This is a genomic window from Pseudenhygromyxa sp. WMMC2535 (genome assembly GCF_011083025.2).
In genome coordinates this window covers 7,080,818-7,138,488 of record NZ_JABJWV010000001.1, presented here as the reverse complement: position 1 = coordinate 7,138,488, position 57,671 = coordinate 7,080,818, and the positions used below count along the sequence as shown (strand labels likewise).

Sequence of the window (57,671 nt, the reverse complement as noted above, 5' to 3'; positions counted from 1 at the left end):
CCTTTGGCGGCCAGTCCACGGACGCCATCGAGGCCGCCGTCGACCTGCGCTTCGACACCCTGCCCCTCGACAACCTGCTGACCCACCCCAGCCGCGAGCAGTGGCGCACCCACGTGATCGGCGGGCTGCACGGCCTCAAGGTCGAGGCCCGCTACTGCCCCAGCCACGAAGACGGCCAGGTCCCGCTGCTGGCCGAGTGCGCCGAGCTCGACCCCGAGGATCCGCGCTCCTTGGCCGGCGAGCCGCTGCGCGTCGACCTCAGCCTCGCCCAGCTGTGGTACCGCGGACGCCGCGAGGGCGCGGGCTCGGTCACCGGCGTCGATCCCTGCCTCGAGCGCGACACGACCTGCTCGCTCAGCCCCCTGCGCGCCCAGCTCGACGGGACCAAGCTCAGCCTCGCCCAGCCGTGGCAGATCCAAAGCGGCGGCAAGCAGGGCGCGGTCATGCAGATCGACGGGACCTTCGACCTGTCGAGCACCGAGTCCCCCGAGCGCGCGGCGGCCGAAGTCGAGAGCGAGAATGACGAAGACGGCGCTGGCCGCAGTCGCGCGCGCAAGTCCGAGCGCGACGCCGACAGCGAACGCCGCTGCATCCCCGGCACCCCCGACAACGCCAGCTTGCCCCCGGGCGAGACCTCCGCGACGATCGTCGGCGGCCTCGACTTCGCCGCGCTCAGCCCCCTGCTCAGCCCCTACGGCTTCGCCAGCCCCCAGGGCCGCCTCGACATCGACCTCGCGCTCACCGGCGTGGTCGCCAGGCCGACGATCACCGGCTTCGTCCGCCTGCCCGAGGGCGAGCCGCTGGTCCTCGACCTCGACGACGGCGCGACCCCGGAGGCCGGCCGGCGCAAGCGCCCGATCCCCATCGAGGTCGCCAAGCTCGACCTCCAGATGTCCGGCGGCACCGTCTACCTCGCCGACGCGAACATCGAGGTCTTCGACGAGAGCCTGCGCTTCGGCGAGATCGGCAACTGGCCCAGCTACGTCGACCTCGCCGGGCCGTGCTCGGGGCGCTTCGCCCTGCGCGGCGCGGGGACCATCGACGGCCACATCCTCCAGCGCCTGCTCCCCGGCATGCTCGAGGGCAGCGGCGGCGCCGTGGAGCTGACCCGCTTCCAGGCCGTGGGCGACATCGCCAAGCTCGGCGCCAGCGTGGATCCGAGCGAGGGCCCGCCCCCGGCGCTGCTCGACGGCCTCGACGCCACGCTCAGCTTCCAGCGCAAGGCCCTGCGCATGACCGTGTCCGAGTTCGGCGAGCTCCGCCTCGCCGGCGGGACCGTCGAGGTCCACCAGTGCACCGCCGCCCGCCCCTGCGGCACGCCGAGCGGGGACGACCGCGAGGGCCGGCGCGATCGCGGCGTCGCCCTGTGGCTCGGGGATCGCCGCACGGCCACCTCGCAGAGCCGACCGAGCGAGGCCCTGACCTTGCGCGTGGGCGATCGCGGCCGCGCCTACCTGTGGGGCGAGCTGATGATCGACGACCGCTTCAGCGAGCTCCAAAACGCGTCGATGACCGGCTCGGCCGACGACTTCCCGCTCTCGCTGACCGACAACTCCGGCCGCCCGGAGCTCGAGGCCGCGCTGAGCAGCGACCGCATCAGCCTCGACCTCGAGGGCAGCAATGGGCGGATCTCCGGCAAGGTCCTCGTCGATCGCTCGTTTTGGCTGCGAGACGCCCGCCAGGGCGTCGCGGTGCTGTCCTTCGCCGATCCGACCCCCGCCCCGCCCTCGCAGCTGCCCGAGTTCGTGCGTGACCTCGAGCTCGACCTCGAGCTCGAGACCGGGGCGCCCTTCCGCGTCGACAACAACGTCGCCAAGAAGCTCGAGGCCAGCGCCAAGCTCCAGCTCGCCGGGACCGTGGGCGACCCCGACCTCGACGGCACGATCACCGTCGAACGCGGCGTCGTCGACGTCGACATCCTCGGCGGGGCCTACGACGTGCAGGGCGGCAAGGTCGTGCTCGGCGACCAGATCGCGAGCTCCCAGCTCGACCTGTCCGCGACGCGCCAAAAGGCGATCAAGATCAACAACCAGCTGCTGACCTTGAACCTGCGCCTCAGCGGCACCCTCGACGCGATCCAGTGGGAGTGCAGCGCCCCCGGAGACACCTCCGGCGCCCTCGCTACCACCCGCGGCTGCGTGGACTATCTGATCTTCGACGCCGGCAACACGGACCTCGCCAAGTCCGACGTCCGCGAGACCCGCAGCAACAACAGCCTCCTGGGCACGCGCTTTTTGCCCCTCGCCGGCCGCTTGACCCAGGTGGAGGTCAACGAGGTCCTCGAGCGCGAGATCCCCCGGGCCGAGGCCTACATCCCAATCGTGCGCTTCCGCGCCGACCAGCTCGGCGTGCTGATTGAAGCCGAGACGCGGCCCGAGTGGCTGCGCTGGGGCTGGGGCCGCCTGGGGCTGAACTTGACCTACCTCCGAGGTTACCCTGGGTCGGTGATCCGCGACAGCCGCTCGTTCTCCGGCATCCTCGAGATCCTCGAGAACACCGGCATCGAAGCCACCTTCGGCGCCCGCAACTACAGCAACCGCGTGCTGATCCTGGACCCCCCGAACTACCGCTCGATCCAGTTCATCCAGCGCCTCGAGGTCCCGACCCCGCGCTGACCCTCGCGCTCCGCGACCTGCCGTCCGCTCTCGCTCCCCCGATGCCCTCGTCGCCCAACGCTCGCCGCCCCGCGGCGCGAGGCCCCTTCGCGGCCTGCTCGGGGCTACTCGGGCTCGTGATGCTCGTCGCGCTCCTGCTCGCGCCGCGCGGCGCCGTGGGTGCGCCCCCAGACTCGGATTCGGAGTCTGGGACCGAGACCCAGACCGAGACCGCTGACGAGGCGAGCCCCGGCGACAACGACAGCGACAGCGACAGCCCCGACGAGGGCGGCGAGTCCTCGCCCTCGAGCGCCTCCGAGCTCATCCCTCCCGAGGGCCTCCCCCCCGAAGGTCCGCTCCCCCCAGGCGCCGAGGAGCAGGCCGACCAGGACCGAGACGAAGACGAAGGCCAAGGCCAAGCTGGCGACGGACCCGGGCCCGAGGACGACGCTGACGGCCCTGGAACCGGCCAGGGCACCGGCGAGCCCAGCCAGACCCCCCAGAACAAAGAAGACGAGGCGGACGAAGACGCCGCCCTCGCCGTCGGCGGCTGCGAGATCCGCAACCGCGGCGACCCCCTCTACCCCGTGGTCCAGGCCCTCGGCGCGCTGCGTGCCGGCCGGCTCGAGGTCCTCGACTGCCGCCAGGTCACCGAGGCGCGCAGCAACCGGCTGCTCGAGGCGCGCATCCAGGGCGCCGACCAAGAGCTGCTGCTCTACCGCCTCGAGACCCTCGCCGCCGACGGCTTCGAGGTCTACCTCGCCCCCGTCGGCACCCACGAGGTCCTGCTCGGCGCGCGCCCGGCCGTGAGCAGCGGGGCCGTGCTCTACGTCAACGTCGACACCATCAGCCTGCGCGGCTCCTTCGTGGAAGGCGACGACCGCGAGCGCGTCGAGATGGTCCTCGGCCTACAAAGCGGCAACTTCTACCCCTTCGAGTACTCGGCCCGCCTCGCCGAGCTCGGCTACCGCGCCGAGTTCTTGCCCGTCGGCGAGGGCGAGGTGCTGATCGAGGTCCGCCCCGGCCGCTCGATCCGCCGGGTGCGGGTCCGCGGCCACACGCCCCTGGCCAAGCGCGACGTCCTGCGTCAGCTCACCTTCCAGGCGCAGCCCGGGAGCCTGGCCCGCGGCGAGTGCATCGAGCCCAAGGTCCTGCGCCAGGGGGATCCGCCGCCGATCTGCGACGCCCGGGACATCGCCTGCCTCGAGTGGGAGCGCGACGAGGTCGCGCACATGGACGAGTTCCTGTTCGACAACGGCTACCTGCGCGGACACGCGTCCTTGGCCCTGGTCTGCGGCCGCGAGTCCGACGAGGCCGACCTCTACGTGCTCCTCGACAAGGGCAAGCCCTACAAGATCGACCGCCGCGAGGTCAGCGTCGTCGGCACCGACGGCTCCCTCGACGCGACCAGCGAAGAACCCCTCGACGAGCGAGACGAGCGCTGGATCCGCCGCCAGTTCATCCCCAAGGTCCTCGGCGTGTTTCGGACCCGGGTCACCCGGGAGTTCATGGACAAGGCCGTGGAGAACGTCGAGCGCGCCTACGCCGAGCCCAACTCCGGCCTCGGCGGGTTCTGGCGCGGCTCCGGGGTGACCCCCCACCCCGAGGTCGACGTCGCCAGCAGCTACGACCAGCTCGATCGTGAGAGCCCGATCCTCGACTCCCACAACCTCCCCCTCGAGGTCAGCGTCTACCGCGGGCCGGCCGTCCAGACCGAGTTCAAGCCGAGCTTCGACCGCAGGCCCAGGCGCCGGCGCGAGTCCGGGCTGAGTTTCAGCGACACCCAGCTGCGCGCGCAGATCCAGCTCTTCAACCGCCGCGAGCCCGCGACCCCGGCCGCGGCCCGGCGCGAGTCCGCCAACCTGCGCGCCTACTATCAGAGCAAGGGCTACCTCTTCGCCCGCGTCCAGGGCCTGCACCTCGACTTCAAGTCCATCGACAAGCTGCGCTTCGAGGTCGACGAGGGCCCCAAGGTCCGCATCGCCAACCTCGAGCTCGTCCGCCCGGCGCGGCTGATCCCCGCCGTGGCCAAGCGCATCGAGGGCCGCTGGAACGAGGAGCGAGCCCTGCGCAAGGGCGGCACCTTCAGCGAGAGCGAGGCCCTCTCCGACATCCAGGCCGTGACCGCGGCCTACAACGCCGAGGGCTACCTCTGCGCCCAGGTCGTGCTCGAGATCGCGTTTTGGCGCCAGGGCCTCGACGGCGACGAGCCCGGGACCAAGGCCGTGCTCGACGCCCAGACCCTGCTCGACAGCGGCGGCGACCCGGCCTGGCTCGAGCAGTTCGACGCCGACGGCCTCGCCGGCGTGCTCTCGGCCGAGCGCGCCAAGGTCTGGGTCCGCGTCCGCGTCGAACCGGGGCCGCGGGTGCTGACCGCCGCGAGCGAAGAGGTCCGCTACCTCGACCAGCGCATCCCCGCGTCGCGCAAGGTCGACGACCTGATCATCCGCGATCCGAGCACCCAGGAGGTCGCCTGGGGCGCGCCCCGCATGCTCCGCGACAGCCCCCTGCGCCACCGCGATCAAGACGAGCCCGGCGGCGTACCCGTCACCCTCAGCCTCGAGCGCGAGGCCCGAAACTTCGTCGTCGACCGCTACCGCGACAGCGGCTTCCCGATCGCCGACGCCGAGCTGACCTGGCGCTACACCAACGCCCGCGGCGAGAGCCTGCTGCTCAAGTCTGCCCGCAACCTCCCGGACTCGCGCTACGGGATCTGCACCGCCCGCGCCCAGGATCCCGCCGTCGCCCTCGAGCCCGTGGTCAACGTCTACGAGGGCCGCCGCGGCGAATTCGGCGACACCTTGTTCCGCGGCAACTTCAAGACCAAGACCTGGGTGCTGCGCCGCGAGCTCGAGTTCGAGACCGGGCAGAGCTACAGCCAGCAGCTCGTCGACGCCTCCGCCGCGTCCATCGAGGCCACCGGCGTCGCCCGCTCGGTGACCATCACCCCCTACCCCGTCGGCTGCTACTGGGACGAGCCTGGGCCCTGCCAGGTCCACCAGGTCGTGGCCTTCGAGGAGGCCAAGGACGTGGCGATGACCATCGACTTCGGCTTTGGCGCGGCGACCCTCAACCCCTTTTACGTGTTCGCCAACCCCGCCTTCCCCAACCTGTTCGGGACCGGCTGGGACCTCTCGCTCGAGGGCCGCTGGGGCTTCGACCTGTCCACGGTGCTCGAGGGCTCGGACCTGTGCGCTGGCCAGGACTGCTACGAGCGCCTGGCCGCGGCCACCCTCTCGCGCCCGCACATCTTCGCCTCGGCCGTCGACCTCGACATCAACGGCCGCGTGCAGTCGCGGGCGACCCCGGCCCGCGGCGAGATCCTCAGCGTCGTCGGCTCCCTGCGCCTGAGCCGGCGCTTCCGCGAGTGGACCTTCTACGTCGGCTACCTGTTTCAGCTCGCCAACGTCAGCAAGGACATCGTCAAGCCGCTCGTGGGCGCCGAGGACGACTGGGTCAACCGCGGCGGCGGCGTGGTCGCGGACCTGACGGGGCTGATCGACACCGGCGTGCTCCTGACCCGGGTCGACAACCCCTTCAACCCCTACGACGGCTTCTTGGCGACCATGGACATCAAGCTCGCCAGCCCCTGGCTCGGCGGCAACGACTGGTGGGCGCGCATCGACCTGAGCTGGCAGCACTTCATCCCGATCCCGCGCACCCAAGACCGGCTCAACTTCCGCTACTCCCTGCGCTACGGCCAGCTCGTGCCCTTCCACGGCCCGGGCTTCGGCGGCGAGGAGGTCGGCACGGACACGGTCCCCGACGTGTGGCGCTACTACGGCGGCGGCACGGCGGACCTCGGCCTGCGCGGCATCCTGCCGGAGACCATGCTCGTCGACGTCGAGCAGGTCGAGCTGCCCTATGGCGGCGTGGTCTACCGGCCGCGGGCCCAGGGCGGCCACGTGCGGGCGATCGGCACCGTCGCGCTCCAGGTCACCTCGATCAAGGACATCTTCGGCGGCGCCCTGGCCCACTCGCTCTTCTACGACTTTGGGGTCCTCACCCAGTTTTGGTCCAAGGCGAACCTGCGCCGGGACTTTCGCCACTCCGTGGGGGTGAACTTCTTGAAGCTCGACATCAACATCGTGACCATGGCGCTGGGCTACGCGGTGTTGATCCCGGGGCGCTACAACGTTGGGGCGACGGATGATGTCAACGGGCGCCTGGTGTTCGATGTTGGGGTGACCTTCTGATCTTGTTTGGGGGGAGGACGGTTTGCGCGAGTGCTCGCTCCTCGCGGTGCACCGCGGCCTGTTCGGCAAAAGCCTTCCCACACCTGCGCTCTCGCCGAGTAGCCCGGGCCGCTCGATCCGCTCGGCGTGAAGCTTGCGGGGGATGAGTGGCCCCATCATTAATTGAAATGGAGAGTCAAAATCTTAATAAATTCTCCACCATGACCAAAATCACGGGGATTTATGGAGATAAAGCGTGATTTGAATTTGAAAACGCAAATCAATTTTGGAATCAAGAGGCTCCCCAAGGGGACGCCTTCTCATGCGCACTGCACACGACTCCAAGCTCGAGCTTCTTCTCTTCTCCGTGATCGCGCTGGCCGGGTGCGCGTCCGAGCCCGGCGCTGGCGGCGATGAAGCCGATGGCAGCGAGGACACCGATGGAGCGACCGAAGGCAGCGCTGGCCTGGATGAGGTCGGCGAAGAGACGGGCTCTGGCGAGGACACGGGCTCCAGCGAGGACACGGGCTCCAGCGAGAGCACCGACTCCGATTCTGGCGAAAGCACCGATTCTGGCGAGAGCACCGACTCCGGCGAGAGCACCGACGCCGGCGAGAGCACCGACTCCGGCGGCCAGGACCTCACGCCCCCCAGCGTGGCGGTCTCTCGCCCCTTCGACGGGCTCTACGTCAACGCGCGCACCTGGACGATCGCCGGCCAGGCCAGCGATGAGCTCGGCGTCGAGGCCGTCGAGGTCGTCGTCAACGAGGGGCCCGCCGAGGTCCTGGACACCGAGCTCGCGCAGGCGATCGAGTGGCAGGCCACGGTGGCCCTCGAGCGCGGCTGGAACACGATCGAGGTCAGCGCCCGCGATATGGCCGGCAACGAGCAGACGGCCAGCCTCGCGCTGCACCTGGGGCTGCCCGTGGCCGCTGGTGGGGCGCACACCCTGGCCTTCGTCGAGAGCGAGCAGGCCTGGGCCTGGGGGCGCAACAACGAGGGCCAGCTCGGGGCCGGGCTCGCCGACGATCAGGCCAGCCCCGTCGCCGTCGTCGAGCTCAGCGATCTCTGCTCCCTGGCCGCGAACCTCAACCACAGCCTGGCTGTGACCCTCGACGGCGCGCTGTGGGCCTGGGGGCGCAACGACGAGGGTCAGCTCGGCCTTGGCGAAGGTGAGGACCGCGACGTCCCCACCCTCGTCGCGTCCATCGACGAGGTCATGACGGTCTCCGCGGGTCAGCGCCACAGCCTCGCCCTGCGCGCTGACGGCACGGTCTGGACCTGGGGCTCGAACAGCAACGGTCAGCTCGGCCAGGAGCCCGCGCAGGTCGGCGTGCCCGCCCAGGTCGCGGGGCTCCCCGAGGTCGTGGCGATCGCCGGCGGCGGTGCCTACTCCCTGGCCGTCGCCGCCGACGGCAGCGTGTGGGCTTGGGGCAAGAACGCCGACAGCCAGCTCGGTCTGGGCGAGGGCGAGGATCAATACCTCCCCGTCGAGGTGCCCATCGAGGAGGCTAGCGGCCAGCTCGCGGTCACCGGCAAGGCCCACTCGCTCGTGATCGACACCAGCGGCCAGATGCTCGCCTGGGGCCTCGACGCCAGCGGGCAGATCGGCGTGGCGGGCAGCGGAGAGGACGTGCTCGCGCCCACGGCACCCAACGCGCTCGCGCTCGCCGAGATGATCGCCGCGTCCGGAAACCACAGCCTCGCCATCGCCGGCGACGCGCAGCTTTGGGCCTGGGGCGCCAACTTCTCGGGCCAGCTCGGCATGGGCGACGACGAGGACCGCAGCGAGCCCACCGCCCTCGCCGAGCTCGCGCAGACCCGAGCCGCCGCCGCTGGCCTCGCGCACAGCCTGGCTCTCGACGCAGACGGCCAGGTCTGGGTCTGGGGGCTCAACTCCTTCGGCCAGCTCGGCGACGGACAAGTCGGCAACGACCACAACAGCGCGGCCCCCTTGCTCGTCGCGCTGCCCTGATTTGGCCTGATTTGGGCTGACTCGGCCCCGCTCCCCCCAACACGAGGAACAAATAATGCTTCAGAAAATCGACACGCTGCTCTCCCCTCTCGCGCTCTCGTCCGCGCTGCTGCTCGGCTGCGCCGACACCGACACAGAGGCGGACACCAACGCGGACACCGACGCCGCCGACGACACTGGATCCGACGCCGACACCGACACCACGGGCGGCGACGAAGGTCAGCAAGAGGACGCCGGAACCACCGACGAGGCCGAGACGAGCGCCGACACCTCCACGGACACATCCGCGGATGGCGAGACCACCGAGGGCGCCGCCAGCTGCGAAGACCTCGAGGTCAACACGCTGCGCTTCGCCCAGCTCCAGCCCGAGCTGCCCGAGCTCGATCTCTGCCTCCACCACGAGGGCTGCGTCGAGGGCCCCCTGCTCGCGGACGCGGGCCTGCCCGGGCTGAGCTACGGCGACATCACCTACCTCGACGTCGCCGTCGACGCGGCGACCACCATCGAGTGGATCGCGGCCGGCTCCGAGTGCGGCTCCCCCGTCGACGGCGTCGAGCCGCTGACCGCGGACCTCAGCGGGGATCCCAAGGTCGCCATGCTGTCCGCGGCCGCCGCCAACCAGACCCTGGTGTTCTCCACGCTGGCCGAGGCCTTCAACGACTTCACCTTCAGCGTGTTCATCCACGCCGGGGACGCTGGCGCCGTGACCGTGGGCTGGGGTGATGGCGAGTGCGACAGCCTGTGGGCCTACTACGAGCCCATCGAGCCCGGGACCATGGGCGTCACCGAAGACGGCTACGAGTACTTCTCCTACCACTACGCCGGCGTGGTCTCGGCCGGGCTGTGCGAGGACGGGGTCAAGATCCTCGACGGATCGATCGACGCCGCGGCCGGCGAGGTCGAGACCTTCTTCTTCTACGGCGACGGCAGCGAGGACTACCCCTACGTGATCAAGCAGTGCCACGACACGGACGGGCAGAGCTGCGAGCTCATCGAGTTCGGCTAGCAGCCCCGCGAGACCATGTTGCGAGCGAGCCCGCGCCCGGAGTCACCGGGTCCGCGGGCTCGCCCTGTTAGCAGGATGTGATGGAACCCAGCGCGGCAGCCTCAGGGGCAGACCGGAGTGCCCACCAGGCGCGCCTCGTCTGAGCTGCCGGGGGATCCGCCCACGGCGCTGGCCACCTGCTCGCTGGTCAGCGCCGGCACGCACAGCTCACCGCAGTCGAGCGCGTAGCGGATCGTCTTGTCCACGACCTCCTCCTCCTCCTCTTCCTCCTCCTCCTCCTCGACGAGCGACGTGAGCCCGGCGACCTCGATGATGTCGACGATCTCGCACACGAGGTCGTAGCCCGGCGGCTCCGGCTCGAAGTACGTGGAGAAGGCGACCGAGACCCTGTCTTCGGGCCACTGCCCCTCCGCCGGACAATAGAACTGCTCGGTCGTCTCCGGACACTCCCCGGGGGCACAGTCTTGACGCGAGATGAACACCCGAGCCTTGCTCGTCGTGTCCACGCTCCCTCCATCCGGCGTCCAGGCGTACACATCCCCCGCGAGCACGAAGAACTTCTCGGCGAAGGTCCCGCTGCTCTCGTCCATGATCTTGGCGGTCTCACACTCGCCGCCGTCGACATGGACTCGCAGCCGGCTCTTGACAGCGCTCTCGTCGTGGATCGAGTTACAGATCAGATCGTTGTAGGCGCTGATCTCGAACGGCCGCAGCCAAGTCTCGGGGTCCGAGTCGATGGCGGTGAAGAAGGTGCTCTCGGCGTATGGCTCGACGGTCCGCCAGGAGGCCACCTGCGCGAGCAAGAAGCGCTCCTCGGGATAGGTGCGAACGACCACCGACTCGTCGACCGAGACGTCATCGTCGCAGCAGTCGAAGGCTGTCCCCTGGAGATGCAGGCGCGCGCCGAGCTCGAGCTCGACCGGCGCCTCGGCCGCGACCGTGTGCAGCACCAGCGTCGCGTCCACGACCCCGTCCCCCACGAAGCTGTCCGCTTGCGGATCATCGACCTCGCCGAGGCACGCCCCCGGCATGTCGGGATCGTTGCCCGATCCACCGCCGTCGATCGGCCCGCTCTCGAAGTCCTCGGGCGCCCGGACCATCGCCCAGGACGCGTATTCGGCCGTCTGCGAGTCTTCGCAGCCCTCCGCGTCGCTCCCCTCGAACGAGAGCGCGTCGAAGCGGATGAAATTGTAGGTGTACTCCCCGACCTCGAAGGGCACCCAGGGCGCACCATCGGCCTCGAGCAGGACCTCCACGCCGCCAGCCTCGACCGCGAGATCGTAGACCGTCCCCGCCTCGCAGTCCGACTCACAGGCCGCGGGGTTCGTCGGCGTGATCTCGAGGCCCGCGGCGCTGAGCTTCTCACCGGTGACGCCGACCGAGTACATCGGCAGCTCCGGCTCATCGAGGTCGATGACATCCATGCGCGTGACCTTGCAGCCGCCCTCACCGTCGGGCTCCGTATGAAAGTGGACCTCCCTACAGATCTCATAGGAGAGGATGTGCGGGTTGAAGTAGGGGATCCAATTGTTGTTGGGCAGCCATATCTGGATATCCTGCCAACTGTCGCCCTCGTCATCCATGCAGCGCTCCGCCCAGACCTCTGGGCCCCCCTCGGTTCCGAGGATCAGGTGCCGCACCTCGGGGATCGCACAGATGTCATCCGCCCCGTCAATCTCGATCGTCGGCAGCCCCTTGGGCACGGGGCAAGCCTGCGGCTCCCCCATGCCCTCGGTCTCACCTTGCGTGTCGTCTTCGTCGTCGCTCGTATCCGTGTCCCCGGTCGTCGTGTCCCCGGTCGTCGTGTCATCCGTGCTCTCGCCCCCCGAGCTCGAGCCCTCCGCGTCGGTCGTGGTCGAGTCCTCCTCTCCCGGCTCCGGCACGGGGCAAGCGAGCAACAAGAGGCCAGAGAGCAGAGGTATTTTTTGCCCGATTCGACCTTGCGACATGCGCTCATTTTATCGTCGGGAACCACGAGATTCACCGACGACGACATCCGCTCGCGGCGATTCCACGCGGTCACGAGATATCGAACCTCGAGGTCGAGGCGCTCAGGGGCAAGCCGGCAAACCCACGAGTCGGGTCGTGTGCATGTCATTGCGTGCACCTGCGCTGCCACCGACGACCTGCTCGCCAATCGACGCAGACGGACACAGGTCACCGCAGTCCAGCTCGTAGCGCGTGAGGTCCTCGTCCTCCCCCTGCCCCTCGACGACGTCGAGGATCTCGCAGACCAGATCGTAGCCGTCCCCCTCCGGCTCGAAGTCGTAGTCGAAGGCCACGCTGACCTCATCTTCGGGCCACTGCTCGTCCGCGGGGCAACTGGTCTGGACGCTGGTCTCGGGACACTCCCCTGGCGCGCAGCTCTGGCGCGAGATGAACACCCGAGCTTGGCTCACCGTGTCCACGGTCCCTCCGTCCGGCGACCACGTGTGCACGTCCCCCGCGAGCACGAAGAAGCGCTCGGCGAAGCTGCCGCTGTTTTCATCCATGATCTTCGCGGTCTCACAGCTTCCACCGTCCACGTAGACACGCATCCGCGTCATCTCGGCCTCAGCCCCGAAGTCCGTGATCGTCTCGCAGATCATGTCGTCGTGCGCGCTGAGCTCGAAGGGTCGCAGCCAGGTCTCGGGGTCCGAGTCGATGGCCGCGAAGAAGTCGCTCTCGGAAGAGGGCGGCAAGAAGCGCCACGTCGCCACCTCGCCGAGCAAGAAGCGCTCTTCGGGATAGCTGCGCACGACCACCGACTCGTCGACCGAGTAGTCATCGTCGCAGCAGTTGTATGCGGTCCCCTGCAGGTGGATGCGCGCGCCGAGCTCCAACTCGGCCGGAGCCTCGGCCGCGAGCGTGCGAAGCAGCAGCGTCGCGTCCAAAACCCCATCACCGACGAAGCTGTCCTCCTGCGGATCATCGACCTCCCCCAGGCAAGCTCCCGGCGTGTCGGGCTCGCTGCCCTCTCCCTCTCCCTCTCCCATCCCCGTATCCCCCATCCCCGTGTCTTCTGTCTCCGAGTCCGCCATCCCCATGTCCCCCGCCCCTGCCGAGCTCGCGCCTTCGCCCTCGCCTTCGCCACAGGCCGTCTCCCCATCCGAGCCCGGACCCGGCAGCGGGCAGGCGAGCAGCAAGAGCCCCGAGAGGAGTGGAAGCCTGCGATCAAAGTGTGCACGCGACATGACATTCACTCTATTCGCCAACGCCTAAAACGCCATCGAATCACTCAATAATTATTTGATTCGAATCATTGACGATTCGCACCGCATGACCGACCGAGTCGGCCCGCGGTGCGACTCGGCGACAGCTCAGATGCAAGCTGGCAGCGCTCGGGCCTGAGGCTGGTCCGCGCTCTGACTCGCCTGGACCTGGCTCGCGGCCGCGTCCTCCTCCACGCAGTGCTCACCGCAGTCGAGGCCGTAGTAAACGCTGTCCCCCTCATCCGTGATCTCGAGGATCTCGCAGATCAGGTCGTAGCCGACCCCCGAAGGCTCGAAGCCATAGGCGAAGTCGACGACGGCCCGGTCCTCCGGCCACTGGTCGTCGGCGGGGCACTCGGCGTCCTGCGTCGTCTCCGGGCACGCTCCTTGCTCGCAGCTCTGGCGCGCGATGAACACCTCCGCCTGGCTGTTCGTGTCACCCGTCTCCCCGCTGGGCGTCCAGGTGTGGACGTCACCGATGCGCACGAAGAACACGTCGGCGAAGTAGCCGGCGTTCTCGTCCATGATCTTCGCGGTCTCGCACTCGCCCCCGTCGACGTAGACGTGCATCCGATCCCGGACCGCGTCGGCGTTCTCGTGATAGTACGAGTCGCAGATCATGTCGTCGTGGGCGCTGAGCTCGAAGGGGCGCAGCCAGGTCTCGGGGTCGATGTCCATGTCCACGAAGAAGGAGCCGAGAAAGGCGCTCGCGGTCGAGGGCGGGAGCGTCTCCCAGGAGCTCACCTGGGCGAGCAAGAAGCGCTCCTGCGGGTAGCTGCGCACGACCACCGACTCGTCGATCGCAACGTCGTCGTCGCAGCAGTCGAAGGAAGTCCCTTGCATGTGGATCCGCGCGCCGAGCTCGAGCTCGACCGGGGGCTGTGCCGCGACGATCGTGAGCGCCAGGCCCGTGTCCACGTACCCATCACCGACGAACTCGTCGGCTTGCGGATCATCGACCTCTCCAAGGCAAGCCCCCGGCTCCCCCTCGCTCTCGCCGCTCGTGTCCCCCGTCTCCCCGGTCTCGCCCGTGTCGGCGCCACCCTCGGTCGACTCGCCACCTGCATCGACGCCGCTCTCCTCTTCATCTTCATCGGCGCTCGTCGAGTCCGTGCCCTCGGAGCCCGAGTCGGAGCCGGAGTCGGACGCTGGTTCGGAGCCTTCGGCGCCCTCCGTGTCCTCGTCTTGGGGCGCTTCGGGGAGTGGACAGGCGATGACGAGGAGACTCGCCAGCAGGGGAATTTGCCGCGCTACAGCTACCTTCATGATGCTCGAGGCTACCGAGTTCCTCGCCGCGCGAGTGACGAGCCCAGCGAGCCCGCGACCTCGCCCCTGCGCGTACGCCGAGGAACCGAAAGACACCCGATGAAGGCTCACCCGCAGTCGAGGCGGTAGTAGACCTGTTGCCCGTCGTCATCGATTGCCATGATCTCGCATATCAGGTCATAGCTCTGGCTCTCCGGCTCGTAGTCGCCATCGAACACGGCTTGCACGCGGTCCTCGGGCCACTGGCCATCGCTGGGACAAGTGAACTGGTCCGCGGTCTGCGGACACTCCCCAGGCTCACAGGTCTGCCGCGAGATGAAGACTCGGCTACCGCTGACGGTATCGACGTTCTGACCGCTGGGTACCCATAGCGTCAGGTTGTTCGCCAGCACGAAGAAGAGGTCACCAAATGCCCCGCCCTCCTCGTCCATGATCTTCGCCGTCTCGCACTCGCCCCCGTCGACGCGCAGGCGCATGCGGCTCATGACCTTCTCCTCATACAGCTCCTTGGAGCAGATCAGATCGTCGTGCGCGGCGAGGGTGAAGGGCCTCAGCCAGGTCTCGAGGTCCGAGTCGATCGCCGTGAAGAAGGACGAATCGGGCACCGGCTGGGCGGTCCCGTTGCCCTCGACCTGGCCGAGCATGAAGCGCTCGTCGGGGTAGCTGCGGACCACCACCGAGTCACCGATGTAGATGTCCTCGTCACAGCAGCCAAAGGCGGTCCCTTGCAGATGCACCCGCGAGCCGACCGTCAGCTCGAGCGGCGGCTCCGAGTCGACCGTGCGCAGCGACAGGCTCATGTCGACGATCCCGTCGCCCACGAATTCGTCGGCCTGAGCATCCGCGAGCTCTCCGACGCAGCTCCCGGGCGCTCCGCCGTTGCTGCCGCCGCCCTCGCCGAGGCTGGGCTCGCTGCCCGCGAGCGCCCGGGCCAGGACCCAGCTGTCGATCCTCGCGTCCTGGACCCCCTCGCAGCCATCGGCCGTGCTGGCCTCGAGATCCACCGAGTCGATGCGCATGACCTGGTAGACCCAGCCATCGACCTCGAGCTCGGCCCAGGGCAAGCCGCCGGCCTCGAGCACCACGCTCTGACCCGCGGCCTCGACCTTCAGATCGTAGACCGAGCCGCTGCGACAGCTCGACTCGCAAGCGGTCGGGTTCACGGGCTCGATCTCGAGGCCAGCCGCGCTCGGCTGCTCCGCCGTGAGCCCGATCGAGTAGATCGGGACTTGCGGCGCGTCGAGGTCGACCACGTCCAGCCGCGTGGGCACGCACTCGCCTCGACCCTCCATGTGCAGGTGCACCTCGCGGCAGGAGCCGTCGAAGAGATCGGCGTGAAAGATCGGCGCCCAGTTGTTGTTGTGGAGCTCGATGGTGAATTCCACATCCTGGTAGTCGGGGTTGAAGCCCGCGCAGGGGTTCCCGTAAATCTCGTCGCCCTCGAGCGCCAGCGCCAGGTAGAGGACCTCGGGGACCTCGCAGGGATCCTCGACGCCGGAGAGCGCGAGCACCGGGGTCTGGAGCGAGAGCGGACAGATGCTCGGATCGATCGGGCTCCCGCCATCGGTCTCGCCCGCCGTCTCGTCTTCGCTCTCGCCCTCCCCCTCGCCTTCGCCCTCCCCCTCACTGCCAGAGCCGGTCTCTCCCTGCGTCTCGCTCTCTGCTTGCGTGCCCGAGTCGCTCTGCGTCTCGCCGCTCGTCTCGCTCCCGGTCTCGGCCTCGGCTTCGGACGAGCTGTCTTCGTCGGCGCTCGTATCCGTCGACTCGTCCGCGATCCCCGTGTCGGTGTCCGAGCTCGTGTCCGCCGAACCCGACTCGGTCAGGTCAGCGTCGCCCGCCTCGTCCGTCTGCGGAGGCGCCGGATCCGGGCAGGCGACGAGCACGATGCTGAAGATCGAGATCAGCGCTGTTTGGCCTCGAGTACACGACATCTCGCTCAGTTTACGCATCCACGCCAAGCCCCTGGCGACATTCACACGGCACTCGGTGAGCCCGCGATGCTATGAAGTGGCCGAACATGCCTGCTGCTCGCCACACCGCCAAGCGCGGCCCCCTGCACGGCCGCGACATCCTGCGAGGCGTCCCCCTCGCCGCCAGGCTCTCGGCCCTCGCATCGAGCTCGGCACTCGCCGCCTGCGTGGTCGCCTCGCCCGAGCTATCCGATCCCCAGCCGCCCGCGTCCAGCCAAGGCGCGAGCGTCGAGCTCGAGCCCACGCCGCCGCCGCCCCCCTCGCCGGTCTACGACGCCGCGGAGCTGGCCGAGCACATCAGCGACGTCTACCTCTACCCGCCCACGGCTTGCCGCCTCGAGCAGCTCCTCGGTGAGGATGGCTTCGCCGCGCTCGAGCAGAAGGGCGGGCTCTATCCCAACGATCTCGACGAGGGCAGCGAGGGCCTGTCCTACGTCGGCAGGGCCTGCCCCCAGCCCTACTGCGAGTCCGCGTTGACCTGGGTGCACCCCGAGGGCGGCCTGCTCGTCGTCTTCGTCGACGCCGCGAGCTCGATCACCATCATCACCAATGATCCCTCGCTCAGGCGAGACCCGCCCCTGTCCGTCCAGCGCTTCTTGGAGGCGAGCATCGAGGAGCGAGGCTTCGAGCACGTCGACGCGCCGCTGTTCAGCTCCCCCGAGCACGCGCGCGTCGATCCATCGAGCTGCCGCGGCCCCGAGATCGAGGCCCGCCGCCAGCGCTACCTGGCCACCCGCGCCATGCGAGCTTGCGACCCCGAGTTCTCGAGCTTCTGGCAGCCCGCCGCGGTCTCACCAGGCGGCGGCGCTGCGCTGCACTTCTACGCCGAGGCCGAGCTCGACACGCCGCGCGACGAGACCCTCTCCCCTGGCGCGCTCGTGGTCACGGGCTGGCCGCACGCCGACGATCCGAGCTTCGTCTGCGCCGAGTACGTCGACCTCGCCGGCGCCCGCGTGGTCGGCTGGCTGCGCGCCGCAGACCTCGTCGAGCTCCCCCACGTCGGCGGGGCGCCTCAGCGCGCCCAGCTCGACGCCTTCGTCACCGGATCCACGCCCGCGTGGCTACAGCCCGGCGCCCCCGCGATCGACCTCGGCCCCTTGAGCGTCGTCCGTCGCGGCGGCGATCGAGTCGACGTCGGCCTCGAGCGCGAGATCGCCGGGCACACATGCAGCATGTCCGGCGGACTCGAGCTCGTCGGACCGCGGGTGCTCGCCGAGCTCGACACGGGCTGCGGCGCCGCGGGGGTGGTCTTCGACAACGCGATCTATCTGTGGGAGGACGGCAGCTGCAGCGGCGCGCGGGCGACCTGCACCGGCGCCTATCGGCCCACGCCGCAGTGAGCAGGCGAGCCCGCCATCGACTCTCAGGGCGCGGCGAAGCGCACCCGAGCCACGGCCCCGATCAGCAGCTGCGCGACCTCGGACGAAGGATCGAGGCGCGCCTCGGCGAGGATCAAGCGCGTGCCGGCGTCGACCTCCGGCGCGATCGAGGTGACGACCGCCTCGAGCTCGACGACATCGCCCCGCGGCGACTCGAAGCGCACGTCCAGCGCCGCGCCCAGACGCAGGCGCTCACCGAGCTGCTCGGGCACGGCGAAACGCAGCACGCGTTCGTCCGAGAGCAGGCTGACGATCGGATCGCCGAGCCCGAGGCTCGCCCCGGGGTCGACGTAACGCGCGGCGATCGAGCCCGCGAAGGGAGCCTGGAGCTCGGCCTCTTCGAGGCGCCGACGCACGCTGTCGATGGCGCTGCGCTCGACCTCCAGCTCCGCGCCAGCGCTGCGCTTGCGAGCCTCCGCCAGGCGCTCGGCGAAGCGTTGCTCTCGCAGCTCGGCGCGCGAGACATAGTCTTCGAGCTGCTCGATGTCCGCCCGCGTCGCGCGAGCTTGCTCGAGCTCGAGCTCGAGCTCCTCGAGCTCCGCCTTCGCAGAGCGCCACGCGGCCGTGGCCGCGCCGAGCTCGTTGCGCTCACCTCGGACGTCGAGCTGCGCCAAGACCTCGTCGGCTTTCACGTGGTCCCCCACCTCGAGGTCGAGGCGGTCGAGCCGCGCCGTGCTCGGGGCGACGATCACGACCTCGGCCGCGGGCACCAAGACCCCGACCATCACCTCTGCCGCGACCCCGTCCTCGAGGGGGGCTTTCGCGGCGCCCGCGGGGGAGCTGTCCCGATCGGACTTTACGTTGTCACTTCGAGTCGAGATCCGCTTTCCGCTCGCTCCCTCCAGGCCGCAGGACGCGCACGAAAGCGCGCCAACTGTCACGACGATCACGCGCGCGCACGAGCGAGCACGAAGGCGCGCCAGCGAGCGAAACACCAGGCTCATGGCTCCTGCCTCTCGACCAGGCGACGGTAGACGTCACCGTGGCTCATGAGCTCGCGATGGTTGCCGCGCTCGACGACCCGGCCGCGCTCCATCACCAAGATCAGATCGGCGTCGACGACCGTGCTCAGCCGGTGGGCGATGACCACCCGCGTGCACGCGAGCTCGGCCAGCGAGCGCTGGATCGCCGACTCGGTCAGGCTGTCGAGGTTGCTGGTCGCCTCGTCGAGCAACAAGATCGAGGGCCTGCCGACCAGCGCGCGGGCCAAGGCCAGGCGCTGGCGCTGGCCCCCGGACAAGGACGCGCCCCCATCGGCGAGGATGGTCTCGTAGCCCATCGGCAGCCGCATGATCTCGTCGTGCAAGGCGGCCTGCTTGGCGGCCGCGATCACCGAGTCGAGATCGATCTCGGGGTGCCCGAGACTGATGTTGTCGCGCACCGACATGCCGAACACCTCGCCGCGCTGGGTGACCACGCCGATCTGCTCACGGACGCTGCGCAGCTCGAGGCCGGCGAGGTCCTGCCCGTCGTAGAGCACCCGCCCCGCCTGCGGCTGATAGAGCCCGACGAGCAGCTTGGCCAGGGTCGACTTGCCGGCCCCCGAGGGGCCGACGACGGCCACGAACTGTCCCGGCGAGATGTCGACATCTACACCCATGACCGCGGGCGGGGTCGCGGATGAGTAGCGAAATTCCACGGCCTCGGCCGCGATCCTCCCGCTGAGCCTCGGCGCGCGCACGACCGAGTCCACGCGCTGCTCGGGCTCGGTCTGGAGCACGTCCTCGATGCGCTCGAGGTAGCTACCGAGCAATTGAAACTTCAAGGTCACACCGACCAGCGTGCTCATCGGCCCGAGGAAGCCCGAGGCCAGCGCCGAGAGCCCGAGCATGGCGCCCAGGCTCAGCTCACCGGCGAGCACCTGCTTGGCGCCGAAGGCCAAGATGATCAGCGGGGCCGCGAGGCGAAAGCCGCCGAGCAGCGCAGAGATCGCCGCGTCCAGCCGACCGCGGCGCACGGAGATGTTGAGCGCGTCGACGAAGAGGTTCGACCAGCGATCGACCGCGCGATACTCCGCGCCCATGCTCTTGAGCGTCTCGATGCCCGAGAGCATCTCGACCTCGTAGCTGGAGGTCTTGGCCTGGGCGACGAGGCTCTCGCTCATCAGCTCTCGCTGGGCGCGGCGGGTGGACAGATAGAGCACCAACTGCGTCGCGGCCAGGGCCAGCACCAACCCCGCCATCGCGGGGCTCGCCCACAAGATCAGCAGCAGGTAGAGGCTGACCATGGAACCATCGAGCACCGCCGACATGGCGCCCGAGGTCAGGATCTCGCGGACCGTGGCGTTGCTGTTCAGGCGCATGATCAGGTCGCCCGTGGACCGCCGCTGAAAGAAGGAGTAGGGCAGCTCGATCAGGTGATCGAGGAAGCCCACGGTCAGCTGGGCGTCGATCAGCGTGCGCAGCTGGACCAGGAGGTTGGCGCGGACCCAGGCGCTGATGCTGTGAAAGATCACCATCATCCCCGCCCCGGCGCCCAGGACCATGAACAGGTCGTGGTCCTCGCGCGGGATCACCCGGTCGACGAGCAAGGTGGTGACCAGCGGCAGACACAGGGCGAGGAGTTGGACCAGGGCCGACATCAGCACCGCTCGGGACCACAGCGCCGGATGGGCGAGGATCTGTCCCAGATAGCGACGGACCATCCCGCCCTCGGCCGCGGCCTTCTCGAATTGCTCGCCGGGCTCGAGCAGCAGGACCACGCCCGTGGCGTTGTGGTCGAATTCGGCCGGGCTGACCCGGCGGCGCCCGATCGCCGGATCGAGGATCACGATCTGACCGTTGCGATCGATCGACTCGTAGACCACGAAGTGGTTGAAGGACCAGTGCAAGATCGCGCCCATGGGCACGAGCTCGAGGTCGTCGCGCGACTCGATCTTCACCCCGCGCCCGCGCAGGCCAAAGCTGCGGGCGGCGCGGAGGATGCCCAGCGCGCTGACTCCGTTGTGATCGGCCCCCGTGGCCTCGCGGATCGCGTCGAGGCGGACGTCTCGGCGGCCGTAGTAGCGCAGGACCATCGTCAGGCAGGCCGCGCCACAGTCGGCGCCAGCGAGCTGCTGCACGTGCTCGATGCTGCGCCGACGCTCGAGCATGCCGAGGCGCCGCAGCGCCGCCAGGCGTCCCGGCCGGGGGTGGGCCTCGCCCTCGCCGCCCTCGGGCTGCCCGCCTGCGTTGGGCTCGGCGGCGCTCATCCTCGCTGCCTCCGCAAGCTGCGAAGCCCGGGGATCAGGTGCTCGAGCACCGTGGACGCGCGCAGCTTGGCCTCGAGCGTGCCCTGCATGCCGTCGTAGAGCCGATACTCGCCGTCATCCGTCACGATGCGATCGCCCTCGTAGTCGACGGAGACGACGACCACGGGGCCGCTGAGCTCGAAGGCGCCGGCGCGCTCGCGGCCGAGCAGGCGCAGGGCCTCGGTCGGGCCGACGACCTCGTCGGCCACGCTGCGCACCTGCACGCGCTGACGGCTGTCGGGGAAGCCCTCCAGCGCGAGGATCAGCTCCCCGCCCTCGGCCTCGAGCAGCGGGCGGGTGTGGCCTGGAAACAGCCCGACGATCTCCACGCCGCCCTCGCGCGCCTCGATCGAGACGACCGCGTCTCCGGTCGCCACCGCCTGCCCCGCCCGCGCGCGCACGTCCGCGATCAGCCCGTCATGAGGCGCCGTGATCGCGCGCGCCGCGAGCTCGAGGCGCGCGCGCTCGAGCTCACCGTCGAGGGTCGCCAGGCGCTGACGCCTGGTCTCGTCGGTGGGCAGGCGCAGGACCTCGATCAGCCGCTTGTCGAACTCGCCCTCGAGGCGCTCGAGCTCCGCCCGCTCGGCCCGGTCGTCGAGCCGGGCGAGCAATTGCCCAGCCTCGACGGCGTCGCCTGGACGCACGACGATCTCCTGAATGGTCCCTGGCACGACCGCCGTGACCAGTGAGCGCCCCTCCCGACGGACCACGGCGATACCCTCGGCGTACTCGCCGATCTCCGCCGTCGCGGAGAAGGCCAACGCCGAGAGCACGGAGATCACCGTCACGCGCATCGCCCAGCGCGTCCACGTCGAAACGATATGCAGCGGCCGCCCAGGCTGGGCGCCGCTGCGATGAGCGTCTAGCGCTGCTTGACGAAAGAGGTTGCGGGTCTCGCTCACGGGCTCCTAGAGATGGGCGATCATCGCGTCGCAGAGCGCCCCGCCGATGTCCACGCCGGCGCGGTACTCGAAGCCGACGAACATCGCCGATGGGTTGAGCTCGAGGATCTTGTAGTTGCCCTCGCGGTCGGCCTTGATGTCCATGCCGGTGTAGCGCAGGCCGATGACCTCCGCGGCGCGGATACAGCTGCGCGCGACCGACTCGGGCAGCTCGATGGCCTCGATCTTGGTCTCGTTTTGGCGGAAGTCGATGGCCTCGGTCTCGATCCGCAGGGCACAGACCACGCGGCTGTCGATCACGTAGACGCGGACGTCGTCACCAGGGAGCAGCTCCTGGAAGCAGACCGGAGCCGCGCGCAGCTTGGCGAGGCGATCGTCCTCGAGATCGCGGGGCTCGACCTTGCGGGTCGCGGCGCCGCCGGCCACGGGCTTGTAGATCGCCTCGTTCTCCGCACAGAACCGGCGGACGGCGTCGGGGTCGTTGCTCCACAGGGTCTTGGGCACGGGCAGGCCCGCCGCCGCGAGCGAGGCGATCTGGAAGGGCTTGGTGATGTTCACGCTCGCCCGCGGGGGGTTGTAGATCGGCACGCCGAGGTGCTGCCAACGCAGCAACACGGCCGAGAGCACCGTCGAGCGCTCACGAAAAGCCATCAGCGTGCGTCGCCAGTTGTCGCGCATGGCCTCCTCGGCCTCGACGCCAAAGCCGGCTGGGCTCTGGTAGAGGCTGCGCACGTACACCGCCGCGGGTCGGCCGAGCGCCCGTCCGCCGATCACCACGTCCTCGATGTCCTCGCCGAGGGCGACGTTGAGCTCCTCGGGGTAGAGCTGGGCGTTGAGCACGAAGGGCTCGTGGCCGCGCTCGCGCAGGCGGTCGTGGATGGTGCGGGCGTGGCTGTCCTCGAGGGCGCCGACGACGACGAGTGGGGAATTGCTCATGGTTGGCTCTACGTTCCTGTCTGACGCGGGTCGTTGTGGCGACACGAGGGCGAGCCAGCGAGGGCCGGCCGGCCCAATTCGGGACGACAGCGCGCTGGCTCGGGCACCGCAGCGTGCCGGCTCATCTAGCGGTGGGGAGCGAATTCATCGTGCATGAATCGAGGGTCGCGCGAAACGACCCAGGGAAGGGGTCGGGGACCCACCCGCAGGCGGGCCCCCGACGGATCGACTACTCCTCGGCGACGGCGGCCGTGGTGGGCTCGTCCTCCTCGGACACGAGCGCCGTGGTGGGCTCGTCTTCCTCGGACACGGCAGCGGTGGTGGGCTCGTCTTCCTCGCCGATCGCCAGGGTCGTGGCGACGATGGAGAGGCCGCCGGTCACCTTGCCGAGGTCTTCGATGAACAGGTCCTGAAGTTGCTTGTTGGTCTTGGTCATGGTCTGGTCTTTCTCGTTGTCGGGTGAGCGATGACTCGCGGCGCCGTATCGAGCGCCCGGCTTGCGTGGCGGTCGGGGCCCCGACCACCGCCGCCGTCCGGCCTCCCGGAGCGCGACGTGTCCTCGCGCCACTCAACCAAGCAGCATTGGGGGAGCGCGCAAACGCGTATTACTCGGCAAGAAGACGCGCAGGCCGAAGGGTTGGGCGCCCACCCATCGGCCTGGGTGCGCTAGCGAGCGTGGCTCGTCGCTCTCCTCCCCCCCGACTCGAGGTCGGGTCGAGCGCGCCCGAGCATCACCCGCACGAACCTCCCACGAGGAGACCGCGCTCCACCTCGCTCACCTCTACCGACCCTTCTTCACCTCGCGCCACGCCTCCAACCTTCGCTCGCCTCGCAAACCATCGCCCTCCCATCACCCCTGCGCTCGCTCTCCCTTCTTCGCCCTCTCCCTTCTTCGCCTTCCCTCGCGCCACCACCTCCCTTCGACCCACTCGCGCCCGGGCTTTTGTTTCTGCCCCGAGGGCGGCGTTCTCTGACCACGATGACCGCCATGAATTACTTGGATAGTTCGCCAGTAACCGCGGCTATCATCCCTCCGTAGTGCGCCCCAGACATGTCCGACAGCTACGCCAGCGACCCGCTCTTTCGTCCTCTTCAGCTCGGCTCCTCGAGCCTCCCCAACCGAGTGCTGATGTCTCCCATGACTCGCTCGCGCGCCGAACAACCCGGCGACCGCCCGAACGAGCTCACCGCCCGCTACTACGCCCAGCGAGCCAGCGCCGGGCTGATCATCACAGAGGCCTCGCAGGTCAGCCCACAGGGCAAGGGCTACGCCTACACCCCGGGCATCCACGATGACGAGCAGGTCGCGGGCTGGCGCCGGGTCACCGATGCCGTGCACGCAAACGGTGGACGCATCGCCTTGCAGCTGTGGCACGTCGGCCGCATGTCCCACGTCGACTTCCACGCCGGCGAGGCCCCGGTCGCTCCCTCGGCGATCAACGCCAACGCGCAGATCTTCTTGGGCAAGGAGCAGGGCTTCGCGCCGACCTCCACCCCGCGCGAGCTGACCCGCGCCGAGATCCCGAGCGTCGTCGATCAATTCCGCAAGGGCGCCGAGCAGGCCAAGGCCGCGGGCTTCGACGGCGTCGAGATCCACGCGGCCAACGGCTACCTCCTCCAGCAGTTCCTCAGCGACAGCGCCAACCATCGCAGCGACGACTACGGCGGCAGCGTGGCCAAGCGGATCCGCTTCGCCGTCGAGGTCGCCGAGGCGGTCACCGAGGTCTGGGGAGGCGAGCGCGTCGGCATCCGCGTCTCGCCCGGGCTCGGCAGCATGAGCGGCGCCGAGGAGTCCGATCCGGTCGAGCTCTACACCGCCTTGATCGACGAGCTCACCCGCGTCGGCCTGTCCTACGTCGACGTCATCGAGTTCTTCGGCGCCCCCAAAGACCGGCCCCAACAACCCAGCGAGCTCCACTCGCTGATCCGCGAGCGCTTCTCCGGGGCCTACTTCGCCAACGGCGGATACCTGGCCGACTCGGCCCGCCGCGCGATCACGGCGGGCTGGGCCGACGCCGTGCTCTTCGGCTCGCCCTTCCTCGCCAACCCCGACCTCCCCGAGCGCTTCCGCCGGGGCGCCGCCCTCAACCCGCCCCGCCAGGAGAGCTTCTTCGGCGGCGACGCGACCGGCTACACCGACTACCCGAGCCTCGACTGGGCGGCGGAATAGCGCGCCCGGGCGCGGCTCACCGGCCGCGCCCGCTCCGGCGCCAAACGAGCGCCAAGACAACAAGACAAGACGAGACGCGCCCGGTCGGCCCTGAGGCCGCGACCGAGCGCGTCTTCGTTCATGTCTGCCCGCGGGGCAGACGGCTAGTTGAGCTTGCTGGAGGAGTCGTCCGCGAACTCGACTGCGCTCGCGCGGATCTGCGTCTTGAGCATGCGCAGGACCTGCTCCGCCGCGTGCTCCCCCGTCAGCGGGAAGCAGCCGCCAGGCTCGGCCGCCGACAGGGCACCAATGCCGTGAAGATAGGAGAGCACCGAGGTCGCGAGCTCCTCGGGGTCGCCGGCCACGAACACGCCGTCCTTGATGCCGCGCGCGATGACCTGGGCGTAGAGCGCCCGCATGGTCTCGAGCATGGCGTCCAGGCGAGCCCGGAAGGTCTCCTCTTGTACGGCCATGGCGACCAGGAGGTTGAAGAGCCGGACCTCGTCGGGCTCGTCCTCCATCGTCCTGAGGTGCACGCTCACCAGCCGCGCCAAGATGCGGTCGGCGGGCTGCTCACTCACTGGATCAAAGCCCCAGCGCTCCTCGACCAGGCGCGATTGCCGATCGAGGATGTCCTGGAAGATCTGTTCCTTGGCCCTATAGTGGAAGTAGACGCCGCCCTTGCTCAGGCCGGCCTCACGTGCGATATCCGCGAGTCGAGTGGCCTGGTAGCCTCGGCGAACGAAGCACCGGGTGGCAGCATCGCGGATCTGCTGCTTCCTCTGGTCGTCAGTGCGCTGTCTCGTCACTCGTCGTCCCCGGAGATTGAGGTTATCCAATTTTGTCGCTCATTTGAAGCTTAATTTAGCTCGCATGAATTAGTGCCCCCAATATGCCCTCTTTGCCTTTACACCAGTATTTGCACCGCGGGTGGAGCTCACATCCACGCCTGTAGATTAGCAACCTGCGCAGCGATCTGTCGTCGACACTGAAAGTCGCCATGCAGCGCAAGATCGCACTTCTCGCCACGAGCCTGTCTCTGACCTTGGCAGGTTGCTCCGTCTCCTTGGGCTCCGGAAGCTCGAGTTCGAGTTCTCCGAGCAAGCATCACCAGCCCCAGCCGGCCCCGGCGCCCGCCAAGAAGCCCAAGAAGGAGCCTGAGCCGGCCCCTCAACACCGTTCTGCCGCCAACCCGGAGCCGGCCCCCCAGAAGACTCAGGCCAAGCAGCCCGAGCACAAAAGTTCCAGTTCGAAACCCAAGACCGAAAAGTCCGGAAACGAACATTCCAAGACTGAGAAGTCTGGAAACCCACAGTCCGGAGGCAAGGGCTCAACGCCACAAAGCTCGAGTGGCAACAAAAAATCTGGCAGCGACAAGAAGAAGTCCGGCGGCGACAAGAAGTCCGGCGGCGACAAGAAGTCCGGCGGCGACAAGAAGTCCGGCGGCGACAAGAAGTCCGGCGGTGACAAGAAGTCCGGCGGTGACAAGAAGTCCGGCGGCGACAAGAAGTCCGGCGGCAGCCCGCACCGCTAGCGCGGCGAGCCGTTTGGAGGCGCGCCCTCAGGCGAGCGTCCAGCGTGAACGCGAGCGGGCCGGCGCACGAACGCGCCGACCCGCTCGAAGGCCCGGCCCGAAGGCCCAGGCGCCTACAGGATCACCTCGCGCGGTCGAGCAGCACCAGGAGCGCCGGGAGGACGACGACGCTGGCCAGCAGCGTGCAGCCGATGCCGATCACCATGGATCCGCCAAGGCGGACCATGCCTTGGTGCTGACCGACGAGCAGCCCCGCGAAGCCGACCATGGTCGTCAGCGAGGACAGGACGATGGCCCCGCCCGTCCCGCGGATGATCTCGTCGAGGCGCGCGCGGCCGTGGTGGCTGCGACTGTTGATCTCCCAGCGGTGCATCATGTGCACGCCGGCGTCGATGCCGATGCCGAGGATCAGCGGGATGACGACGATCGTCGCCACATTCAGGCGCATGCCGAGCAGCGTGAACACCCCGAACATCCACCCCATGCCCACGAGCACGGGGAAGAGCGCCAGCAGCGACTTGCGCAAGCTGGCGAAGTCGAGGAGCAGCAGCGCGAGCACCAGGCACAGCGAGAACAGCGAAGCGCGCTTGAAGCCGCTGACGATCATGTCGTTGTGCCGGTACAAGGAGATGCCCTGGCCGGCGGCGTTGGGGTCGACGGACTCGAGGTCCTCGGAGAACTGGCGCGCGCCCTCGATGCCGCCCTCCACCGAGGCGATCGCCCCGGTCGGGTAGGCGTAGACCGCGAGCCGCCCGCTGCCGTCGCGGGCGACGAAGCGCCGGGCGAAGCGCTCGGGGATGTCCTCCACGCTCCAGCCCCCGCGCGCGGCAACGGCCTTCGCGGTCGCCCACGCCGGCGCGAGCAGCCGCGCCATGTCCTCCTCGATCTTGTCGAGGGTCTCGGCCCCGCGCTCCGGCGGGACGCTCTCGAGGCGCGCGTGCAGGCCCTCGAAGGCCGCCTTGGCGTCGCGGATCTTGGCGAGCGAGTCGTCTTGCCCGGCCTGCTCGGCCGCGAAGGCGAGCTCGTCGAGGGCGTCGACCACCCCCTGCACGCGCTTGGCGAGGTCGGCGGGCTTGGGATCGCGGCCGGCGAGCTTCACCCAGTCGGGGTCGCGCTCGAGGCCGTCGAAGTCGGCGCGCAGCTTGGCGATGGCCGCGTCGTCGAGCGCCGGCAGCATGTCCGTGGGGCTGTCCACGCGCTCGACGCTGCCCAGGCCGCGCAGAGCCTCCGCGCGCTCGCGGGCCTCGTCGAGGTCGTCAGCCGTGACCCAGGCGAGCCACGGAGACATCGCGCCGTCCTGCTCGAGGGTGCTCAACGCCTCGGTCGACTCCCATGCCTTGGGCAGCATGTCGAGGTAGCGCGGATCGTAGTCGGGGATCCTGGCCACGCCGGCGAGGGCCAGGACCACGCCCGCCAGGAGGATCAAAAAGGGGCTCTTGCGAACGAGGCGCGGCACGAACTCGATGGCTGGCAGCGGCTTGGGCGGGAGCTCCTCGTTGTCGAGGTCGCCGCGGCCGAGGATCAGCGGCAGCAAGATCAGCGACGCGAGCAGCGAGACCATCAGCCCGATCGCCGTGATCACGCCCATCTGACCGTAGGAGGTGAACTCCGTGGTTGCGACGGTCAAGAAGGCCAAGGCCGTGGTCACGGCCCCGGTGACCACGCCGGGTCCAGCGAAGCGCAAGGCGGTGAACAGCGCCTCGCCGCGCCTCGCCCCGCGGCGCAGCTCCTCGTCGTAGCGCGCGAGCAGGTGGACCGCGAAGTCGATGCCCAGGCCCATGAGCACCGCCGCGAAGCTCGAGGTGATCGGGTCGAGGGCGCCGTAGAGCAGGTAGAGCGCGCCGAGGCTGATCACCGTGCCCACGCCGATCGAGAGCAGCGCGACCATGGCCCGCCGCCACGAGCGGAAGGCCCACATCAAGAGCACGAAGATGCCCAGGCCGGCGGCGGCGCTGGACATGGCCAGGCCGCGGGAGAGCACCTGCTGCTCGTCGACGGCGAGCAGCGGGATCCCGGTGAGCCTGATCTGCATCCCCTCGGGGAGCTCGAGGCCGTCACGGATCGCGCGCAGGCGATCCACGGCCGGCGCGTAGTCCTCGACCTCGTCGCCCGTGAACTCGGGGAAGACCGCGACCAGCAGGTGCTCACCGCTCTTGCTGACGAAGTAGCCGTCCTCGTCGAGGCCGCGAGCGCGCATGTCCTCGGGGCTCGGCAGGGGCGAGTCGCCCTCGCCGGCGAAGATCGCGAGCAGAGCCTCGGTGTCGGGCCCCTCCCCGACCCCCGCGTCCTCGGCCAGCTTGGCGTCGAGCGCCCGGGCGAGCGCGGCGAGCTTGACGAGCTGATCGTCGGACTGGCTGGGGTCGACCTCGACCTCCCCGTCGAGCACGCCGAGCATCTGGGCCTCGAGCATGGCGAAGATGCCCTCGAGGCCGCCCTCGATCGCCGACGGGAAGTCGGTCCCCGGCGGCAGGGAGCGGCGCAGCTCGGCGATCGCCCCGGGCTGCGAGACGAGCAGGACCTCGGGGACATCCTCGGCGCCGATGTGCCCGAGCACGCGCCCCTCGAAGAGAGGCTCGGACTCGAGCTCGTCGGTGAAGCGGTCGACCACCTCGCGGCGCTGCTCGACCGTCCCCCCCTCGACCAGGGCCACCGGCGAGTCCGGGAAGCCGAAGGCGTCGAAGAAGGCGATCATCCGGCTCTGGTACCAGTTGTCGGAGTCGACCAGGCCAAAGCGCGAGGTCGTGATCTTCAGCTGGGTGGCCAGCGCCGCCCCGGCCAGCGAGAGCACGAGCAGGACGGCGATCGTGATCGTGGGGAAGCGGACTCCCAGCGAGCCGAAGGCAACGAAAAATTTGTCCCTCCGACGATCGAGGCGTTCACGTCCGGGCATCGCGCCCTGTTAGCCGCAACCGACTGACAAATGCAAGCATGGAGGCCCTCAAAGCCTCCAGCGCATGCGCACCGTCACAAGCGAAAGAGCGCGCCCGCGCTCAGGAGCCGGTCTTGGCCGATCGCCGCTTGCGCCCCGACACCCGCTGAAGCGGTGCCGAGGGCAGCTCGAGTTCGGCCTCCTCGCGGGAGACGAGCTTGCGCCGCCCAGGCCCCTCGGCCTTGCGCGCCTTGCTCGTCTTGCGCTTCTTGCTCGTCTTCTTCTTCTTGGCCGGGGTCACCGACTCCGCCCTGGCCGGCTTGGCGGCCTTCGCAGGCTTGGTCGCGGGCGCCGACGCCTCGTTGAGCAGGCGCTTGAGATCGACGCTGGGCTTGAAGTCGAGGGTCTCGCAGGCCTCGATCTCCATGGGCTCGAGGGTCCGCGGGTTGACCCCGCGCCGACCGTTGCGTCGCTTCTTGGTGAACGTCCCGAACTTGGGGAAGGTGAAGCGGGGCGCGGCGCCGCTGCGGCCGACCTTCGCGCGGACGAAGTAAGCCGCGAGCTCGGCGAAGGCGATGTCCAGGACCGCGGCGATGACCTTCTTGGTGATCTCCGGAGGAAGATCCCGGTTACGAGAGATGCGATCGATCAGTTCGGCCTTCGTCATGGGAGCAAACGCAGGGGGGATCACCCCGCGCGGGCCGACCACTTTAGGAGTCAACGCCGATCGCAGTCAACCAACAGGCGAGCGCGACGAGGACACGAAGAAACTCGTGTAGCGCCGGCCTGCTCAGCGTCGAAGCAACGCGAGGGCGCGCTCGAGATCCGCGAGAACTTTTTCGTCTTCGGGGTTGATCCACGCCGGTCGATTTGATTGCGGCGGCGGCCCACCACCGCGATGACCCGGGTGCCCACGACGATCCTGACGCAGGACGTAGGATGGGTGGTAGGTGACCATCAAAGGGATCTCGGCCCCCGACTTGGGCTCACGGTATTGCTGCACCGATCGCCGCATCTCGTAGAGCTTGAGATCGCGCTGGAGCAGCAGGCAGCCCGCGTAGCGGCCGAGGGCGACGATCACCTTGGGCTCGATGGCGCGGATCTGGGCGTGGAGGAAAGGCGAGCAGCGCTCGATCTCCATGGGCTGGGGATCGCGGTTGCCCGGCGGCCGACACTTGAGCACGTTGGCGATGTAGACGTCCGCCCTGCGCAGACCCAGGAGGTCGAGCCAGGCGTCGAGGCGGCGCCCTGCCGGGCCGACGAAGGGCTCGCCGAGGCGGTCCTCTTCGCCCCCGGGGGCCTCGCCGATGAACATCAGGTCGGCCTCGGGGTTGCCGACGCCGAACACGATGTTGCGCCGCGTCCTGGCCAGGGGGCAGCGCTGGCAGTCTCCGACGTTGCGCTCGCGCAGGTAGGCGAGCTTCTTGGCCGCGGGCCAGTCGGCTGCGCGCGCACGCGCGGGCGCCTTGGCCTCGGTCGCGGGGTTGGGCGCAGAGTTCGGCGCGGGGGGGGCTTCTGCCCGAGCTGCCTGTGCCCGCGCCGCTTCGGCTCGCGCCGCTTCTGCCTGCGCTGCCTGTGCCCGCGCCGCTTCTGCCTGCGCTGCCTGTGCCCGCGCCGCTTCTGCCTGTGCCCGCGCCGCTTCTGCCTGCGCCGCCTCGGCTCGCTGCGCGCGTGCCCGCGCCGCCTCTTCGCGGTACGCCGCACCCGCGCCGTCGTCATCGGCCGCCGCGGCCCCTCCCTGCTCGGCGCCCCAGCTCGGCCCAGGCTCGGCGGCCTCTCCCCAGGGCTGCGCCCGCCCAGGCGCAGCCGCCCCCGGCTCGCCTGCGCCCGGGACCCCTACACCCCGATCGCCTTCACCCGGGTCATCGACGACCGACTCCCCTGCGCCCAGCTCATCCGCACCCGAGACATCCGCACCCGAGACATCCCCCTCGGCGCTCGGCGTGGGCCCCTCACCCACGAAGTGCACGCCACGATACTCGCGCAGGTGCTCGAGGTGGACCGCGAAGGCCCGAGCGAGCGCGGCGACTTCGGCGGGATCCGTCACGCGCCCTCCCCTTCTTGGGCCGCCGACCACCAGCGCGCGGCCAGGCCGTCGAGCATCCAGGCGGCGAGCTCGGCCTTGGGCCGCGAGGGCCCCGAGTCGAGCTCGCCCGGCCCGCCTGCCCCCGGCCCGCCTGCCCCCGGCCCGTCAGAAAAGATCAACAAGCCGGCGTTGGTCGGGCTGGCGAAGCCGCCCCCGGGGATCCCCACGCGGTTGACGAAGAGCGCGTCGCAGCCCTTGCGTGCGAGCTTGGCCCGGCCCAGCTCGCGCAGGCGGGCGCGCACGCGATCGGCCTCCGCGGCGCCTGCTCCAGGCTCGCCCTCGCCTGTCTCGCCCTCGCTCGTCTCCCCCTCGCTCGTCTCCCCCTCGCCCGGCCGCGAGGCGACGGTCTGCGCCCCAAAGCCGAGGATCCGCATACCCACGCCGCGCTCGCCCGCCTCTCGCTCGCGCACCAGCGTGGCCAGGATGTCGACCTCGGCCCGCCACTGCATGTCGGCGAAGCCAGCCAGGACGCGATCCTTGTCGACCTTCTCGGTGGCCGGGTCGGCGGGCACGAGGTCGGCGACGGCGGCGACCATGGCGAGCAGGTCGGCCCCCTCGTCCACGGCCTCGCGGCAGGCCGCCAGCATCTGCGCGCCCGTCTCGACGTCGACCCGGCGGACACCGGCTGGCGTCGCCAGGGCCACGGGGCCCGCGATGAGCACGACCTCGGCCCCGCGCGCCCGAGCGGCCGCGGCGAGGGCGAAGCCCATGGCCCCGGTGGACGCGTTGGAGATGAAGCGCACGGGATCCAAGAAGGCCCGCGTCGGCCCAGCCGTGACCACGACGCGGCGACCCGAGAGCGCCGAGCTCGTGACCGAAGCTGTGGCTGACCCAGCCTCGGGTCCACGCACCTGCGGGTGGACCTCGCCGTCGAGCGTCGCCCGGGCGGCCGCCGCCAGGATCGGTGGATCGAGCATGCGCCCCTCGCCGATCCAGCCACAGGCCAGCTCCCCACGATCGGGGCCCACGAAGCTCGAGCCGCGCGCCGCGAGCAGCTCGAGGTTGTGCCGCGTGGCCGGGTGACGCCACATGTTGGTGTTCATCGCCGGGGCCCACAGCAGCGCGGCTCGGGTCGCCAGGAGCACGCAGCTGGCCAGGTCGTTGGCCATGCCCGCGGCGGCGCGGGCCATGAGGTCGGCGGTCGCCGGCGCGATCAGGACCAGGTCCGGCCAGTCGGCGAGCTCGATGTGTCCGACCCCGCCGGTCTCCGCCCCGGCGTCGAGCAGGCTGCGCCGCACCGGCCGGCCGCTGACCGTGGCCAGGGAGAGCTCGGTGCAAAAGCCCAGGGCGGCCTCGGTGACCACGACCTGGACCTCGCAGCCCGCGGCGATCAACTTGCGCACGAGGTCCGGCGCCTTGTAGGCGGCGATGCCCCCCGCGACGATCAGCAGCACACGCGAGCGCCGCTGGCGAGCTGGTGGTTCGGCTGCCATGGGCTGCGAGTGTACTGCGCTTTTTCGTCGAACTTCGAGGCGCCCGAGCAGCGCGACCGGCCCAGTCTCAGGTCGGTCTCAGACCGCGCTCGGGCCAGGCCGCGCTCAGGACAGACTGGTGCTGCCGACGACCTCGATGCCGAAGCCCTCGAGACCGACGATCTTGCGCGGGTTGTCGGTCAACACGCGGATCTGGCGGACACCCATGTGCTTGAGCACCTGGGCCCCGAGCCCGAACTCGCGGAAGCCCGACTCCCGCGGGCGCAGGCCGGGGGCCGCGTCGGCCTCGCCGCGCTGACCCGTGAGCAGCAGCTCGTCTTGGATCTCGCCCGCGCCGTTGCCGAGCACGTAGAGCAGCACGCCCCGCCCAGCCTCGTCGATGCGCGCGAGGGCGCTGCGGATCCGGCTGGCCGAGTCGTCGCCGAAGCCGAACACGTCGCCGATCAGCGCGGCCCGCTGGGCCCGCAAGAGCACCGGCTCGTCGCCCTGGAGGTCGCCCTTGCTCAAGGTGACGAAGTGATTGATCGGGTGGACCAGCGAGCGGAAGCTGCGGATCGTCCACCCGTCGCCCTCGCCGACGCCGAGCACCGGCGAGACGAAGGGCACCGCGGCGATCTCTTCGATCAGCGACTCGCGGCGCAGGCGGTACTCGATCAGGTCGGCGATGCAGACGATCGGCAGCTGGTGCTCGCGGGCGAAGACCTCGAGGTCGTCCATGCGCGCCATCTCGCCGTCGTCGCGCATGATCTCGCAGATCACACCAGCGGCGGAGCAGCCGGCGAGGCGGGCGAGGTCCACGGATCCCTCGGTGTGACCCGAGCGGACCAGGACGCCGCCGGACTGGGCGCGCAGCGGGAAGATGTGCCCGGGGCTGACGATGTCGGCCGCGGTCGCGGTCTCGGACGCGGCCACGCGCACGGTCTGGGCGCGGTCGGCCGCGGAGATCCCCGTGGTCACGCCCTCGCGGGCCTCGATCGACACGGTGAAGGCCGTGCCCATGCTCCCGGGATCCGTGGGCACCATCATGCGCAGGCCCAGGGCCTCGACGCGATCGGGGGTGAGGGCCAGGCAGATCAGCCCGCGCCCGTGCTTGGTCATGAAGTTGATCGCGGCCGCGTCGCAGTGCTCGGCGGCGATGACGAGGTCGCCCTCGTTCTCACGATCCTCGTCGTCGACCATGACGACCATGCTTCCGCGGCGAATGGCCTCGATGGCCTGCTCGACCCGTTCGAAGTGTGCGTTGCTCACGACTGTGCTCCTGCTTGGTTCAAAGTTCCGCCCGGCAGCTCGCGCGCGCCGAGCAGGCGCTCGACGTAGCGCGCGAGCATGTCGACCTCGAGGTTGCACGCCGGCCCCCCGCTGCCGAGGTCGGGCTCGGGCGCGCTACCAATACTCTCGATCAGGCCGCCCAAGGTCGTGACCTCGAGGGTGTGGGGGATCAGCCCGACCATGAAGCCCTGCTCGTCGACGGTGTTGACCGTGAGGCTGACGCCGTCGATGCAGATCGAGCCCTTGACCGCCACGTAGCGGCGCAGCTCGGGGGGGACCCAAAACCAGCACTCGCGGGCGTCACCGCGGGCGCGGACGCCTCGGAGGTGACCGACGCCGTCGACGTGACCGCTGACGAGGTGCCCACCGAGGGCGTCGCCGAGGCGCAGCGAGGGCTCGAGGTTGACCGGGGCGCCGACCTCGAGGGCGCCCAAGGTGGTCTTGTCGAGGGTCTCGAAGGCGACGTCGACGGCGAAGTGCTCGGCGCTCGCGGCGGTAACCGTGAGGCACACGCCGCTGACGCAGACGCTCGCGCCGAGGCTGCGATCACCCTCGGCGAGGGTCGCGGCGATCTCGAGGCGCCGACCCTCTCGCTTGTCTTCGCGGGACCGGACGACGCCAGTGGCCTGGACCAAACCGGTGAACACGTCGGGGATATAGCACCTGGGCGTGCCCTGCCCTCGGCCCCCCACCTGGGCCGACTCACACGCGACGATCCTGCTCAGCCGGGGGCGTAGACCGTCAGCGTGTCCTCGCCCAGGCGCTGCTGCCGGAGCGCGCGCAGGCGCGGGGCCTCGGCGACCGTGGGCCAGGACAAGCCGGCGAAGCCCGGGCGACCCTCGCCGAGGATCAGCGGGGCGCGGTAGTGCCACAGCTCTTGCCAGGCGCCCGCGCGCACGAAGGAGCCCAGCAGCTGGCCGCCGCCCTCGACCATGATCGAGCGCAGCTCGCGGGCGCCGAGGCGCTCGACCGCGGCCTCGATGTCGATGCGCCCATCTGCGTCGGCGGGGAGCTCCAGGCCCTCGGCGCCGCTGCGCTCGAGGGCGAGCCGAGCGCGCTTGGAGGCCCGCGGTGTGTGCAAGAAGAGCACCCCAGCGCGCAGCAGGTTGAAGGGCCGCCCCGCGCTGGCGACCCGCAGGCGGCTGTCGAAGACCACTGGTAGGGGATCGCGGCCACGAGCCAGGCGCACGTCGAGGCGAGGATCGTCGGCGATCACCGTCTGCGCGCCCACGGCGACGGCGTGATGCAGCGCCCGCAGGCGGTGGGCGCTGCGACGCGCCGGCTCGCCGGTGATCCACTTGCTGTCCCCCGCCGCGGTGGCGATCCGCCCGTCGATGGAGGTGGCGAGCTTGAGGGTCACGAAGGGACGACCGGTGGCGACGTGGTGCAGGTAGTGGGCATGCAGCTCGCGGACCTGCTCCCCGAGCAGGCCGACCTCGACCTCGACGCCGGCCTTGCGAAGCCGCGCCACGCCGGCGCCAGCCACGTGCGGCGCCGGATCCTCGACCCCCACGAGCACCCTGCTGATGCCGGCCGCGAGGATCGCGTCGACACAAGGCGGCGTGCGCCCGCGGTGGCTGCACGGCTCGAGGGTCACGTAGAGGGTGGCCTCGCGCGCGCGGGTCCCCGCCTGGTTCAGCGCGCGGACCTCCGCGTGCGGCCCCCCAGTGACGTCCGAGCGCGCCTTGCCGACCACCTCGCCGCGCGAGACCACGACGGCCCCCACGCAGGGGTTTGGGTAGGTCGCGCCGGTCCCCGAGCGCGCCAGGCGGATGGCCTGACGCATGAACGCGCGGTCGCTAGCTTGCTTGGCGGATGCACTCATGGCGGCTCGCCCTCGCGTCAGTCGGCGCCCGTGGCCTTGGCGCTCGCGTCAGCGGCGGCTGCGTCCACCGCGGCCTCGTTCGCCACAGCCTCGTTCGCCGCCCCGGCAGCCTTGCCCCGCTTGCGCCGGCCGCCACGCCGCCGGCGCGGCTTCGTGTTCGCGGGCGCGTCCGTGCTCGCCTCTGCGGGCGCAGCCGCGGCCGCCTGCGCGCTCTGGGCGTCCAGGCTCGCCGCGCCCAGGGGCGTCGAGCGCAGCTCCCGGTTGTCGGGGAACAAGGTCCGCTGGCCCTCGATGTTCACGCGCTCGGCCTTTTGCATCTCGCGCAGCAGGTGTTCGAACTCGGCGATGCTCTCGAAGCTGCGGTAGACCGAGACGAAGCGGACGTAGGCGACCTGATCGAGGGCGTAGAGGTGGTGCATGATCCGCGCGCCGATCTCCTCGGAGTCGATCTCGCGCTCGCCACGGGTGGACGCCCAGGTCTCGATCTGCTGGACGATGCGATCGAGGGCGTCGGAGGACAGGCCGCGCTTGCGACAGGCGATCTCGAGGCCGCGGCGGATCTTGTTGCGATCGAAGGGCTGGCGCTCACCGTTGCGCTTGAGCACCATCGGCATCGTCTCGTCGATGCGCTCGCGGGTGGTGAAGCGGTGCCCGCAGTCGTTGCAAACACGGCGGCGGCGGACGCCGTCGCGACTCTCGCGCGAGTCGACGACCTTGGTGTTGCGTCCGCTGCAGACCGGGCACTCCACCGCCGGTCAGCTCCCTTGCTCGCCCCCGCCTGGGCCCGTTCCCGCGCTGGCGATCAGCTCGACCCGCCTGGCGTGGCGGCCAGCTTCGAATTCGGTGTCGATGAAGGCTCGCAGCAGCAGCTTGGCGAGCTCGGTGCCGAGCACCCGCTCGCCCAGACACAGCACGTTGGCGTCGTTGTGGGCGCGGATCATCTTGGCGCTGAAGGCATCGGCGACGACGCCAGCGCGGATCCCCGGGAGCTTGTTGGCGGTCATCGCCATGCCCTGCCCGGTCCCGCAGATCAGCAGACCAAAGACATCCTCGGCCCCGTCGCTGCGCGCCTCGACCACCCGCCGACAGACCTCGACGGCCACGTTGGGGTAGTCGGCCCGCTCATCGGTGGTCGCGGGGCCGCTGACGCTGAGCACCGGCTGCTCCCAGCCCTCGAGCGCCTCGATCAAGACCGCGCGCAGGGCGACGCCCCCGTGATCGCTGCCGACGTGAAAGCGCATCCTCGCCCTTTTACCCGATCTTCGCCGCGGGCGCAGGCCCGCGCGAACGCAAAAGTCCGCGGTCCAGCGCCCGCTGGGATCGCGCTCACCCGGCGTCGGGCCGCGAGAACACCAGGCAGGCGTTGGTCCCACCGAAGCCGAAGCTGTTCGACATCACATGCTCGACCTGAGCTTTGCGCGCCTCGTGGGGGACATAGTCGAGGTCGCAGGCCGGATCCGGATCGTCGAGGTTGATCGTCGGCGGGAGCACGCCACGATCGAGGGCCAGGCAGCACAGCCCGCTCTCGACGGAGCCGGCGGCGCCGAGCAGGTGCCCGTGCATCGACTTGGTCGAGGACACCGCGAGGGCGTCGGCGTGCTTGCCGAAGGCGCTGCGGATCGCGCCCGTCTCGACCGCGTCGGCCGCCGTCGAGGTCCCGTGGGCGTTGATGTAGCCGATCGCCTCGGGGGCCAGGCCGGCGTCCTGGAGAGCCAGGTGCATGCACGCCCGCGCGCCGGAGCCGTCGGGGCTGGGGGCGGTGACGTGGTGCGCGTCGGAGTTGGCGCCGTAGCCCGTCAGCACCGCGTAGATCTTGGCTCCGCGAGCCTTGGCGCGCTCGTACTCCTCGAGCACCAGCAGGCCGCAGCCCTCGCCCATCACGAAGCCGTCGCGGCTGGCCGTGAACGGCCGCGAGGCCTTGGTCGGCTCGTCGTTGCGGGTGCTCAGCGCCCGCGCGGCGCAAAAGCCCCCGACGCTCAGGGCGGTGATCGTGGACTCGGTCCCGCCGGCGATCATCACATCCGCGCGGCCGTAGCGGATCGCCAGGTAGGCCTCGCCCAGGGAGTGCGCCGCCGTCGAGCACGCGGACACGTGGCTCATCAGCGGGCCCTTGAAGCCGTGGAAGATCGAGATCTGCCCGCCGGCGAGGTTGATGATCAGCGCGGGGACGAAGTAAGGGCTGATGCCGTGGCGCCAGCCCTTGGCGCGCATCGTGTCGTGGGTCGTCTCGATGGTGTTGATGCCGCCGAGGCCGGCGCCCACATAGACGCCAGTGCGCTCCGCGGGGGGCTTGTCCTCGAGCATCCCCGCGTCCTCCAGAGCCATGTACGACGCCGCGACGGCGTACTGGATGAAGGGATCCATCTGCCGCGTGTACTTCTTGGAGAAGAACTTGGTCGGGTCGAAGCCCTCGACCTCGGCGGCGATTTGCGCGGGCAACTCGCTCGCGTCGAACTTGGTGATCGGCCCAACGCCGCTTCGGCCAGCGAGCACCGACGCCCAGGTCGACTCGGTGTCGAGGCCCAGGGGGGTGATCATGCCAATGCCGGTGACCGCTACTTTGCGCTCTGCCACTGTCGTCTCTCGCGAGCAAGGAGCCCTACGGAGCCCGGCGCCTGTCGGCGCGCGGGCCCGCATAGCTCAACCTTGGCTGTTCTTGATGTAGTTGACGGCGTCGCCGACGGTCTTGATGGCGTCGACCTGATCGTCGGGGATCTTGATCCCGAACTGCTCTTCCAGAGCCAGCACGAGCTCGACGATGGCGAGCGAGTCCGCGCCGAGGTCGTCGGTGAAGCTCTTCTCGGGAGAGACGTCGCTCTCATCGACGTCGAGCTGCTCGGCGATGATCGACTTGATCTTGCTGAGGATGTCTTCGGACATGGGTCTATCTGTTCTCGATTGGCTTTGCAGTTTGGGGAGGTTTACATGGCCAGGCCGCCGTTGACGCGGAGCACGTGCCCCGTGACGTAGGCGGCGGCCGGGGAGGCCAGGTAAGCGACGGCCTCGGCGACATCGGCGGCCTCGCCGATATGACCGAGGGGGATCTTGGCGAGCAGCTTGTCGCGGGCGTCACCTTGGAGGGCGGCGTCGGTCATGTCCGTGGCGATGAAGCCCGGCGTGACCGCGTTGACCGTGACCCCGCGGGTCGCGAGCTCCTGCGCGAGCGACTTGGTCAGCCCGAGCAGGCCGGCCTTCGAGCTCGCGTACATCGCCTGGCCGGGGTTCCCGGTCTCACCGACGACGCTGGAGACGTTGATGATGCGACCCTGGGCGCGGGCCTTGAGCAGGTGGCGCGCGGCGGCTCGGCAGCAGTTGAAGGCGCCCTCGAGGTTGACGGCGAGGATCCGCCGCAGGTCCTCGCCCTTGGCCCGGAGCAGCAGCGAGTCCACGGACATGCCGGCGTTGTTGACCAGCACGTGCAGGCCGCCGAGCTCGGCAACGACCGACTTGATCCCGGCGTCGACCGCCGCCTCGTCGGCGACGTCGAAGCCCATGGGGATGGCCTTGCCGCCGGCGGACGCGATCGCCTCGCAGACCTCGCGGGCGGCGTCCTCGTTGCGGGCGTAGTTGACGGCGATCGTGGCCCCGCGCGCAGCCAGGGTCGTGGCGATGGCGCGGCCGATGCCCCGCGAGGCGCCGGTGACCAGCGCGACGCGACCGTCGAGGCTCAAAGCTGGGGGCAGCTCCGTCATTGGTGGCGACGTGTATCGCAGCTCCACGGCCTTGTCACCAGCCGCGCGCTGGCGCTGGCGTGCGGCGAGAGGCGAGGCAATGCACCCCATCCGCACACCGTGAACGCTGCTGCCGAGCCATTGGCTGCGGCCCCTGGGCGAGCACTCGACACGACGTGCAAGGAGTTGCGCATCTCTACCCGTAGCTGCCGGGGATTGACCGCACGCATGCGTGACTTCGGTAACGGCAGCGTCAGCGCGCGCCGTAGATCTCGAGCAGCTTGTCGATGTCCTTGGGCTCGCCACAGGGCGAGACCTTGAAGCCGCGATCGATGCGGCGGACGAGGCCCTTGAGCACGGTGCCGTGGCCAAACTCGATGGCGTCGGCGCAGCCGAGCTCCACGGCCTTGCGCACGCAGGACAGCCAGCGAACCCGGCTGGTCACCTGACGCACGAGCAGGCCGCGGACGCGCTCGCGGTCGAAATTCGCGTCGGCCTCGACGTTGGAGATCACCGGCGCGCTCATCGGGTGGAAGTCGAGGCGCCCGAGCATCTCGTCGAGGGCCTCGGCCGCGGGCTGCATCAGCGGGCAGTGAAAGGGCGCGCTGACCTTGAGAGCCACGGCGCGGCCGTCGAGATCGTGGGCGAGATCCGAGACGCGCTCGACGGCCTCGGCGTGGCCGGCGACGACGATCTGCCGCTCACCATTGATGTTGGCCGGGCAGACCTGCTCGTCCTCGGTGCTGGCCTGCTCGCACAGCGTCTCGACGGTCGCCGGGTCGATGCCCATGATCGCGGCCATGGCCCCGACTCCAGGGGGCACGGCCTCCTGCATCGACAGGCCGCGCAGGCGAGCGAGGCGGACGCCGTTGCGGAAGCTGAAGCTGCCGACGGCCACGAGCGCCGAGATCTCGCCGAGGCTGTGGCCGAGGGCGACCCGCGGCTCCACGGGGCAGCGCGCCTCGAGCACGCGCAGCGCGGCCATCGAGGTCGTGAAGATCGCCGGCTGGGTGTTGGCCGTGAGCGCGAGCTCGTCTTCGGGGCCTTCGAAGCACAGCTTCGAGAACGGCTCGCCGAGGGCCTCGTCGGCCTCCTCGAAGACCTGCCTGGCCTCGTCGAATTGGTCGTAGAGGGCCTTGCCCATCCCCACTGCCTGGCTGCCCTGGCCGGGGAACATGAACGCGGTCGTCGTCTGCTCGTTCATCACGGGTTCGCTCACTGGTCTGGCGGTCTAACGTTGGACCCGAGCGTCGTCGAAGAGCCCCTGGTGATCGCCCAGGGCTCCGGCGAGGGCCTCGCCGAGCTTGCGATCGTCGGCTTGGCGCGCCATCAGCAAGGCGTTGACGAGCGCTCGTGGTCGAGACGCACCGTGGCAAATGATGAGCGTCCCGTCGACCCCGATCAGCGGCGCACCGCCAGTGGAACTAGGATCCACGCGCGCCTCCAGGGAGGACAGCGCGGACGCGATCGCAGGTGAGAGGGATTCACCGCGCAACTGCTCGCGCAGCATCGCCGACCAGCTGACCATGGCGCCCTCGCCGAGCTTGAGCAGCATGTTTCCAGTCCAGCCGTCGCAAACGGCCACGTCGCAGGTGTCGCCAAACACGGCCCCCGGCTCGACCAGCCCGACGTACTCGAAGGCCGCGCTCGGCCAGCGTTGGAGCAGCTCGTGGGTCTGCCGGGTCAGGGCCGTGCCTTTTCCCGGCTCGCTCCCGTTGCACAGCAGGCCGACCTTGGGCCGCTCGATCCCCGACGCGACCCTGGCGACGACCGCCCCCATCACGGCAAACTGCACCAGGTTGAGGGGACGACAGTCGACGTTGGCGCCGGCGTCGAGGACCAATGTGCGATCCGAGCTGCCCACTTGGGGTGCGGCGGCGTTCATGCTCAGGCTCACCCGGGGAAAAGCCGTGAGGATCGCGGGGCGATCGACTCCGGAGATCCGCCCGAGGCGAAAGAGCCCCGCGGCGAGGAGCGCGCCCGAGCTTCCTGCGGAGACGATCCCGGTGGTGGCGCCCGACGCGACGCGATCCACGGCGACGAGCATCGAAGACGCCGGCTTGGCGCGAACGGCCCGCGCGGGGCTCTCGTCCATGGTGATCTGATCCGGCGCGTGGACGATCGCCACGCGCTCGGCGAGCGCGGCCTCGAGCGCGGCGAGGCGGGCGTCATCGATGGCCGCGGGCTCGGCTTGGATCGGCCGATCCAGGCCCGACTCGAGCTCCAGGCCCGCAGCGCGAGCCCGCAGCACGCGAGCCAGGCCAGGTTCGAGCAGCGCCCGATCCCCGACGAGATCCAGGCTCAGGCCGGCCTCCGCGGCGAGGACCGCCGCGCGCAGCTCGACCTCCGGGCGGAGGTCGGTCCCAAAGGCGTCGAGGCTCAGGCGGGCGGGGCTCATACCCGACATCATGACCCGATGTCCGCGATGGGCACAGGCGCCCGGGCCCTACACGAGAGCCCGATCTCGGCCCGAAGAACCAATACAAATGGCCGCGCTCAACGGGATCCCCCGAACGCGGCCAGCTGGGCTCGCAGGCGAGCCGGTACCTAGTCCTGCTCGACCTCGACGACCTGGCGGCCCTTGTAGAACCCGCAGGCCGGGCACACGCGGTGGCTGAGCATCAGCTCCTCGCAGTTGGGGCAGGGCGAGAGCACCGGCGCGCTGCGGCGGTCGTGGTTGGCGCGACGCATGTCGCGTCGGGACTTGGACTTACGCTTCTTGGGGACGGCCATGGGGGCTCCTCGGGGGGCGGATTCTGAACGGTTAAGAGAAAAGATGGAAGAGCGCCGCTGCCTTTTGACAGCGAGGCAGCTCACGAAGTGGGTGGTTTCCCACCCAGCTTGGACAGGGCGCGCTTCCACGGAGTGTCAGCGCCTTCATCGTCGCGGCCGTCGAGGCGCTTGCCACAGCTGGGGCAGCGCTCGTCGTCGCTCTGCTCGCCCTGGCTGGTGCCAGCGGCGACGTTGAGGTTCGCGCCGCAGTGGACACACAGGCCGCGGCAGGCCTCGCCGCGCTCACACAGCGCGCGCATCGGGTAGGTCAGGAGCACCTGCTCGGCCAGCAGCGCGCGGAGATCCACGACGTGCCCCTGGTAGCCGATCTGATCGAGCTCCTCGCTCTCGAGGGGATCGATGTCGTCATCGTCCTCGCTGCCGCCCTCGACCTGGGCCCACACGCGCAGGCGCTCGGCCGGCACGTAGGTCACGCAGAGATCTCCGACCTCGGCGCCCACGTCGACCTTGGCCGGGTCGAGGCAGCGCGCGCAAGGCACGGTGTAGTCCAGCGCGACGCGCCCGCGGACGAGGACCGTGCGATCCGACTGGATGTCGATCTCCAGCCGCGCCGTCCCGGCCTCGCCCACGCTCGCGTCGGTCCCGGACAGGGCCTCGGCGATCCACGCAGGGCTGAGCTCCGCCTCGCGCTCGTGCCGGCCCTCTTCGAGCTGGTCGAGATCGAGGATCAGCGCGTCGTCGCTGGGGGCTTGCGCCTTGCCGAGGTCGTGCGAGTCGGACATTCGAAGGGGGCGGTCTAGTACAGCGCGGCAGAGGAGACAAGACGTCGACTCGAAGCCCTGCGCACGGAGGCGAGCGCACGAACTGGGGCCAACTCGCGGCCAATGCGCCCCGCCCGCCAGATCTGGCCCAAGCCGGTCGCTTCGCATACCCTCGCGCGACTTCGGCCGGCCAGCTGTCTACGCGCGCAAGCCAATCCGCCAGCGCCGGTCCGCCCTCCCCCTTCGATGAGCCTGCGCCCACGCATCCGCCCCCGCCGAGCCGCGGACCCGAGCCCCGATCCTCGCCGACAGGCCTGGCGTCCCCGTGCCCTCGCCTCGGCCCTCTCCCTGCTCGCGGCCGTGGGCCTGACGACCCTCGCCCCCAGCGAAGCCGATGCCGCCGGACCTGGCGGCGTCGATCTCGACGGCCGCACCTTGGGTCACGGCGGGAGCTCGCCCTTCGATCAGCTCGTCGCCCCCCTGGCCGGCCCCTCCCCTGTGCTCAGCGCCCCGCCTGGCGCAGGCGCGACCATCCCCACGCGCCCCGAGCCGACGCCCGGCGCCGCCGAGGGTGAGGGTGACGAAGAGGAGGTCGACGAGGACGACGCGCTGCTCGAGCAGCCGCGCGGCGACGCGGAGGACGAGGAGGACGCCCCCAAAATCGAGCTCGAGCTTCAGACGCCCGAGCTGCTCAGCAAGCGCACGATCCCGCCCTTTTGGCTGAAGCGCGACTACGACACCCACACCACGACGGCGCTGACCTTCCCGCCGCTCTACGTCCACCGCAAGCCCAAGCTCGACCACCCCGAGAAGCTCGCCCACTGGGACCTGAGCTTCACCATGGCCTACTACGCCAAGCGCAAGGGCAAGAAGCGGTGGATGAACCCGCTGGTGCTCTACTTTGGCGGGTTCTCCGAGCACAAGTCGGTGTGGGCGGCCATCCCCTTGCTGATGGGCTACCGCCGCGTCGGCGAGCAGTTCAACTTTGGCCAGTTCCCGCTCGTGTGGTGGTGGGGCAACAAGTACGTCAAGAACCTCTTCGTCTTCCCGCTGCACTTCCACAAGAAGGCCCCCGACCAGCTCTTTGGCGTCTCGGGCCTGCTCGCCTGGTACGGCAACCGCAACCTCGACGACGACAACGTCGACAACGATCGTCGCCACTTCGTGTTCGCGCCGGTCTACTTCCGCTTTCAGCGGGGGCTCAAGACCATCGACGCCAGCCCGCTCTACTTCGGCGGCAAGAACCTGGCCAAGGGCACCTCGCACCGCACCTTGCTGCCTTTCTTTCACTGGCAGAGCCGGGAGTTCGGCAACCGCAAGGAGCTGTGGACGATCCCCTGGGTGCAGCGCTCGGACGCGGCCCGCGGCAAGTCGGCGTGGGCGATCCCGCCGCTGCTGACCTTCCGCGATCGCAACCCCGAGCGCGACCTGATGTCGTTCACGCCGCTGGTCTGGCGCCACCGCGATCTGATCCGCGAGCGCACGACCTGGGTCGCGGGCATCGGCGGATCGATCAGCGATCCCGATCAGCACATCTCCTGGGGCGCCCCGCTGTGGTGGCGCTTCGCCGACCGGCGCAATGATTCCTCGCTGAGCATCCTCGCTCCCCTGGCCCTGTGGCGGCGCAGCCCCGAGCGCTTCGCCATGCACAGCCTGGCGTTCTCGTTTTGGCGCGAGCGCAGCGGAGGCGGAGGCGGCGGCTCGCTCCCGCTGCTGACCTGGGTGCACCACTCGCCTCTGCGCAGCCGCCAGTTCGTGCTCGGCGGGGTGTTTTGGCGGTTCAACAACCAAGATCCCCTGGCCACTGGCGCCGTCGATCCCGCGCACGCCCGCAGCGCCTGGGGCGTGGGGCCGCTGGTCTATCGCAGCAAGCTCGGCCAGGAGCGCGCGCGCTTCGGCGTCCCGCCGCTGCTGACCTTCGCGGGCCGCAACGGCAGCAAGCGCTACCAGGTCGTCACGCCGCTGTTCTGGCACGTGCGTGACCGCGACCCCGAGCACCAGCACGACTCCTGGGTGCTCGGCCCCTACTACTTCCAAAAGCGCGCGACCGGCTTCCGCACCGGCCTCCCGCCCCTCTTCGTCGCCGCCAACGACGAGCGCTACCGCTACGCGGTCATCCCCGGCCTGCTCTTTGGCCACGTCGAGGACAAGGTCGAGCAGACCGAGCGCACGATCTGGCCGCTCTTCGTGCGCACAAAAACGCCGACCAGCCGGGTGCTCGGCGCCGGGCTGATCGCCTGGGACGTGCGCCGCGATCTCCCGGCTCCTGGTGGAGTCGAGGGTGGAGTCGAGGGTGGAGTCGAGGGTGAAGCCGCGACGATCCGCCAGCGCGACTCGGTGCTCTTCCCGCTCTACTACCGGCGCCAGCGCGGCGAGCAGACCCTGCACATCACGCCCCTGGGCGGCGCCCTGCGTCGGCCCGATGGCACCACCTGGCTCGGCGCCCTCGCCTACGGCTTCGAGCGCGAGGACAAGCGCGGCGGCGGCCTGCTGCCGATCATCCACCACGAGCGCCGCTTCACCGACGGCCAGCAGACCGGCGCGACCACCTCCGTGTTCCCGCTCTTCTTGCGCGACCGTCGACCCGAGCGCGACCTCGACGTGTGGACCCCGCTGGTCTGGCGGTCCTCGATCCGCGGGGAGCGGCCGCGCAACAACCTGGCGGTCGTGCCCTTCTACTTTGGCCAGCGCCAAAAAGACGGCGTCGACGTCGACGCCAGCTTCTTCATGTTCTGGTCCCGCGACCGGATCCGCCAGACCCACACCCTGGTCGCCGGGCCCTTCTACCACCGGCTGACCCGCGAGAAGCTGATCACCGGCTTCGGCCCGCTGAGCTACTGGGAGGACTCGCCCAAGCGCCGGCTGCTCGTCGTCCCGCCGCTGATCGTCAGCCTCGAGAACAAGCTCAAGCGCGAGCGCACGACCGTGGCCCTGCCGGTGTGGTTCGACCGCGTGCAGGCCAACGGGCGCCGGGTGTGGATGGCCTTCCCCTTCGTCGTCGGCACCCACGGCAAGAACGACTTCACCAAGGCCGGCGTCGCCTTCCCGCTGTTCTACGACATCCACCGGCTGCACAAGAACTACCGGTTCACCGGCGTCGTCCCGCTGCTCTTCCGCTACCAAAAGGGCGGCTTCCAAAAGGACGACGACCCCGCCGATCGCTACACCCTGTGGGGCAGCTTCCCGCTGTTCTTCTACGGCAAGGACGGCAAGGGCCGGCGGACCCACTCGGCGCTGGCGCTGTACTGGGCCGAGCGCAGCCCCGAGGGCTTCAAGTTCTTCACGCTGCTCGGCGGCGCGGCGCAAAAGCCCGGCAAGGAGCTGACCTGGTACGCGCCGCTGATCTACCGCAAGGTGACCAACGAGCAGCACACCACCTTCGCGTGGCCGATCTTCGCCTACCACAAGGGCTACCGGAAGGATGCCCAGGGCAAGCCCTACAAGGACATCAGCACGACCTGGGTCCTGCCCCCGCTCTACATCGGGCGGCACAACGAAGATCGCAGCTGGTGGCAGTCGACCCTGCTCGTGTGGCAGTTCAAGCGTCCGCACAAGGTCAGCACCGCCGTGGTGCCGCCGATCTTCTTCCTGCAAGACAGCTACAAGCAGCGCCGCCTGCACTGGCTGCTGCCGCTCTACGTCCGCGACAACAACATCGGCAAGGGCGAGGCCTGGACGGCGGTCATCCCCGGGCTCTTCGTCCGCCACCACAACGAGCGTCACGACAACGCGGTCCAGTTCCCGCTGCTGTGGCACTTCAACAACGAAAAGCGCCGCGTCTCGATCGGCGCCTTCCTCTGGTACGACGTCCGCGTGGCTCGCAAGCAGACCTCGACCCAGGTCGTGCCTGCGCTCTACGTCCGCCGCGACACCCCCGAGAAGCACACCCAGGTGATCGGCCCCGGCCTCGCCACCTGGACGCGCGAGGGCGAGGGGCAGCCGCCCGCGCTACACTGGCGCGCGCTCTTTTGGCTGATCGGCGGCGGCAACGAGGACGGCAAGCGCTACATGTGGCTGTTCGGCGCCAAGATCGAGCTCGAGCCCAAGGCCCTCGAGCCCCGCAAGCAGCGTCGTCGCAAGCGTCGCGTCAAGAGCCAAGGCGAGGACGAGGCCGCGCGCAACGAGGCCATCGAGGCCCGCTACCTCGAGCTGTGACCGGCAGCCTTGCCGGCTGACGCGGGGCACGGCCTCGGCTGTCGCCTCGCGCCCACGGCCGGGTCGCTGCGGCCCCCGAGGCCGCGGTCGAGACGGCCGCGCGGGGGCGCCTTCGCGGGCCTTTGTCGCTACATGAAGGTCTCCATGACCATCAAACACGACATCAAGCACCCGCGCTGGCTGGCCGCCCTCACCCTCAGCTTGGGCCTCGGCGCCCTGCTGCCCTCGCTCTTCGCTGAGGCCGCCATCCCGGCGCAGACGCCCCCCGATCGCTGCGCCGAGCTCGACGCGTACGGCTACCCGGCCTACTGCGAGCCCACCGGCCCGGATCTCGCGCCCTGGTGGGGAGACGAGGTCTGCTGCGACGGGGCGGACTGCGTCGAGCCGTCGCTCTCGGGCTGTGGCGAGCGCGAGCCCTACTATTGCGACTACGCCGAGGTCCACCCCGACGGCTCGCTGACCTGCATGTGGGAGGCGCCCGCGTTTTGCGAGGTCTTCGACTGCCCCTTCGAGCAGGTCGAGCTGCCCCCCGAGGCGGTCCCCGTGGGCTGGCCGCTGTGCTGTTACGGCCTCGAGAACTGCTACGACTCCATGGGCGGGCCGTGCGGCGGCGTGCTGATCTACTGCTACAGCGCCGTGACCTGGGAAGACGGCGTCGTCGAGTGCCTCGACGCCAGCCCAGCCTAGACCAGCATCAGGCGCTCACTCTCGGCCGCCCACGAGCGGCGTGGAGGCGCGCGGCTCGGCGCACACGCCTTGCCGCAAGGAGACGAGCAGGGCCTCTCGCAAGGAGCCCTGCTCGTCGCCTCGGGCGAGGGGCAGCGCGCCCTCGAGCTCGCGAGCGAGGCCAGCCAGGCGCTCCGGTGAGCGGCGCTCGAGGATGAAGCTCAGCCGCGCGAAGGCCTCCCTGGCCGCGTCGTGGGCCCCCATGCCCGCCGCCGCGAGGACCTCGAGGCGCAGCGGATCGACGAGCTCCGGCGCGTCGAGGCCATAGAGGGCCTCGCCCTGGACGCGGGCCCAGTGCGCAGAGGCGAAGGCCGAGGCTGGGTCGTCCACCTGCAGCTGCGCCCGCGCTCGGACCACGGCCGCCTCGCAGGCCAGGCGCCGGCGCGGGCCGTCGTCGAGGTGCTCGAGGGAGGCGTCCGCGACCTCGAGGCGACGCAGCGCGGCGCGGGGATCCACGGGCACGAGGGCGCGGCCACGCTCGATCTCGGCCTCGACGCGGGCGCGCTCGTCGAGCGCGGCACGGCCGAGCAGCGCGCCGACCTGCGCGTCGTCGCTGAGGATGCGGTGAGCCAGCGCCGCGGGCAGGCCGGCGCCTGGTCGCTGCGCCTCGGCCTGGGCGGCGGACAGGCGCAGGCGCTCGACGTGGAGCTCGACGTGGAGCTCGAGGCCGTCTGCCGCCAGCGCCTCGGCCTGCGCCAGCGCCCGCGAGAGGATCTGCTCGGCGCCCCCGAGATCGCCCTCTTCGGCGACCAGGCGAGCCCGCCAGCGCTCGCCGCCGAGGCGCTCCTCGGCCCCGAGCAGCAGCCCCCCTCCCCGGGCCAGCGTATCGACCCGCGCGAGCTCGCGGCGGGCCACCCCGAGGGCCCCAGTGCGCACGGCCAGCTCGAGGCGCAGGCTCGCCGGCCCCACGCTGGGAGCGGCCCGCCAACGCCCGCCGGCCACCACCGCGGAGGCCCGCCTCCGCTGCGCGCTGGCGGGGCCCAGGCAGCGCGCCGGCGGCTCGAGCTCGAGGAGCAGCCTCCGGCCGACCTCCTTGCTGCCCGCGGCCTGCTGGAGCAGCTCCAGCGCCGCGATGAAGCGCCCTCCCTCGCGCTCGAGACAGCTGACCACCGCCGGATCCGGGCGCTCGCACAGCGACGGCCACAGCGCGGCCCAGTCTCGCCCCCAGCGCGCGAAGGTCTCGCTCTCGATCCCCGCGCGGCCCCTCCCCTCGTCCACGAAGGCGACCTGCCTCACCACCGCCCCCTCCGCCGCGATCACCCGCGCGTGCGCACGACACTCGGCCGCCTGGACCCGCGGCGCGAGGGCCCCGACCACCGCGGACAGCACGGCCGCGGCCCCAGCCCCGGCCAGCAGGCGCGGGCGCAGCCGTCGCCAGCGTCGACGAGGACCCTCGACCTTCTCGAGGGCCTCTGCGAGGGCCGCCACGCTGGGCCAGCGCTGCCCGGGGTCCTCCGCCAGGCCGCGCTGGAGCAGCCCCTCCAGGCGACGCGGCGTGCCCCGGGGCGGGCTGCCCCGAGCGACGCGGCCCGTGGCCAGGCAAGCGAGGAGCGCCTCGGCGCCGCCCGGAAAGGGGCGCACGCCAAAGAGCGCCTCCCAGGCGGTGACGCACAGGCCAAACTGATCGGCCCGGCCGTCGACCTGCGCGCCCAGCAGGCGCTCTGGCGCCATGTAGGGCAAGGTCCCGCCCGTCGGCGCGGCTCTGTCCTCACCCGGGGCCTCCCCCGGCTCTTCACGCCGAGCGACCTGCACCGAGGGCTCGCCACCGGCGGGGCCCCGCGCCTCCACGAGCGCCTGAAACAGGCGCCAGTCCCCCGACTCCGACGGCTCCAGGCCCAGCTCCACCCCCGACGCCGCCATGGCCACGAGTTCGCCGACACGCCGCCCCCCGCGAGCCCCCAGCCCGACGTCCAGCCCGACGTCCAGCCCGGGGACCTCGAGCCCCTCGAGCCCCTCGAGCCCCTCGAGTCCCCGCGGCAGGCCCAGGCCGCGTCGCGCCTCCTGATGGGCCAGACCAAAGTCCGCGACCCGCACCCGCCCATCTCGCCCGATCAGCACGTTCCCCGGCTTGATGTCACCGTGGAGCAGCCCCGCCTCGTGGACCGCCGCCACCCCGCGGCACGCCGCGACCAACACCGCCAGGGTCTCCGACCACGCCCGCGGCCGCTCCTCCAGCCACTGGCGCAGGTTTGGCCCGTCGACCAGCTCCATGGCGATATAGACCAGGCCGCCGCAGCGGCCGACGTCGTAGACCGCCACGACGTTTGGGTGGGCTATCTGCGCCAGACACCGGGCCTCGCGCAGAGCCACGGCGCTCGCCCGATCGCAGGTCAGCACCTTGAGCGCCACGGTCCGCTCCAGCTGCGGGTCCCAGCCCTCGAAGACCTGCCCCATCCCCCCGCGACCCACGCAGCCGCGCAGCTCGAAGCGGCCCAGGCGAAGCGGGCCAAACGAGGCGGGGGAGCCGGGCGAGGCCTCGAGCTGCACCCGGAGCGCCTCGAGGGCCCCGAGCTCGGCCAGAACCCCGTCCCCCTGGCTGTCTCCGGGGCTGTCTCCGGGGCTGTCTTCGGGGCTGTCTTCGCCGTGCCTGGGGATCATCGTCGAGTGCTCGGGGCTCGAGATGGTGCGCAATGATCACCTCGAGGTGTGGCGACTCAGTATGTTGAGACTCGCTCGGTGAGTAAAGCGATGTGCGGCGAGTTCGAAGAGACTCCTGGCCCGATTCCGGGACACGTACATCACGCCCGCGACCGACCGACAGACGCCTCCCCGAGGGTGGCCAGAACAGCACGATCTCCCAATTTAAGTGCAGCGCACAACGTGAGATTGGTCGTCAATTCGCGATTCAGGCAAATAATACCACTCTGACCAAGAATATAATCATAGCAAAATGAGACCACGCCAATCACCCAAACCAGAACATACGCATAGAGGCATCGAGAACATCATCGATGCGACTCACCGCCGCCACCAACCCGCGCGAGATCGCCCATCGGCCGCATCCGGATTTTTTCCTGCCCGAGGTCGAGACGATCTCCCGTGTCCAGACCTCGGGACACCTCGGCCCGACCTCGACAACGCAAGCGGCCGCCAGCGACAGCGCGCCAGCGGCCTCGACTTCGCGCCCGCGCTCACTTGGCCGGGGGCCGGCGGACGATGCGGATCGTCTCGATGATCTCGTCGTCCACGGGCTTGTCGTTCACACCCACGGCCACGTTGGCGATGGTGTTGGCCACGTCCACGCCGGCGGCCGTGCAGCGGCCAAAGACCGTGTGCGCGCCGTCGAGGTGGCCAACGGGCTCGAGGACCACGAAGAACTGGGCGCTGCCCGTGGCCGGGCCCTTGTTGGCCATGCTCAGGGCGCCGCCGTCGTGGCCGAGCTCCGGGTGGATCTCGTCGGGGATCACGTAGCCCGGGTTGCCGCGGCCCGTGCCCGTGGGGTCGCCGCCTTGGATCATGAAACCGGGGATGACCCGGTGGAAGGTGGTCCCGTCGTAGTAGGGCTCGCCCTCGATCCACTGGTCGAGATCGCTGTCGTACCAGGGGCGCAGGCCCCGGGCGAGGCCGACGAAGTTGGCCACCGTCGAGGGCGTGAGCGCCTCGAAGAGCTTGCAGTCGATCACCCCGCGGGGCGTGACGATCTCCGCCCACAGCTCACCGCTGCCCTCGATCCCCGCGAGCGCGTCCTCGAGTTCGAAGAAGCCATCGACGGGATCTCCCTGGGCCTGGTTGAAGGCCAGGATCTCGTCGAGGCTCATGCCCACGGGCGGCTCCTGGCCGCGCTCGAACTGTGGCTCGGGCGGCCCGGCCTCGCCGTCGCCGGCCTTGCCACCGCCGCCAGCCTTGCCACCGCCGCCCTCTTTGCCGCCCGCCGCGACCGCTGGACCGGGACGCCCCGCGCCCTGCGGCCCGCTCGGCTCGGCCTCGACATAGTCCGCCTCGCCGGGCAGCGGCGGCGGCGGCGTGAACACGCAGGCAGACGTGAGCGCCACCACGGCCACCACAGAGGAGTGCGTCCCCCCCCGCGCGCGACCGAAAACGCGACCAAAAGCGCGACGAGAGGCGCGCACGTGCGCGCGAGGGCAGCCCTGAGAAGGGGACGGCATCGACGTCCGAGGGTGAACGCAGGGCGGCGCCTTGACAAGCCCCCCCAGACCGGCCAAAAAGTGCGGCCTTCTGCTGGCGCAACGAGCCCAGCGAGGCGAACACGAGCGAGCCAGGCGAGACAGCCAAGAGCGAGACAGATTATGGCGAACCATAAGCAGGCCGAAAAGCGCAACCGTCAGCGGATCAAGCGGCGCTCCCGCAACCTCCTTCACCTCAGCACCATGCGGACCTACATCAAGCGCGTCCGCCGTGCCATCGACGACGGCGACCTCGAGGTGGCCAAGAGCACCCTCCCCACGGCCCTCAAGGCCATCGGCAAGGCCAGCTCCAAGGGTGTCATCCACCAGCGCACCGCCTCCCGCTACAGCTCGCGGCTGACCCTCGCCGTCAGCCGTGCCGAAGCCGAGACCGCGGCCGAGGCCAACGCCTGAGAACGCCCTCCTCGCTCGTCGACGAGACCCACCTGCCCTTCGTGGCGGTGGGTCTTTGTCATTGGTTGGCTCCCGGTCTGGCTCCAGCCACCCACGCTTGGCGCTAGCTTCCTGCCGAGATCCCCTCGCCCGGAGCTCTCAGGGGCCCTTCAGAGGCTCTCTCAGCGGCGCGCGTCGACCCCAGGCAGGGCCTGGCAGGTGTCGAGGATCCACCGCTGGAGGGCCATGTAGGGCGAGTGGTAGGCGAGCTTCGAGCCGCCCTTGAGATCCGCGTCGAGGCGCGCCAGGCCGGCGTAGGCGGCCCGTAGACGGCGCTCGTCGAAGCGCCCGGCCTGATCCCGCAGGCGCTTGACCACGTAGGGCTTGATGTTGAGGGCCGCCGCGGGATCGTCGGCGAAGGCCGCCGTGCACAGCCTGCGCATCTGCCACAGCAGCAGGCCGAGGAGCTTCATGGCCTGGCCGGAGTCGCGCTCGCCGGCGTGGAACATGCGCGCGAGGATCTCCAGGGCGCGCACGTGATCCCCCGCCCCGATCGCGTCGGTGAGATCGAAGGCGCTGGTCTCCCGGGTCGCCGCGACCACGGCCTCGACGTGCTCGCGCTCCACCGCCTGGCCGCCGGCGAAGGCCGCCGCGCGCTCGAGCGCGGGCAGGAGCTCGGACATGCTCGGGCCCACGGCCGAGACCATGGCGTGGGCGGCCTCCATGCTCAGCGCGAGGCCGCGGTGCCGAGCCTCGTCACGCAGCGCGGCCACGGCCTCGTCGTCCCCCGCGGGCGCGAGCTTGAGCTCGACCACGGCCTTGGCCTTCTTGGCGGCCTTGACCAGCTTGGAGGTGCCCTTGAGCCCCGCGCTGGTGATCAGCAGGACGGTGCTGGGGTTGGGCGCGTCGAAGTAGGCGATCAGCGCGTCGATGGCCTCGTCACGCTTGGACTCGAGCGGCTTGGCCTCACCCTCGAGGTCCTCCGCCCGGCGGTGGCGGCCAAAGTCCTCCGGCGAGCTGAGCTCGACCAGGCGCCGCGGGCACATCATGGGGACCTGCTCACAGGCATTGAGCACCTCGGCGGCCGCGTGGACGTAGGGCGCGTCGAACTGCTCGTGGTTGAAGGCCTCCATGCCCGTGGACACGCCGCCAGGGCGCAGCGCCGCCTCGCGGATCGCCGCGACCACGGTCTTGATGGCCGCCGAGTCCTCGCCCCACAGCAGGTAGACCGGCGCGAGCTCGCCGGCCGCGAGGGCCTCGAGCAGGCGCTTCACCGCCCTGCCCCGCTCCTATCACCGCTACGCTCCCCACTACGCTCGACAGTCGCAACGACCTCGACCTCGGGGGTCATGGGCATCATGTCGAAGACCCGCACGTCGACCAGACGCAAGCTGGCGTCGGCGGCGAGCATGGCCTGGAGATCCCGGGCCAAGGTCGCGGGGTCACAAGACACGTAGACCACCCGGCGGCGGACGACCTGCGCGAGATCCCGCGCCGCCTGCTCGCCGATGCCCGCCCGCGGGGGGTCGAGGACGATCACGTCGTAGGGGCGATCGCCCTCGGCGAGCTTGGCCAGCAGGCGCTCGGCCTGGGCGCGCTTGACGTTGACCGACAGCCCCCAGCGCTCGACGGTGCGCTGGAGCGTGGCCACGGCCTCGCGGTCGGCGTCGCTGGCCCAGACGCGGCGACCGACGCGGGCGAGGACGCGGGAGAAGTTGCCCACGCCAGCGTGGAGCTCGAGGATCCGCGGGCCCTCGGCCGAGCCCGAGCCCGCCGCCGCGGCCATGTCCGCGACGTGCTCGACGAGGGCGTGATTTTGCGCCGCCTGGGCCTGGCTGAAGGTGAAGGGGCCCTGGACCACGGGCAGCGTCGCCGAGCCGGGCACGCTGTCGAGCTCGAGCCAGGTCTGGCCGACGCCGTGGCGCCCCCGCCCACCGCGAAGCTGGACGCCGAGGAGCACCGGGGCCTGCTCGTCTTGCTCGGCGGCCGCCTGCGAGGCCTCGATGACCGCGCGGATCGCCGCCTCGAGCTCGGGATCCGGACGCACCCCCGGCAGCCCGAGGACGACCTCGCGGCCGTTGGACAGGCCGAGGATCTCGCCCGTCGAGGGCAGCCAGGATGCCCACGCCCGGGCCTGCTGGAGCGCCCAGTCCAGGGCCGCGTCGAGCACCAGGCAGCGCTCGCAGTCGACGACCTCGCGGGAGTGGTGGCCAAAGAAGCCCAGGCTGAGGCCGCCCGGCGTGCGGGTGTAGTGCATCCGCGCCCGGCGGCGGTAGCCGAGGGCCGAGGGGCTGGCGACGATCGTGAAGTGTGGCCCCTTCGGCGGCAGCGGGAGCCTGCGCAGCTGGCCCGCGACGATGCCCTGCTTGAGCTCCGCCTGGGCCGCGGGCGCGACGTGCTGCCAGCTGCAGCCGCCGCAGCGATCGGCCAGAGGACAAGGCGGCTCGGCCCGCAGCGGGGCCTCGCTGGCCGCGAGCAGCTCGACCACGTGCCCCCGCAGCCAGCGCTTGTGGCGGGCGTCGATGGCCACGCGGACCAGCTCACCAGGGAGGGCGCCCTCCACGAAGCAGACCCGGCCTTCGGGCTCTCCCTCGCTGTCACGGGGCGCCTCGACGCGCCCCACCCCCTCACCGCCGTGGGCGAGATCATGGATACGAACAGTCAAGGTCGCGTCGTTCACCGACCGCGGACGTTAGGCGATCGTCGCCCCGAGGTCCAGGACCGCGACCCGGCGCTCACAGCCACCCCGCGAGGCCCACGAGCAGCGTCGGCGCGACCACGCGCGAGTCCAGATACTCGCTGCGCGCGAGCACCTCGCCCGACTCGTCGCGGAACTCGAGCACGTAGTCGTAGTCGATCAGTGACACGCGCAGGCCCACGGCCACGAAGAGCGACAGCGGCGGGCGCACCAGCCAGTCGAGCTGAAGCCGCGGCTCGACTGCCGGAACCACGCGCAGCGCCCCGGCGATGGCGACCGAGTGCTCGGCCTGGAAATCGACGGCCGAGCGCTCGACCAGCTCCACGACCGCGCGCAGCTGGGCGTCGACGGCGAGGCGCGAGCTGGTCCACACGTGCTGGTAGCCGGCGGCGAGCGCGAGGGGGAAGCGCCGAACCCGGATATCGGCGAGGCCCGCGTCCGAGGGGTGCGCCAGCAGCTCGCGGTAGGGCTGCGTGATCTGGTAGCTCAGGCCCAGGTGCGCGCCGGCGGGAAAGCGCACGCCCACGCCGAGCTCGCCGCCGCTGTCCCAGGGTCGCTCGCGCGCCCAGGTCTGACCGATGTAGCCGAGCTGCACACGCGCGTGCACGCGGTCGGCGAGCAGCTCGCGCTCGCCTCGATCGCCTCCGTCTCGCTCGCCTCGCTCTGCGCCCTCTGCCTGATCTGCGCCCTCTGCCCGATCTCCACCCTCTGCCCGATCTCCACTCTCCCCCTCGCCCTGCCCCTGCTCTGTCCCCATCGCTGCCTCACCCTCCCCCGCGCCTTCGAGCTCCGCCTCGACCATCACCAGGCGGCCCGAGATCAGATCCGTGACGAAGTGGCGAATGATCACCGCGGCCGTCTCCATGCCGGCCTCGTCCGCGGCACGCACGCTGCGGCGCAGCAAGATCGGCGGACGCGGGGCGTCGAGATCCGCGACGAGGTAGACGGCCAAGGTCCCCGGATCGGCCTCCGGCTCGAGCCAGATCGCCGCCAGGGCCCCGCGCTCGCGCAGCGCCACCTCGACCTCCGCCAGGCGCGCGTCGAGGTCGATCCGCGGACGCATCTGCGCGACCTCGAGGCGCACCGCCACGTCGTTGAGCTCGGTCCGGACCGCGCGGCGCAGGTCCTCGCCGCGCGCGTCGTCCTCGATGGCGAGGACGATCAGCGGACGCGCCTCGAGGGTGTCCGGCTCGGTGTTGGGCTCGGTGTTGGGCTCAGTCGTGGGACCAGCAGCCGGCGCAGCGTCGACCGCCGCCCCAGGCGGGCCGGCCAGCACACTCCAGGCCCACAGGGCCGCCCACGCGCCTCGCACTCGCTCAGCCTACGGCACAACCTCGCGCCGGGCGAAGCCGCTTTGGAAGCGGTCCGCTGGCGCTCTACTGGGCCGCGCTGGCCCCCGGGTCAGCGGTCCCGGCCACGATCGCCGGGGCCCCCGAGCGCAGCGCCAGCAGGCTCTCCTCCGCGTGCTCCAGCTCGGCCGCGTCGATGCCCACGACCTCGTCGAGCATGAACTCCATGCTCCCCGAGACGACGTCGTAGAGCACCCCCACGATCCCCACGCGGCCGCTGCGAACGAGCCCGGCGATGGTCTCGCTGTCCTCGAGGACGCGCTGGACCACCGTGCGCACATTTTGCTTGGCGAGCTCGTCGACGAGCGCGGCCTTGCGCTCCTCGCTGATCCCCGCGCTCGCCCCGACGTCCTCCGCCCGATGCGCGATCTCGCCGAGCAGCGAGCTGAGGTGCTCCCCGCAGCTCGCCGCGTCGATCTGTCGCGCGCCGAGGGCCAGCTCGACGCCCGCGGAGATCAGCTTGCTGCGCGTGTGCCCGAGCACGACCACCAGGCGCGAGCCCGCGACGGCGCAGCCATACTCGAGGCTCGCCAGGACCTCGCGGCCGAGGACGTTGCCCGCCACGCGCACGCTGAAGATGTCGCCCGGGCCCTGATCGAAGATCAGCTCCGCGGGCACCCGCGAGTCGATGCAGCTGAGCACCGCGGCGATCGGGTAGGCGTCGAGGCGCGGCCGCAGCACGCGGTTGACCCGCCTGCCGGTGACGAAGCGGAGGTTGCCCTGGCGCAGGATCTCGACCACCTGCGCCGGGCTGACCCGCTCTTGCAGCTCGCGGGCGGAGAAGTCGACGAACTGCACGTCATCGATCCCCCGCCCACGATCGCGCTCGTCGAAGCCAATCATCGACAGCGAGACCCCGCGCACCGGGGCCTTCTCGTCACGAAATTCGCGGATCATCGCGAGCACGTCGGGGTCGATGTACTCGGTGTCCGTGGCGTCGAGGAGCGCCTGGGTGCCCTCGGGGATCTGATCGAAGACGCGCTCGAGGGCGGCCTGGTTGAGGAAGCTGACCTGATCCGGAAGCTCGATGTGCAGGACCTCCCTGGCGAGGTGGCGCTCGGCGATGCGCCGGACCGGGCGCTTGGACTGGCGGCTGATGATGAAGGCCAAGGCGATGGCCATGCCAATGCCCAGCCCGACCAGCAGATCCGTGAACACGATCGCCACGACCGTGGCCGCGAAGGGCACGAACTGGTCGTAGCCCGCGTCCCACATCTTGCGGATCAGCGCGGGGCTGGCCAGGCGAAAGCCGGTGACCAGGAGGATCGCCGCC

42 protein-coding genes (2 of these 42 running past the window's edge) are annotated in these 57,671 nt (G+C 70.4%); 10 read left to right on the top strand and 32 right to left on the bottom strand.

What is annotated here, in order from left to right:
- From G6O69_RS27785 to G6O69_RS27770, 4 genes are all read left to right on the top strand, one after another.
- Positions 1-2,615, top strand: partial view of a translocation/assembly module TamB domain-containing protein gene (locus tag G6O69_RS27785; RefSeq protein ID WP_172306504.1) — the final stretch only. Its footprint begins 3,763 nt before the window's first position; 2,615 of the gene's 6,378 nt are visible here — the last part of the coding sequence; the start codon falls outside the window, past its left edge; its stop codon occupies positions 2,613-2,615.
- A gap of 41 nt (positions 2,616-2,656) precedes the next feature.
- Positions 2,657-6,790 carry a BamA/TamA family outer membrane protein gene (locus tag G6O69_RS27780; protein WP_176397127.1) on the top strand — a complete coding sequence of 1,378 codons (4,134 nt, stop codon included), beginning with the start codon at positions 2,657-2,659 and terminating at the stop codon, positions 6,788-6,790.
- Positions 6,791-7,091: 301 nt separating this feature from the next.
- Positions 7,092-8,744: an Ig-like domain-containing protein gene (locus G6O69_RS27775; RefSeq protein WP_172306502.1), complete on the top strand. Its 1,653-nt coding sequence runs from the start codon at positions 7,092-7,094 to the stop codon at positions 8,742-8,744.
- Between the two features lie 55 nt (positions 8,745-8,799).
- Entirely contained in the window at positions 8,800-9,750 is a 951-nt protein-coding gene (locus tag G6O69_RS27770; RefSeq protein ID WP_172306501.1) for a hypothetical protein, read from the top strand.
- A 101-nt stretch (positions 9,751-9,851) separates the two neighbouring features.
- On the opposite strand, the gene G6O69_RS27765 is transcribed toward G6O69_RS27770, so the two are convergent.
- The 4 genes from G6O69_RS27765 to G6O69_RS27750 all read right to left on the bottom strand — a co-directional run bounded on the left by G6O69_RS27765 (position 9,852) and on the right by G6O69_RS27750 (position 16,138).
- Complete coding sequence (locus tag G6O69_RS27765; protein WP_172306500.1) at positions 9,852-11,699, bottom strand: hypothetical protein; 1,848 nt, start codon at positions 11,697-11,699, stop codon at positions 9,852-9,854.
- Between the two features lie 102 nt (positions 11,700-11,801).
- Positions 11,802-12,923 (bottom strand): hypothetical protein, encoded by a 1,122-nt coding sequence (locus tag G6O69_RS27760; protein ID WP_172306499.1) that lies wholly within the window; start codon positions 12,921-12,923, stop codon positions 11,802-11,804.
- Between the two features lie 126 nt (positions 12,924-13,049).
- A complete protein-coding gene (locus tag G6O69_RS27755; RefSeq protein WP_172306498.1) occupies positions 13,050-14,207 on the bottom strand; it encodes a hypothetical protein in 1,158 nt (385 codons plus the stop codon).
- A gap of 107 nt (positions 14,208-14,314) precedes the next feature.
- Positions 14,315-16,138 (bottom strand): hypothetical protein, encoded by a 1,824-nt coding sequence (locus tag G6O69_RS27750; protein WP_172306497.1) that lies wholly within the window; start codon positions 16,136-16,138, stop codon positions 14,315-14,317.
- Positions 16,139-16,224: 86 nt separating this feature from the next.
- On the opposite strand from G6O69_RS27750, the gene G6O69_RS27745 reads away from it, so the two are divergent.
- A complete protein-coding gene (locus tag G6O69_RS27745) occupies positions 16,225-17,517 on the top strand; it encodes a hypothetical protein (RefSeq protein ID WP_172306496.1) in 1,293 nt (430 codons plus the stop codon).
- Between the two features lie 23 nt (positions 17,518-17,540).
- Here the strand turns inward: G6O69_RS27745 and G6O69_RS27740 are convergent, their stop codons facing one another.
- The 5 genes from G6O69_RS27740 to G6O69_RS27720 all read right to left on the bottom strand — a co-directional run bounded on the left by G6O69_RS27740 (position 17,541) and on the right by G6O69_RS27720 (position 23,059).
- Entirely contained in the window at positions 17,541-18,500 is a 960-nt protein-coding gene (locus tag G6O69_RS27740; RefSeq protein WP_176397126.1) for an efflux RND transporter periplasmic adaptor subunit, read from the bottom strand.
- Positions 18,497-20,746 (bottom strand): peptidase domain-containing ABC transporter, encoded by a 2,250-nt coding sequence (locus G6O69_RS27735; protein WP_172306494.1) that lies wholly within the window; start codon positions 20,744-20,746, stop codon positions 18,497-18,499. The genes G6O69_RS27740 and G6O69_RS27735 overlap by 4 nt, the downstream gene beginning before the upstream one ends.
- The gene (locus G6O69_RS27730) at positions 20,743-21,687 is read right to left on the bottom strand and encodes a biotin/lipoyl-binding protein (RefSeq protein ID WP_172306493.1); all 945 of its coding nucleotides are present in this window, start codon (positions 21,685-21,687) and stop codon (positions 20,743-20,745) included. Before G6O69_RS27730 ends, G6O69_RS27735 begins: the two co-directional genes overlap by 4 nt.
- A gap of 6 nt (positions 21,688-21,693) precedes the next feature.
- A complete protein-coding gene (locus G6O69_RS27725) occupies positions 21,694-22,623 on the bottom strand; it encodes a hypothetical protein (protein WP_172306492.1) in 930 nt (309 codons plus the stop codon).
- 229 nt (positions 22,624-22,852) lie between these two features.
- Entirely contained in the window at positions 22,853-23,059 is a 207-nt protein-coding gene (locus G6O69_RS27720; RefSeq protein ID WP_172306491.1) for a hypothetical protein, read from the bottom strand.
- Positions 23,060-23,674: 615 nt separating this feature from the next.
- Between G6O69_RS27720 and G6O69_RS27715 the strand changes: the two genes are divergently transcribed.
- Complete coding sequence (locus tag G6O69_RS27715) at positions 23,675-24,793, top strand: alkene reductase (RefSeq protein ID WP_172306490.1); 1,119 nt, start codon at positions 23,675-23,677, stop codon at positions 24,791-24,793.
- 143 nt (positions 24,794-24,936) lie between these two features.
- Here G6O69_RS27715 and G6O69_RS27710 read toward each other — a convergent pair whose 3' ends face one another.
- On the bottom strand, positions 24,937-25,581 hold the full coding sequence (locus tag G6O69_RS27710; RefSeq protein ID WP_172306489.1) for a TetR/AcrR family transcriptional regulator: 645 nt from the start codon (positions 25,579-25,581) through the stop codon (positions 24,937-24,939).
- 191 nt (positions 25,582-25,772) lie between these two features.
- On the opposite strand from G6O69_RS27710, the gene G6O69_RS27705 reads away from it, so the two are divergent.
- Positions 25,773-26,306 (top strand): hypothetical protein, encoded by a 534-nt coding sequence (locus G6O69_RS27705; protein ID WP_172306488.1) that lies wholly within the window; start codon positions 25,773-25,775, stop codon positions 26,304-26,306.
- A gap of 121 nt (positions 26,307-26,427) precedes the next feature.
- On the opposite strand, the gene G6O69_RS27700 is transcribed toward G6O69_RS27705, so the two are convergent.
- The 16 genes from G6O69_RS27700 to G6O69_RS27625 form a co-directional block, all read right to left on the bottom strand.
- Positions 26,428-29,196: an MMPL family transporter gene (locus G6O69_RS27700; protein ID WP_172306487.1), complete on the bottom strand. Its 2,769-nt coding sequence runs from the start codon at positions 29,194-29,196 to the stop codon at positions 26,428-26,430.
- Positions 29,197-29,296: 100 nt separating this feature from the next.
- A complete protein-coding gene (locus G6O69_RS27695) occupies positions 29,297-29,842 on the bottom strand; it encodes an HU family DNA-binding protein (RefSeq protein WP_172306486.1) in 546 nt (181 codons plus the stop codon).
- A gap of 123 nt (positions 29,843-29,965) precedes the next feature.
- Positions 29,966-31,222: a uracil-DNA glycosylase gene (locus G6O69_RS42395; protein ID WP_346017092.1), complete on the bottom strand. Its 1,257-nt coding sequence runs from the start codon at positions 31,220-31,222 to the stop codon at positions 29,966-29,968.
- Positions 31,219-32,694, bottom strand: coding sequence for a bifunctional phosphopantothenoylcysteine decarboxylase/phosphopantothenate--cysteine ligase CoaBC (gene coaBC, locus G6O69_RS27685; RefSeq protein WP_172306485.1), 1,476 nt, complete (start codon positions 32,692-32,694; stop codon positions 31,219-31,221). Before coaBC ends, G6O69_RS42395 begins: the two co-directional genes overlap by 4 nt.
- Positions 32,695-32,799: 105 nt before the next feature.
- Entirely contained in the window at positions 32,800-33,942 is a 1,143-nt protein-coding gene (gene ribB, locus G6O69_RS42390) for a 3,4-dihydroxy-2-butanone-4-phosphate synthase (RefSeq protein ID WP_172306484.1), read from the bottom strand.
- Complete coding sequence (locus tag G6O69_RS27675; RefSeq protein ID WP_172306483.1) at positions 33,939-34,610, bottom strand: riboflavin synthase; 672 nt, start codon at positions 34,608-34,610, stop codon at positions 33,939-33,941. Before G6O69_RS27675 ends, ribB begins: the two co-directional genes overlap by 4 nt.
- A gap of 74 nt (positions 34,611-34,684) precedes the next feature.
- On the bottom strand, positions 34,685-35,788 hold the full coding sequence (gene ribD / locus G6O69_RS27670) for a bifunctional diaminohydroxyphosphoribosylaminopyrimidine deaminase/5-amino-6-(5-phosphoribosylamino)uracil reductase RibD (protein WP_172306482.1): 1,104 nt from the start codon (positions 35,786-35,788) through the stop codon (positions 34,685-34,687).
- Positions 35,789-35,805: 17 nt separating this feature from the next.
- A complete protein-coding gene (gene nrdR / locus G6O69_RS39450; protein WP_346017091.1) occupies positions 35,806-36,537 on the bottom strand; it encodes a transcriptional regulator NrdR in 732 nt (243 codons plus the stop codon).
- A 6-nt stretch (positions 36,538-36,543) separates the two neighbouring features.
- Positions 36,544-37,029, bottom strand: a complete 486-nt coding sequence (rpiB, locus tag G6O69_RS27660) for a ribose 5-phosphate isomerase B (protein WP_172306481.1) — start codon at positions 37,027-37,029, stop codon at positions 36,544-36,546.
- An 85-nt stretch (positions 37,030-37,114) separates the two neighbouring features.
- On the bottom strand, positions 37,115-38,362 hold the full coding sequence (gene fabF / locus G6O69_RS27655) for a beta-ketoacyl-ACP synthase II (protein ID WP_172306480.1): 1,248 nt from the start codon (positions 38,360-38,362) through the stop codon (positions 37,115-37,117).
- 66 nt (positions 38,363-38,428) lie between these two features.
- Positions 38,429-38,668, bottom strand: coding sequence for an acyl carrier protein (locus G6O69_RS27650; protein WP_172306479.1), 240 nt, complete (start codon positions 38,666-38,668; stop codon positions 38,429-38,431).
- A 41-nt stretch (positions 38,669-38,709) separates the two neighbouring features.
- Positions 38,710-39,480 (bottom strand): 3-oxoacyl-ACP reductase family protein, encoded by a 771-nt coding sequence (locus G6O69_RS27645; RefSeq protein WP_172306478.1) that lies wholly within the window; start codon positions 39,478-39,480, stop codon positions 38,710-38,712.
- A gap of 232 nt (positions 39,481-39,712) precedes the next feature.
- Positions 39,713-40,678: an ACP S-malonyltransferase gene (fabD, locus tag G6O69_RS27640; RefSeq protein WP_346017090.1), complete on the bottom strand. Its 966-nt coding sequence runs from the start codon at positions 40,676-40,678 to the stop codon at positions 39,713-39,715.
- A gap of 12 nt (positions 40,679-40,690) precedes the next feature.
- A complete protein-coding gene (locus G6O69_RS27635; protein ID WP_172306476.1) occupies positions 40,691-41,857 on the bottom strand; it encodes a phosphate acyltransferase in 1,167 nt (388 codons plus the stop codon).
- Between the two features lie 149 nt (positions 41,858-42,006).
- Positions 42,007-42,192: a 50S ribosomal protein L32 gene (gene rpmF, locus G6O69_RS27630; RefSeq protein WP_172306475.1), complete on the bottom strand. Its 186-nt coding sequence runs from the start codon at positions 42,190-42,192 to the stop codon at positions 42,007-42,009.
- Between the two features lie 80 nt (positions 42,193-42,272).
- Positions 42,273-42,974, bottom strand: a complete 702-nt coding sequence (locus G6O69_RS27625) for a DUF177 domain-containing protein (protein ID WP_172306474.1) — start codon at positions 42,972-42,974, stop codon at positions 42,273-42,275.
- A gap of 225 nt (positions 42,975-43,199) precedes the next feature.
- Here G6O69_RS27625 and G6O69_RS27620 point away from each other — a divergent pair, with 225 nt between their 5' ends.
- Together G6O69_RS27620 and G6O69_RS27615 are read left to right on the top strand one after the other, a co-directional pair.
- Positions 43,200-47,108: a hypothetical protein gene (locus G6O69_RS27620; protein WP_172306473.1), complete on the top strand. Its 3,909-nt coding sequence runs from the start codon at positions 43,200-43,202 to the stop codon at positions 47,106-47,108.
- 144 nt (positions 47,109-47,252) lie between these two features.
- Complete coding sequence (locus G6O69_RS27615) at positions 47,253-47,795, top strand: hypothetical protein (protein ID WP_172306472.1); 543 nt, start codon at positions 47,253-47,255, stop codon at positions 47,793-47,795.
- Positions 47,796-47,810: 15 nt separating this feature from the next.
- Here the strand turns inward: G6O69_RS27615 and G6O69_RS27610 are convergent, their stop codons facing one another.
- Both G6O69_RS27610 and G6O69_RS27605 read right to left on the bottom strand, forming a co-directional pair.
- Complete coding sequence (locus G6O69_RS27610; protein ID WP_172306471.1) at positions 47,811-50,465, bottom strand: serine/threonine-protein kinase; 2,655 nt, start codon at positions 50,463-50,465, stop codon at positions 47,811-47,813.
- Positions 50,466-50,965: 500 nt separating this feature from the next.
- Complete coding sequence (locus G6O69_RS27605) at positions 50,966-51,826, bottom strand: peptidylprolyl isomerase (RefSeq protein WP_217909923.1); 861 nt, start codon at positions 51,824-51,826, stop codon at positions 50,966-50,968.
- Between the two features lie 255 nt (positions 51,827-52,081).
- Here G6O69_RS27605 and rpsT point away from each other — a divergent pair, with 255 nt between their 5' ends.
- On the top strand, positions 52,082-52,372 hold the full coding sequence (gene rpsT, locus G6O69_RS27600; RefSeq protein WP_172306470.1) for a 30S ribosomal protein S20: 291 nt from the start codon (positions 52,082-52,084) through the stop codon (positions 52,370-52,372).
- Positions 52,373-52,533: 161 nt separating this feature from the next.
- Here the strand turns inward: rpsT and holA are convergent, their stop codons facing one another.
- From holA to G6O69_RS27580, 4 genes are all read right to left on the bottom strand, one after another.
- Positions 52,534-53,625, bottom strand: coding sequence for a DNA polymerase III subunit delta (holA, locus tag G6O69_RS27595; protein ID WP_172306469.1), 1,092 nt, complete (start codon positions 53,623-53,625; stop codon positions 52,534-52,536).
- Positions 53,622-55,031, bottom strand: coding sequence for a TRAM domain-containing protein (locus G6O69_RS27590; protein WP_172306468.1), 1,410 nt, complete (start codon positions 55,029-55,031; stop codon positions 53,622-53,624). The genes holA and G6O69_RS27590 overlap by 4 nt, the downstream gene beginning before the upstream one ends.
- Before the next feature lie 55 nt (positions 55,032-55,086).
- Positions 55,087-56,361 (bottom strand): hypothetical protein, encoded by a 1,275-nt coding sequence (locus G6O69_RS27585; RefSeq protein WP_172306467.1) that lies wholly within the window; start codon positions 56,359-56,361, stop codon positions 55,087-55,089.
- A gap of 64 nt (positions 56,362-56,425) precedes the next feature.
- Positions 56,426-57,671: the 3' portion of a SulP family inorganic anion transporter gene (locus G6O69_RS27580; protein WP_172306466.1), read on the bottom strand. It continues 1,127 nt past the right edge of the window; only the last 1,246 of its 2,373 coding nucleotides appear in the window; its start codon lies beyond the right edge, outside the window; its stop codon occupies positions 56,426-56,428.

Coding starts and splice junctions, on each gene's coding strand:
- G6O69_RS27780 (WP_176397127.1), top strand. CDS start 2,657: ATGCCCTCGTCGCCCAACGCTCGCCGCCCCGCGGCGCGAGGCCCCTTC.
- G6O69_RS27775 (WP_172306502.1), top strand. CDS start 7,092: ATGCGCACTGCACACGACTCCAAGCTCGAGCTTCTTCTCTTCTCCGTG.
- G6O69_RS27770 (WP_172306501.1), top strand. CDS start 8,800: ATGCTTCAGAAAATCGACACGCTGCTCTCCCCTCTCGCGCTCTCGTCC.
- G6O69_RS27765 (WP_172306500.1), bottom strand. CDS start 11,699: ATGTCGCAAGGTCGAATCGGGCAAAAAATACCTCTGCTCTCTGGCCTC.
- G6O69_RS27760 (WP_172306499.1), bottom strand. CDS start 12,923: ATGTCGCGTGCACACTTTGATCGCAGGCTTCCACTCCTCTCGGGGCTC.
- G6O69_RS27755 (WP_172306498.1), bottom strand. CDS start 14,207: ATGAAGGTAGCTGTAGCGCGGCAAATTCCCCTGCTGGCGAGTCTCCTC.
- G6O69_RS27750 (WP_172306497.1), bottom strand. CDS start 16,138: ATGTCGTGTACTCGAGGCCAAACAGCGCTGATCTCGATCTTCAGCATC.
- G6O69_RS27745 (WP_172306496.1), top strand. CDS start 16,225: ATGCCTGCTGCTCGCCACACCGCCAAGCGCGGCCCCCTGCACGGCCGC.
- G6O69_RS27740 (WP_176397126.1), bottom strand. CDS start 18,500: ATGAGCCTGGTGTTTCGCTCGCTGGCGCGCCTTCGTGCTCGCTCGTGC.
- G6O69_RS27735 (WP_172306494.1), bottom strand. CDS start 20,746: ATGAGCGCCGCCGAGCCCAACGCAGGCGGGCAGCCCGAGGGCGGCGAG.
- G6O69_RS27725 (WP_172306492.1), bottom strand. CDS start 22,623: ATGAGCAATTCCCCACTCGTCGTCGTCGGCGCCCTCGAGGACAGCCAC.
- G6O69_RS27720 (WP_172306491.1), bottom strand. CDS start 23,059: ATGACCAAGACCAACAAGCAACTTCAGGACCTGTTCATCGAAGACCTC.
- G6O69_RS27715 (WP_172306490.1), top strand. CDS start 23,675: ATGTCCGACAGCTACGCCAGCGACCCGCTCTTTCGTCCTCTTCAGCTC.
- G6O69_RS27705 (WP_172306488.1), top strand. CDS start 25,773: ATGCAGCGCAAGATCGCACTTCTCGCCACGAGCCTGTCTCTGACCTTG.
- G6O69_RS27700 (WP_172306487.1), bottom strand. CDS start 29,196: ATGCCCGGACGTGAACGCCTCGATCGTCGGAGGGACAAATTTTTCGTT.
- G6O69_RS27695 (WP_172306486.1), bottom strand. CDS start 29,842: ATGACGAAGGCCGAACTGATCGATCGCATCTCTCGTAACCGGGATCTT.
- coaBC (WP_172306485.1), bottom strand. CDS start 32,694: ATGGCAGCCGAACCACCAGCTCGCCAGCGGCGCTCGCGTGTGCTGCTG.
- ribD (WP_172306482.1), bottom strand. CDS start 35,788: ATGAGTGCATCCGCCAAGCAAGCTAGCGACCGCGCGTTCATGCGTCAG.
- rpiB (WP_172306481.1), bottom strand. CDS start 37,029: ATGCGCTTTCACGTCGGCAGCGATCACGGGGGCGTCGCCCTGCGCGCG.
- G6O69_RS27650 (WP_172306479.1), bottom strand. CDS start 38,668: ATGTCCGAAGACATCCTCAGCAAGATCAAGTCGATCATCGCCGAGCAG.
- G6O69_RS27645 (WP_172306478.1), bottom strand. CDS start 39,480: ATGACGGAGCTGCCCCCAGCTTTGAGCCTCGACGGTCGCGTCGCGCTG.
- G6O69_RS27635 (WP_172306476.1), bottom strand. CDS start 41,857: ATGAGCCCCGCCCGCCTGAGCCTCGACGCCTTTGGGACCGACCTCCGC.
- rpmF (WP_172306475.1), bottom strand. CDS start 42,192: ATGGCCGTCCCCAAGAAGCGTAAGTCCAAGTCCCGACGCGACATGCGT.
- G6O69_RS27625 (WP_172306474.1), bottom strand. CDS start 42,974: ATGTCCGACTCGCACGACCTCGGCAAGGCGCAAGCCCCCAGCGACGAC.
- G6O69_RS27620 (WP_172306473.1), top strand. CDS start 43,200: ATGAGCCTGCGCCCACGCATCCGCCCCCGCCGAGCCGCGGACCCGAGC.
- G6O69_RS27615 (WP_172306472.1), top strand. CDS start 47,253: ATGACCATCAAACACGACATCAAGCACCCGCGCTGGCTGGCCGCCCTC.
- rpsT (WP_172306470.1), top strand. CDS start 52,082: ATGGCGAACCATAAGCAGGCCGAAAAGCGCAACCGTCAGCGGATCAAG.